The following is a 43621-nucleotide window of genomic DNA, read 5'->3' as shown; positions in this document are numbered from 1 at the left end:
CCGGGGCCCCCACCCCCCCGGGGGGGGCCCCCCCGGGGGGGGGGGGGCCCCCCCGCCCTTCTCGGTGCTTCTTGCTGGGCGCTACTTGACGCCGTACTGCTCGTAGTAGGCGTCGATGGCGGCCTTGAGCTCGGGCGTGATGACGGTGCCGTCAAGGGCCTCCACCACGTCGGCCATGGAGACGATGCTCGCTACGGGGAAGCCGTACTTCTCCTGGATTTCCTGCTGGGCGGTCACCTTGCCACCCTTGCCCACCTCCATGCGGTTGAGGCTCACGATGAGGCCCTTGACCTCAACGTTTGCGGCGCCGGTGACCTTGGGATAGGTCTCGTCGATGGACTTGCCCGAGGTGGTGACGTCCTCGATCATGATCACGCGGTCGCCGTCGACGAGCTTGGAGCCAAGAAGGCCGCCCTTGTCGGCGCCGTGGTCCTTCTCCTCCTTGCGGTCGGAGCAGTAGCGGACCTCCTTGCCGTAGAGGTCGTGCAGGGCGATGGCGGTGGTCACGGAGAGGGGGATGCCCTTGTACGCCGGCCCAAAGAGCACGTCAAAGTCCAGGCCAAAGTTGTCGTTGATGGCGTGCGCGTAGTACTCACCCAGGCGCTTGAGCTGGCTGCCCGTGACGTAGGCGCCCGCGTTCATAAAGAACGGGGACTTGCGGCCGCTCTTGAGCGTGAAGTCGCCAAACTTGAGGACGTTGGACTCCACCATGAAGTCGATGAATTCGCGCTTGTAGGCTTCCATGCGTGCTCCTTTCGGGGGCGCTTCTGTTGCTGACTCGATTCTAGCTTTGCCGGCCGGGGCGTGCGCCCTGAAAAATGGTGCGGCGGCATGTCCTTCTCGCCATGTCCTGAAAATCGGGACCGTGGCAGGCGTGGGGACCTTTTCGCCTGCCATGGCTCTGATTTTCAGGACATTTTGCGCCCTACCTCCGATTTTCAGGACACTGAATACCAGGTGCCCGGTAAAGCCGCGGCGAGAAGGACCCGCGGCGAGAAGGGCCTGCGGCGAGAAGGGCCTGCGGCCGGAGGGGCGCGCCGGGAGCGCTCGCACCCCCAATGCGGTACAGTTAAGCGTTGGAAAACAGGGCGAGAAGTACGCATAAAGGAGAAGCCCGTGGAACGCACCCACATCTCTCAGCTCTTCGCCGACATGGACGAGCTCGGCGGCACCACCGTCACCGTTGCCGGCTGGGTCCGCTCGGTCCGCGACATGAAGAACTTTGGCTTTGTCATGCTCAACGACGGCTCGTGCTTCAAGGACCTGCAGGTCGTCATGAACCGCGAGACGCTCGCCAACTACGACGAGATCGCCGCGACGGGCGTTGGCTCGTCGCTCGTGGTCACGGGCTCGCTCGCGCTCACGCCGGAGCGCCCGCAGCCCTTTGAGCTGCAGGCGGCCCAGATCCGCGTGGAGGGTGCCTCTGCGCCGGACTACCCCATGCAGAAGAAGCGCCAGACCCGCGAGTTCCTGCGCACCCAGCAGCACCTGCGCAGCCGCACCAACCTCTTTCGCGCCGTCTTCCGCGTGCGCTCCGTGGCGGCCTACGCCATCCACCGCTTCTTCCAGGAGCGCGGCTTCGTCTACGTGAACACGCCGATCATCACCACCTCCGACGCCGAGGGCGCGGGCGAGATGTTCCGCGTGACCACGCTCGACGTGGAGAACCCGCCTCGCACCGAGCAGGGCACCGTCGACTGGTCGCAGGACTTCTTCGGCCACGCCGCCAACCTCACCGTCTCCGGCCAGCTCCAGGCCGAGAACTTCGCGCTCTCCTTTGGCGACGTCTACACCTTTGGCCCCACGTTCCGCGCCGAGAACTCTAACACGCGTCGTCATGCCGCCGAGTTCTGGATGGTCGAGCCCGAGATGGCCTTCTGCGACCTCGCCGGCGACATGGCCTGCGTGGAGGAGATGCTCAAGTACGTGATCAACTACGTCATGGGCGCCTGCCCGGACGAGATGGAGTTCTTCAACAAGTTTGTGGACAAGGGCCTCATCGAGCGCCTCACCCACGTTGCCACCTCGGACTTTGCGCACGTCACCTACACCGAGGCCATCCAGATCCTGCAGGAGGCCGCGGCAGCGGGCCACGTCTTCGAGTACCCCGTGGAGTGGGGCTGCGACCTGCAGACCGAGCACGAGCGCTTCCTCACCGAGGAGCACTTCAAGCGCCCGACCTTCGTGACCGACTACCCGGCCGCCATCAAGGCGTTCTACATGCGCCTCAACGACGATGGCAAGACCGTGGCGGCCGTGGACTGCCTCGTGCCCGGCATCGGCGAGATCGTGGGCGGCTCGCAGCGCGAGGAGCGTCTCGACGTGCTGGAGCGCCGCATCGCCGAGCTTGGCATGGAGCCGGAGCAGTACAAGTACTACCTCGACCTGCGCCGCTACGGCGGCTGCCAGCACGCGGGCTTTGGCCTGGGCTTCGAGCGCATGGTCATGTACCTCACCGGCGTTGACAACATCCGCGACGTCATCCCGCACCCCCGCACCGTGGGCAACGCGGACTTCTAAGACGAGCTTCGGGGCCGGCCGCGCGCCGGCCCTTTTTTATGACACTGACGTCAGAGCTGGGTGTCATGTGTTCTTCTCGCCAACCAAAACCTGACAGGTAGTGGTTCTTGAACAAAGAGAAGGAGAAATAAGATAGCTGTATACTTTGGCTGAGAACCACTACTTGCTAGGTTTGCTGAAAGGCGCGCTGCATCCCCAGACATGTCGTGCGACAATGGGGCGAGAAGAACCCTCGCAGAGGAGGCTCCATGGATTCCATGACCGAGCATCGCAAGCCCACGCCGCGCAAGCCGACGCCGCGCTCTGGTAGCGCCGCGCACCGGGGCGTCACGCTCACGCGCCGCGGGCTCCTGGCCGCTGCGGCGCTCGTGGGCGTGGGCAGCGTTGCCGCGTGCATGTCCCAGCTCCCTCCCGCCGAGGAGGAGACCCCGGGCGTGGTCATGGACCGCGGCGCAACCGCCGAGCCCGCTGACGTAACCGTCCTCATGGTGGGCGACATCCTGGTGCACCCGAGCGTGTGGAAGAGCGGCGAGAAGGCCAACGGCACGCGCAACTACGATCACCTCTTTGAGCACGTCCGCGATGACGTCCAGGCCTCAGACATTGCCATGCTGGACCAAGAGACGCTGCTCGGTGGCGACGAACTGGGCCTCTCTGGCTACCCGGTCTTCAACGGGCCGCAGGAGATCGGCACCGCCGAGGTAAACGCCGGCTTTGACGTGGCGCTTCACGCCAACAACCACGCCCTCGACAAGGGCATGGCGGGCATCGAGGCGGAGCTCGCCTTCTGGCGCGAGAACCACCCCGAGATGACGGTCACGGGCATGGCGGACAGCGAGGAGGCGGCCGACGTGGTGCCCGTCCTCGAGCGCTCCGGCCACAAGATCGCCATCCTCAACTACGCCACCAATACCAACGGCATTCCCCTGCCCGAGCCCTGGGCCGTCCGGATGATCAGCGAGGAGCAGATCGCCGCGGACATCGAGGCGGCGCGCGTTGCCGGCGCGGAGGCCATCGTGGCCTGCCCGCACTGGGGCACCGAGTACGCCGCCGGCCCCGACGAGGAGCAGCTGCGCTGGGCGCAGGTCCTCGCGGACGCCGGCGTGGACGTGATCATTGGCAACCACCCGCACGTCATGCAGCCCTTTGAGGTGGTGCAGAGCGCGGACGGCCGCTCCGTGCCTGTCTTCTGGTCCACGGGTAACTTCGTCTCCGGCCAGGACAACAAGGCCTCCATGATCGGCAGCATCGCACGCGCCACGCTGACCTTCTCGGGAGGGGGCGTGCGCGTGAGCGAGTTCAAGATCGTGCCCATCATCACCAACAAGGCGGGCACGACGGGGCTCACCACCTATAAGCTGTCCGAATACACCGAGGAGCTCGCCGCGGGCAACGGCATTCGCAACGACTCCAACTGCGCGGACTTCACCCGCCAGTGGTGCGTCGACTTCTGCCAGGAGCGCCTGGGCGCCGGCTTTAACGCGGAGACCTGCGAGTACGTCTGGACTGCGTAGCCAACTTGACGCTGGCGCCAGGGCCGAGCACCGTGAGACCGGCGTCTGCGGCACGCCCATTGGGGTACCATCTCCAATACTTTGCATCAAAGGGAAGGAACCCGCATGGGCTTTCATTGCTCGGATTGCGTGTACGCAAGCTTCGCGTTTCATGAGGAGTCCGGCCTGTACCAGGGGGCGTGCAGCCGCGGCTACACCCTTGCCAACCCTCACGTGAGCACCAGCCCCGAGAACCACTTCGCGGCGAGTCCCCGCGAGCTCGTCCCCACGGTGGACCCGTTTGGCGAGGAGTACCTGCGCACCTCCAACGTCTGCGAGCGATTCATCCGCCCGCAGGACCTGCCCGACGCCTCGCATCACGAGCACCATCTCTTCCACTTTGGGCATCACGGTCACGGCGGCCATGCGGACCACGAGGACCATCTCGCGCCTGACGCCCACGCTGCCAGCAATCACGGCGAGAAGGACGCCCGCTAGCGCCGGTACTTCTCGCCGCGCCCCGCGCCGCCCGTCTACCGAGCGGGACCGCCTTCCGCCCTCCCTCCGCCAGATGGCAGCTTCTTTTCAGATATGCTGTTCAGAGTCTTGGTTCAACCGGGGGAGGGCTCATGGGTAGAGGGAAAAGGCTCGGCGCGCTTCTGGGCACGATCACGCTTGCCGCCTCGCTTGCGGCGTGCGGTGGGAACGCGCTCGGCTCGGGCGAGGGGATCCAGCTTTCCGACCTCGAGAAGATGAGGGACGACTATGTGGGCAGCTGGGAGCTGAGCTCCGCCGAGTTTGAGAACATGACCATCACGGAGGACGACTATGCCGAGTTTGCCAGCCTCGGCATGCACGTGACGCTTGACCTTGACGATTCTGGGGCGCTTCTCGTTGACGCCTTTGGCGAGCAGGACGAGGGCTCGTGGGAGATCGCGGACGAGGACACGCTCTCCCTCACGCTCGGGTCGGACACGGTGGACGTGCCGTTTGAGGACGGCGAGCTCACCCTGACGTACGACGGTGAGACGATGGTCTTTGAGAAGGTTTCCGACGAGCCCAACATGGACCGTGACCCCGCGGAGAACTCCGGCGACGGCCTGGCGGAGCAGATCCAGAACATGGACGAGACCCTCGAGGAGGAGGGACTCGACGATGGCTCGCAGGACGCTGAAGAGCTCGACCAGACCGTGAGCGCGGGCGGGCCCGAGAGCCTGGCGGACCTCCTGAGCGACGAGTGGATTCTCCAGACGCAGCTCTACGTGGCAACGGTGACCATAACCGACGAGCTGGACGTCGTTGTCTGCGATGACGAGATGGCAAGGATCGTCATCGACGGCATTGGCTACGACGCCGAGGGGGACACCGGCTACCACCTTGTCATCGAGAACCGCTCCGATACGGACTACCTGGTATCCAACATCACGACGACGCTCGACGGCGAGGACGTGTGGATGAACGCCACGCTTGGCGCGCCCGTCCGCGCGGGTGAGACGGTCGAGGGGTTCTTCTACTTCGAGCAGGACGAGGGCCTCTCCGTCACGCCCGAGTCCAGCTGCGACTTCATCCTCGGGCTCTATGACGCGGACGAGAGCCTACTGGGGTTCTACGAGGTCTCGCTCTAGCGGTGTGGCTCGGCGCGGAGACCTGCCGCCACGGTGCGGCGCCGCAATCCGACGGTACTTCTCACCCGGCGGGTCTATCATGTGAGACGGGCTGCCGGCCCGCATCTGTCCAAATCGCAAGAATGAGGAGCCATGTCTGACATCGCGCGTGACCTTATCTTTCCCGAGCCCATCTTTCACGAGAAGATCTGGGGCGGCCGCAAGCTGGCCGACGACTTTGGCTACACGATCCCGGACGGCCCCATCGGCGAGTGCTGGGCGATAAGCGCGCACCCCAACGGCGACTGCGTGGTGGCCGAGGGCGCCTGGGCGGGCACGCACCTCTCCGAGCTCTGGGACGCGCACCGCGAGCTCTTTGGCGGCGTGGAGGGCGACCGCTTCCCGCTGCTGGTGAAGATCATCGACGCCAAGGACAACCTCTCCGTGCAGGTGCACCCCGACGACGCCTACGCCGGCGAGCACGAGAACGGCAGCCTGGGCAAGCGGGAGTGCTGGTACGTGCTGGGCGCCGAGGCGGGCACGCAGATCGTCATTGGCCAGCGCGCGCACGACCGCGCCGAGCTTGCGTCCATGATCGAGGAGGGGCGCTGGGACGACATGCTCAACCTCGTGCCGTGCCACGTGGGCGACTTCTTCCCCATTGAGCCGGGCACCGTTCACGCCATCCAGGGCGGCACGCTCATCCTGGAGACCCAGCAGTCCTCCGACGTCACGTACCGCGTCTACGACTACGACCGCGTGGGCGACGACGGCAAGCCGCGCCCGCTGCACATCCAGCAGAGCCTCGACGTGGTGGACTATGCGATGGAGGCGCCCGCGTCCGGCGAGGTCACCGCGCCCGAGGTGGACGGCGTGACCGAGCTCATGGAGTGCCCCAACTTTGTGGTGGACCGCGTGCGCGTGAGCGGCGAGAAGAACGTGGGGGAGGAGTGGCCGTTCCTCTGTGTGAGCGTGATCGAGGGCTCCGGTACCGTGTGCGCCGCCGAGGCCGGCGTGGAGCACGAGATTGCCCGCGGGACGCACTTCCTGGCGCCCGCCGGCTGTGGCGAGCTGCGCTTCTCGGGCAACATGACCCTCATCACCTCCCGCCTTCCGTAGCACACTCGTCCTTCTCCCTCCCAAATCTACAATTCTGGGCCTGGAATGTAGATTTGAGCGGCATTAAGCAACTTGAACCCTCCCAAATCAACGTTCCAGCGAGAAAAACGTGGTTTTGGGAGGGTCTGCTGACAAAGGTGACAGGGTAAACTGTCATGAAATGCGCCGCCCAACATTTCGTCGGGCGGCGCATTTCATGACAGTTTACCCTGTCACCTTTGTCAGGTTTAGGCCTCGATCTTCTCGCCGCAGTGCGGGCAGCGGGTGGCGCCGGCCTTGACCTCCTCGAGGCAGTAGGGGCAGTGCGGGGCAGCAGCCTCCTCGGCAGCCTCCTCGTCGGCCTCCTTCTTGGCGATGGCGTCCATCTTCTCGCGCATGGTGTTGAGACCCTTGACCATGCAGAAGACCACGAAGGCAATGATCAGGAAGTTGATCACAGCGCCAATGAACGCGCCGAGGTCAATGTACTCGGGCGCGGCGTCGGTGCCGGGGACCATCCACTTGAGGCCGGCGATGATGTTGTTGGCCTCGTCCGCGGCGCCGCCGGTGGCGGAGCTGGTCACGGCGGTGAGGAAGTGGATGCCGGGGGTGATGACACTGGTCACGAGGGAGTTGACAATAGCGGTGAACGCACCGCCGACGATGATACCAACGGCCATGTCCATGACGTTGCCGCGGGCGATGAACTCCTTGAACTCATCGACGATCTTCATGCAGGGACCTTCCTTTTCGTACGCTAGATGCACAATTATTCAATCATATCATTTTCAGTCTGCATCCAGCTCAGGCCCCAAGTTCAACCAATGGGTGAAGCGCTAGCTCCAGCCTAGCTCGTCCGTGTCGAGAAGAACGGTGAACGGGCCGTCGTTGACCAAGCTCACGCGCATGTGGGCGCCAAAGACGCCGCGCCCCACACGGTCGGCGCCGAGGTCCGCCTCCGCGAGCTCGCAGAAGCGCTCGTAGAGGTGCTCGGCGAGCTCGGGGGAGGCCGCGCCGGTGAAGGAGGGCCGGTTGCCGCGTCGGGCGTCGGCGTAGAGCGTGAACTGGCTCACCACGAGCAGGCTGCCGCCCGTGTCAACGAGCGAGCGGTTGGTCTTGCCCTCATCGTCCGCGCAGATGCGCAGCGCTGCCACCTTGCGCCAGAGGCGCTCCGCGAGCGCCTCGTCGTCGCCGGGCGCCACGCCCAAGAGCACGAGGTAGCCGGCGCCGCAGCTGCCTGCCACGGCGCCGTCCACCTCAACCTGCGCGCTCTCGACGCGCTGTATGAGCGCTCGCATCCCTAACCCCTCCGACTAAAACCTGTCCCAAAATCTCTGAGCGAAAAAACACGTCCCCAATTTACAGACGGTAGAGGGAGGTGAACTTGGTGGTGAGGTAGTCGGTGTAGTAGGAGGCCAGGAAGGGCTCGCCGCAGGCTGCCTGGATGAGCTCGCCGGAGTCCTTGGCGCGGCCCCAGTGCCAGATGTTGTCGCGCAGCCAGGCGCGGACGGGCGCGAGGTCGCCCGCGGCGCACGCCCCCTCAAAGTCCACGCCGCCGCGCACCATGGCCGCCTTGAGCTGCGCGCCAAAGGCCGATCCCAGCGCGTAGGTGGGGAAGTAGCCAAACGAGCCGTCGGACCAGTGCGTGTCCTGAAGGGCGCCGCGCGTGTCATCCGGCACGGAGACGCCGAGGTACGCGCGGTACTTCTCGGCCCAGAGGCGCGGGACGTCCGCCGCGGTGGCCTCGCCCGAGAAGAGCATCTGCTCGATCTCGTAGCGCACGAGGATGTGCAGCGGGTAGGTGAGCTCGTCGGCCTCGGTGCGCACGAGCCCGGGCTCGGCGCAGTTCTCGGCCAGGTAGAGCAGGTGAGGCGTCACGCGGGCAAACTGGCCCGGGAAGTGCTTGCGCAGCACCGCGAGCAGCGGAGCGGCAAACGCCTCCGAGCGTCCCACGAGGTTCTCGAAGAAGCGCGACTGCGCCTCGTGCATGCCCATCGAGGTGCCCTCGGCAAGCGACGTTGCCGCATAGGCGGCGTCCACGTTCTGCTCGTAGAGGGCGTGTCCGCCCTCGTGAAGGATCGAGAACACGTTGGAGAGCAGGTTGTCCGCATAGACGTGGCCCGTGACCACCACAAAGTCGCGCGACATGCCGCAGGTGAAGGGGTGCTCGGTGCGCCCGATCCAGAGGGCGTCCATGTCCAGCCCCTCAAGGCGCGCGAGGTCGTCGGCCAGGCGCCACTGGCGCTCCACGTCAAAGGAGCCGTCCACGCATTTGTGCGTCGGCTTGTGGCGACTCGCCATGCAATCCGCCAGAAGCGGCACCACGCAGTCCTTCACCTGCGAGAAGAACCGGTCGTAGAAGGCGCGGTCGGTCCCGTGCTCAAACTCGTCGAGCCAGACGTCGTACGGGTCCTTCTCGGCGTTCTTGTAGCCGGCGATGCGGCGCATGGACTCGACGATGCGGTCCACGTAGGGCTCGAAGGACGTCCAGTCGTTGGCGGCCTTGGCGCGGCGCCAGACGTCGTTTGCCTCCACGGTGAGGCGGCTGAAGGCGGCCTGCTCCTCGGCAGGAACGTCCAGGAGCGACGCGCGGTCGCGCCTCAGCACCTTGATCTGCGCGAGGCGGGTCTCGCCAACAAGCTCGGGCTCCTGGGAGAGGCGGTCGAGCAGGGCGCCCGTGGCAGGGTCGCACAGGGCCTCGACGCTCATCTGCTGCAGGTGCGCCAGGGCCTCGCCGCGCTGGGCGGTCGCCTTGGGCGGGTCGATCACGGGGCCGAGCGAGCCGATCTCTGCCATCGCGTAGCGCAGCGAGAAGAGCCTGCGCTCGAGGTCGTCGAGCGCCTCCATGTCCGCACGGGGGTTGGAGAGCGCGGCGTTGATCTGAGTGGGGTCCGTTTCTGCCATGTCTGCTCCTTCGCTGTCGCGTGTCTTACGCGCACCTATTGTCCCACAGTCCGGCGTATATCCGACCAATCGCAGAAAGAACGCGCACGAGAGCCGCCCGCGCCCGTATCATCGTGACGATGGAACTTTGTCTGAAAGGCTGAAAGGGGACTCCCATGGAAGCGGTACTCGGAATCGACGTTGGCGGCACCAGCATCAAGGTCGGCCTCTTCACGCCTGAGGGGGAGCTCCTCGAGGAGCGCAAGATCCCCACGCCCGCGCTCGTTGACGCGCAGGCCTACGCCACAGTGACGGAGGGCATCGGCAAGATTCTCACTGCCCACGACGCCGCGCCGGAAAACGTCATCGCCTGCGGCCTGGACATCCCCGGCCCCGTGGCCGAGGACGGCACCGTGGGCTTTCTGCCCAACATCCAGCTCGACCCGGAGGGGCTCGTGGGCGCGCTTACCGAGGCCTTCCCCCACGCGACCATCGCCTTCGTCAACGACGCCAACGCGGCCGCCCTCGGCGAGCTCTGGGCCGGCGTGGCGCAGGGCACCTCGAGCTACGTCCTCATTGCCCTGGGCACGGGCGTGGGCGGCGGCATCGTCGTGAACGGCCGCCTCATAGCGGGCGCCTTTGGCGCGGGCGGCGAGATCGGCCACATCACCGTCAACCGCGACGAGGAGCTCGTCTGCGGCTGCGGCCGATGCGGCTGCCTCGAGCAGTACGCCTCCGCCAAGGGCATCGTGCGCCTCTACCTGGAGGAGTGCGAGAAGCGCGGCGTCACCCCGGTCCCCGTTGAGCACGCCACGGACACGCTCTCCGTCTTCCGCGCGCTCGCGGGCGGCGACGAGTGCGCCAAGCTGGCCGTCCACCAGATGTGCGACTACCTCGCCCAGGCGATGGCGCTGATCTCCTGCGTGACCGACCCGGCGATGTACCTCATCGGTGGCGGCGTGGCGGGCGCCTTTGCGACCTTCGCGCCGGAGCTGCGCGAGCTCTTCTCGCGCTATGCGCTCCCCACGTGCAAGGACGTGCGCATTGAGGCGGCGAGCCTTGGCAACCAGGCCGCCATGTACGGCTGCGCCTACGAGGCCCTGCGGCTGCGCGAGCAGAACGTGCTCTAGAACGTGCCATTTGCGTCAGGGTTTGGATGGACCGGCGGGGCGATGGTAGTATTCTTGGCGGAAGGCGCAGAGCGGCTTTTGCCGGGTGAGGAGTCATGATGAGCGAGTATGTCCCCGTTGAGCACGTGTTTCTCGGCCAGTCCGCGGGCTCCGTGGACGACGTTCTCCGCCTGATGGGAGCCCTTTCCGTCAAGGTTGGCCTTGCCACCGACGAAGAGGCCGTCTACGAGGCCTTCACGGCGCGCGAGGCCGAGGGCACCACGGGCATGACGGGCGGCTTTGCCATCCCGCACGCCAAGAGCGACGCCATCTCCAAGGCCGGCATGATCGTGGCCAAGTTTGACGAGGGCATCGAGTGGGCCTCCATGGACAACGTGCCCGTCACCTGCGCCATTGCCATCATGACGCCCGCCTCCGAGGCCGGCACCACGCACCTGCAGCTGCTCTCCAGGGTTGCCGTCATGCTCATGAACGAGGACTTCCGTACCAGCGTCCTTGCCACCAACGACGCCGAGGAGATCTCCCACCTCGTCAACAACGCCCTCGACGAGCAGTGATGACAAAGGTGACAGGGTAAACTGTCATGAAATGGGGCCCGACACCACCGTGGTGTCGGGCCCTTCTCGTCTCGCCTGAGCGCGCGGTCTTGCGGGCTACGCCTTGTTGACGGAGCCGAGGTTGGTCATGCGGACCTTGACGAGGTCGGTAATCTCGGCCATGCCGGGCTTGTTGGGCTTCTTGGGGTCAAAGGTGCCGGGGTTCTCGGCCATGTAGCCCATGAAGCCGCGCATGAACGCCTGGCGCAGCTCGGTGGCGTAGTTGACCTTGCAGATGCCGTTGCTCACGGCCTCGGCGACCTGGTCGTCGGGCACGCCGGAGGTGCCGTGGAGCACGAGCGGCACGTCCACGACGGAGCGGATGGCCTTGACCACGCTCTGCTCGATGTGCGGGGTCTCGGTGTAGACGCCGTGCGCTGTGCCCACGCCAATGGCCAGCGAGGTGCAGCCGGTGCGCTCGACAAACTCGCGCGCCTCGTCCGGGTCGGTGTAGGGGTTCTCGCCCTTCACGGCCGGGCCGTCGTCCTCCTTGCCGCCAACCTTGCCGAGCTCGGCCTCAACGGGAATGCCGAGCGGCTTGGCAACCTTGGTCACGGACGCGGTGAGGGCGATGTTGTCCTCAAAGGTGTCGTGGCTGCCGTCGATCATGACGGAGGTGTAGCCGGCCTTCATGGCCTGGACGGCGCGGTCAAAGCCGTCGCCGTGGTCAAGGTGGATGGCCACGGGGACGCTGGCCTGCTCGGCGGCAACGCGGCACATGGCGGCAAAGTAGTCGAGGTTGGCGTACTTCACGGTGCCGGGCGTGGTCTGCATGATGACGGGGGAGCGCAGCTCCTCGGCGGCCTTCACGACGGCCATGACAAACTCGAGGCTCTCGACGTTGAACGCGCCGACGGCGTAGTGGCCGGCCTGGGCGTCGAGCAGCATCTCCTTGGTGGTGACGAGCATCGAAAACTCCCTTCCTCGCGCCGGGCCGCGCCCGGCTCCAACTGCTGATGCTGCCATTGTACGTATCGCGCGCGAGGCCGTGGGGGAGCGCTCCGGCGGGCGGCGCGGGAAAGGGAAAGCAAAGGCAGGAGCGCGGTTCTTCTCGCTGGCCGGTGGGCGCCGCCTGCCGACGGCCTTGCCAAAACAAAAGCAAAAGCAATGTGATAGATTGCCTATAAGGAAAGCAAAAGAAACATATTTCGTTCACAAACGCCGAGAAGAACGTCGAGAAGAACGGAGCCCCCATGCCGGACATGTCCTCCGAGGAGCGCCGCGCCGCCATCCTCGCGATGCTCGACCGCACCACGTCCGTGCAGGTCACACAGCTTGCCGAGGCGTTTGGCGTGTCCCGCGTGACGGCGCGCGCCGACCTTGACGCCCTCGCGCGCGACGGCAAGCTCCGCCGCACCCACGGCGGCGCCGTCTCGCTTTCCAAGACGCTCACGGTCTCCGTCCAGGATCGTCGCGTCAACGTGAACGCCGAGGCAAAGCGCGCCATCGCGCGGCTGGCGGCGCCCTTCGTGGAGGACGGCGACTCGGTGCTGGTGGACTCCGGCACCACGGCGCTCGAGCTCGTGCGCGCCATCTCCGGTCGCTCGGGCGTGACCATCGTGACGGACGACTTCACCATCGCCGACTACGTGGACCGCTCCGCCCCCTCTCTTGACGTCATCATGCTGGGCGGCAGCCTGCGCAAGGGCCACCGCTATACGGCGGGCCCGCTTGCCATGCGCACGCTCGAGATACTCCACCCGGACAAGGCCTTCGTCACGCCCACGTCCTACGTGCCCGGGCGCGGCCTCATGACCAACAACCAGGACATGGCCGAGCTCAAGCGCGCGTTTCTGGGCTGCGCCACGCACACGTACGTGCTCATGGACCAGAGCAAGGTGGGCGCGCCGGGGCTGCTCTGGTTTGGGACGCTCTCGAGCGTGGACGCCGTGATCATGGACGGCGACCCGGCGGGCGCGGTGGGCGAGGACGCCGCCGAGCTGGGCTGTCGCGTCATATACTAGGGCCTCAGCTCTCGAAGGGAGAAACCCGTGGCCATAAAGCTCATCCTCACCGACATTGACGGCACCATCCTGCCGCGCGGGCAGCGCGTGGTCTCGCCGCGCACGGTGGCGGCCTTTCACGCGGCGCTTGATGCGGGAATCTTTGTGGGGCCAGCGAGCGGCCGCGGCTACGCGTGGATCCCGGACTTCTTTGGCGGAGACACCGCCTGCTGCGCCACCGCGCTCGCCACCAACGGCATGCAAGCGTATGTCCGCGGCGAGAAGGTCATGGAGCAGACGCTGCCGCCCGCGGCGCTCGAGCGCGTCCGGCAGATCGTGACGGAGACGCCGAGCGCCGGGCTTCTCGTTTTTGACGAGCTCACGCCGCTGCTTGTGGCGGGCTCGGTGGCAGATCTTGCCGTCGCCTTCCCGTCGTATGCCGAGAAGTGCGTGGTCGCGGAGGGGCTGCCGGACTTTCCCGTGGTCAAGGCCAACGTCTTTGTGGGAACGTCCGCCGACGACGCGGCGCGGCTCGTGGCCCGCCTGAACGCCGAGGTCACGGAGCTCGATGTTGACCGGGCGCTGCCAACCTACTCCAACGTGCAGCCGCGCGGCTGGAACAAGGGCGCGGCCGTGCGGTGGCTCGCGGAGCGCCTGGGCGTAGGCCTGGATGAGGTCGTGGTCTTTGGCGATGCGGACAACGACCTGCCCATGCTCGAGGCGGTGCCCAACTCCGTTGCCGTTGCGGGCGCCACGCCCGAGGCGGCCGCTGCGGCCCGCTGGCACGTTGGCGCTTGCGAGGACGATGCCGTGGCCGCCACGATCGAGGCGCTCGCGGCCGGCGCGTGGCCGTTCTAAAATCCAAACCTCGCGCGAAGGGCATTTTGAGGGGCATTTTCCACCTCAAAATGCCCTTCGTGTGAGGTTGGCATTTTCTCGGCCCCGGTTTTCTCGCTGTCCTCCGAGGGACTCTCCGATGGTATGTGCACAATTCAAAGAATGATGTTCTTCTCAGCTCCTTGTGACCTGCGGTTTTCCGCTCAAGATGCGGCATCAAATATACAACTGTGTACATACCCTTAAAGCGGGGACCGAGAGCCATTCACAAAGTGGGGTGCGGGGCCGCGGCGCGGGCTATACTGGGGGCATGAGCGAGCCTGCTAACAGCCCCCGCGTCCTCGTGGTGGAGGACGATGCCGCGCTCTCCGAGGTGGTCTGCACTTTCCTGGGAGACGAGGGTTACACGTGCGTGCCGGCCTTCTCCGGCACGGAGGCCCTTTTGCTCGCCGAGCGCGCGGGCGAGAAGAACCAGCCCTTTGACCTCGTGATTCTTGACCTCATGCTGCCCGGCGTGCCGGGCGAGGAGCTCATTGGCCGCCTTAGCGCGACCGGGGTTGCCGCGCCCATAATCGTGACCTCGGCTAAGTCTGCCGTGACGGATCGCGTTGCCCTGCTGCGCCTGGGTGCGAGCGACTACCTCGTCAAGCCCTTCGACCTCGACGAGCTGCTCGCACGCGTTGAGGTACAGCTGCGTGGCCGCGCGGGTGCGGAGGTTGGGCCCGCGCCGGAGACGCTGCGCTTTGGCCGCTGGGAGCTCGACCCCGTCGCGCGCACGTTTGCCGTGGACGGCGCGCACCTGCGCCTCACGCGCACCGAGTTTGACATCCTCGCCGCCCTCATGCGCGAGCCGAGCCGCGTCTTTACCAAGCAGGCCCTCTTCGAGCTCGTGCGCAACGAGGAGGCGCTCACGGAGGAGCGCACCATCTCCACGCACATAAGCAACTTGCGCGTGAAGCTGCGGCCCTCCGGCACGGACGCCTACATCCAAACCGTCTGGGGCATCGGCTTCAAGCTCCAGATGTGACAAAGGGACAGTCCCTTCGTCACGCTTCTTGTCGAAGTCTTGTAGGTCTCTGGAGAGTTTCCCAACGCCTCACGGGTAACCTTTGGATAACCCGAGGATGGGAGGAACCATGGCCACATACGCACTGGAAACGAGCAGCCTCTCCAAGTCCTTCTCGCATGGCACCGTGCACGCGGTGCGCAACGTGAGCCTCGCCGTGCCCGCCGGCTCCGTCTTTGGCATCGTGGGCAAGAACGGAGCGGGCAAGTCCACCCTGCTCAAGCTCGTCGCGGGCTTCATGCGGCAGGACGCGGGCACCGTGAGCGTCCTCGGTCGGCAGCTGCGCCCCGGCGAGTCCGACCCGCGCATCGGCGCGCTCGTGGAGGCACCCGCGGTCTACGGCAAGCTCGACGCCTTTGAGAACCTCATGAACCGCGCTCTGGTGCTCGGCCTGCCCGACCCAAAGAAGGCGTGCCGAGAAGCACTTGAGCTCGTGGGCCTTGACGCGCGCACCGCCGGCGACGGCAGCCGCCGCGTCCTCTGGCCGCGCGGCACCTACGTGGACGACCTCTCCACCGGCCAGCGCCAGCGGCTCGGCGTTGCCCTCGCCCTCATCGGCAACCCCGAGCTGCTGCTTCTTGACGAGCCGCTGAGCGGCATCGACCCCACGGGCGTCTCTCTCCTGCGCGACCTGCTCGTCCGCCTCAACCGCGAGCGCGGCGTCACCATCGTGGTGAGCTCGCACGTTCTCGCGGACCTCGGGCGCATGTGCACGCACTACGGAATCATGCGCGACGGCGCCCTCGTGCGCCAGCTCACTTCCGAGGAGCTTGCCGACGCCTGTGCCACCTACCTCACGCTGCGCGTCGATGCCCCGGAGCGCGCGGTGGCCGTGCTCGCCGAGGAGCTGCCGGGCCTTACGGTGCGCGTGCTGCCGGGCGGGTCCCTGCGCGTGACGGCGCCGGGTGGCGGCGAGCCGGACCGCACGGTGCTGGCGCAGGTGCTCCTGGCTGCGGGCATCGCCGTGACGGAGCTCACCGCCAGTGCGCCGGACGTGGAGGCCGAGCTCGTGCGCATCATCGACGGAAAGGCGGACGCCGCGGGTCGCCGCACGGCAAAGAAGGGCAGGTGAGCACCATGACCAACCTGAGAAACCAGCTCCGCGCCGCGCTCTACCTCGCCTCGCGCGACGCCTACGTGAAGGGTGCCTTCGTGCTGCCGGCGCTTCTGATAGCGTGGATGGTGGCGGCGCTCTTTCTCTCGGACGGTACCGCTTGGACCACCTATGAGCTCGCGTTCTCCGGTCTCCTGAGCGTGGGGCCCATCTTCGGGACGTCGTTCGCGACGCTCGGGCTGGCCGCGCATGACCGCGACTCGGGCGGCCTGCGCGCGAGCGCGTGCTCCGAGGGCGGCCGCACGGGCTACGTGGCGTCCCGTGTCCTGCTCGTGGGCGTGCTCGCCACGGCGCTCGCGCTCTGGTCGGCCTTGCTGAGCCTTGTCGCCCTCGCTCTGCCGGGCGTGAGCGTTGACGGAACGCCCGCCGAGACGCTCGCCCTTCTCGCCCTCGTGCGCTTTCTCGTGGGCTGGGCGTACGCGGTCATCTGCGTGGCGCTCACCTCGGCGGCGCACGGCATGGGCGCGACCTTCCTCGTTGCGCTGCTCGTCGCGCAGGGGGCGCTCTATAGCGTTGCTCAGATGATTGGGACCATTGCGTGGCACTTCCTGTTCCCGGCCGTTACGAGCGACTGGTTTGAGGTCCTCTCTGCCTGCTCGCTCCACGGCCTCATCCAGAGCTTTGCCGTAAGCGACCCCGTGCGCTTTCTCGCGCTGCCCCTCGTCTACCTCGCCCTTGCCTCCGCGCTTTTCCACGCGCGCACGGCGCGGCGCAGTCTCTAGGAGGTTGCCATGGCCAACCAGCTTCGCGCCGCGCTCTACCTGCTCGGGCGCAACGTGTACCCCGCCATTGCCGTGCTGCTCGTGATCTTGCAGGAGGCGTGCATCGTGTGGATTGGCGCAAGCGGCACGGTCTACGGCGGCCAGGACTCGTTGATTGCAAACTACGCGCTGCCGTTCATCTGCTGCTTTGTTGCTGTTGGGGTGGCCACGGAGGACGACTCCGCTCACGGTCTGCGCGCCGCCGTCTGCGCGCAGGACGGCCGCGTCCGCTACGCCGTCTCGCGCGCGGTGGCGGTTGCCGTGTCCACCGCGGTCGTGATCGCGCTCGCGCTGGCGCTCGACCTCGTGCCGGCGGCGGTCGGCCACCCGGAGCTCTCGCTCGTGGTCTCGGCGCCGCAGATGCACACGCCCGAGCGCCTGCTCGCCCAGTACCTCTCCGTCCTTGCGTTTGCCGAGCTCGTCCTGCTCGTTGCCTGGGCGTCGAGAAAAACGAGCGTGGCGCTGCTCGTGGCGTTTGTGGTGGGAATCCCGCGCCTTGCCCTGAGCCCGCTGCTCATTCCGGTGGCGCTGCTTCCGGCGCCCGCGACCGGCTGGAGCGTGGACGTGGCCGGTCTTCTCGGCGCGGTCTCTGACCTCCTGCCCGTGGCCGCCCTGACCTCCGTGGTCTCGTACCCGGGCGGCATCCAGCCCGTGAGTCTTGTGGGCGGTTACGTGGTGCCCCTCGTGTGGCTGGTCGCGCTCTTTGCGCTGGGTCGCGCCCTCATGGCGAGAAGGACGGTGTGACGTGGGCGCCCTTCCGCTGCACGGAGCTCGTGACCGCGACCTGGCGCGGCTGGCTGAGCTGCTCGATCGCATCGCTGTCTCGCCCGCTCCCCGTGCGCGCCTGGAGTCCTCCGATCCCGCGGTGGCGGCGCTCGCCCGCGCGGTTGACCGCCACCTGGACGCCGACCTCGAGCGTGACCTCGAGCGCCGCCGCGCCGATGAGCGCTTCCGCGAGCAGCTCGCCGCGCTCTCCCACGACATCCGCACGCCGCTCGCCGGGGCTCAGGGCTACCTGCAGCTCGCCCAGCGCGCGGAGGACCCCGAGCGCGCGGCCCGCTACCTCGAGGGTGCCGAGAAGCGCCTCGCTGCCATGCGCGTGCTCGTGGACGACCTCTTCACGTACGCCCGCGCGGCGGACCCGTCCTGGGAGCCGGAGCTCGTGGCGTGCGACCTCGCCGCTGCGGTGACGGACGCGCTCGCGGCCCGCTACGAGGCCTTCGCCTCGCGCGGCTGGGAGCCGGACGTGCGAGTGGGGGAGTGCGCGCCCGTGCTCGCCGCGCCCGACGCGCTCGCCCGCGTGATAGCAAACCTGCTGGAGAACACCCTCGCTCACGGCCGCGGTGCGCCGTGGGTTCGCGTGGAGGGCACGGCGCTCGCGGTGGAGAATCCCGTGACGGCAGAAGACGCGGCCCGGCTTGACCCCGCGCGCCTCACGGAGCGCTTCTACCAGGGCGATCCCTCGCGCACCGGCCACGGGACCGGCCTTGGCCTCGCCGTCGCCCGCGCGCTCACGGAGTCGATGGGCGGCGCGCTCGCGGTGAGCGTCACCGCCGGCGAGCAGCCGCTCTTCTCGGCCCGCATAGAGCTCCGCCCTGCGCCGTGAGCCGCAGTCTCCGTCCTTCTCGCCCGCGCGCCGACTTCCCACAGGGTATGTACATAATTCAAAAACTAATTAGGTACCGCGCAATCTAAAACTCCAGGTAGAAGCGCCGTCGATTTAGCATCAAACCCTCAACTGTGTACATACCCTCCGGGGAGGGCGGCGCGGCGAGAAACCCAGGCGAGAAACCCAGGCGAGAAACCCAGGCGCGAAGCCCGAACTCGCGCCCCTACGCCACGCGCTCCACGCTCGTGCCGGAGCGCAGCTCGTCTGCCACGGCTATGTCGAAGTGGCCGGTCGACGCCGTGAGGCAGTTGGCGCTCGCGCAGGCCATCGCAAACGCGAGCTGGTCCTCCACGGCCATCCCGCGCGCCATGGCAACGGCGAAGGCACCCACCATCGTGTCGCCTGAGCCCACGGGGTTCACAACCTCGATCTTCGGCGCGCGCCCGCGGAAGACGCCCTCGGAGCAGGCCATCACGGAGCCGTCGCCGCCCAGCGAGACCACGACCTTCTCGATGCCGTACTTCTCGTGCACCTCGCGCGCCGCGGCCACGATCTCGTCCAGGGACTCGGGCTTGCGGCCCAGAATCGCGCAGATCTCGTCCGTGTTGGGCTTGATCATCGTGGGACGGGCGGCAAGGCTGCCCACGAGCAGCGCGCCCGAGGTGTCCAGGATCGCCGGCTTGCCCGCCGCGCGCACGATCTCCACCAGCTCGCGGTAGATGGCGTCGCCGCAGCCCGCCGGCACGGACCCGTTGAAGGTCACCACGTCCGCGCGCGCCGCCACCTCGGCGACCTTTTCGCGCACGGCCGCAACCTCGTCCTCCGTCACCGCGCGCCCGGGCTCCAGGAACTCCGTCGAGCGCCCGTCCGGCTCGAGCACGTTCACGCAGCAGCGCGTCTCGGCCGCCACGTGCACAAAGTCGTGCTCGATGCCGTCTGCGTCCAGCAGCTCGCAGAGGAGCCGGCCGTTGTTGCCGCCCACAAAGCCCGTGGCCACGATCTTCTCGCCGCAGGTGGCAACCGCGCGGGCGGCGTTGAGACCCTTGCCGCCGGCGTTGTCGATGCAGCGCTCCACGCGCATGACGGTGCCGTCCACGAGCGGGCACGCCAGCTGATAGGCCTTGTCGATGGAGCTGTTGAGCGTGACGGTAGAGATCATGACCTCTCCTTTGCCGGGGCAGGCGGAAACTATAAGCCATACAATAATACCGTCGGCGTCTTTGCGCATCCGGCGCGCGCCGCTTCCCGGGAGAAAGGCCCCGTTAATGGCAGAGCCCAACGTTCTTCTTGTGAGGATTGACAACCGCCTCATACACGGGCAGGTTGCCACGCAGTGGAACGCCGAGCTTGGCGCAAACCTCGTCATCGTTGCCAACGACGAGGTTGCCGCAAACGCCATGCGGCAGAGCCTCATGAAGATGGCCGCCCCGCGCGGGGCGCGCACGCGCTTTCTCACCATCGCGGACACCGCGGCTGCCGTGGCGGCCGCAACCGAGCGCCAGCGGATCTTCATTGTGGTGGAGACGCCCGCCGACGCCCTCGCCCTCGTGCGCGCGGGCGTTCCGGTTTCGCGGGTCAACGTGGGCAACATGCACATGACCGGCGACAAGCGCCAGGTCACCCCCTCCGTGGCGGTGGGGGAGGAGGATGTGGCGGCCTTCCGCGAGCTGCGCGCCGCGGGCGTTGAGCTTGAGGTTCGCCGCGTTCCGGGGGCGGATGCCGAGGACGCCGAGAAGCTCCTCGCATAGCCGCCGCAACCTCGCGCTTCCTAACGGTTTTGTCACGTTGGCCGGTGGCCCCGTTCCGCGCGGCACCACCGGGTATCATTGAACAAACGCCCAGCGAGAAGAACGGGGAGGTGGCGATGCTCATACGGAGAAGGGCTCGGAGGCGCCGCCGCGGCGTGCTTCTCGCGCTGCTCGTGGCCGTTGCCCTTGCGGACAGCGCCACGCTCGCCGGCGCCGCGGTCCTGCACGCACGCAGGATCGAGCGCGTCACGGGCGTCAACGCCGTGAGCGCGCCGCGCCTCGAGGCCGAGCGCCGCACGGGACCCTTTGAGACGACGCTTGAGTACGGTGCGCTCTTCTCGGCCGAGGGCCACCAGGTCTCGTCCAACGTCTCCTGGGACGACGAGTGGTTCTTCCAGGACGCCACCTCCTACAACGCCGAACTCGCCCACACCTGCGCGGTTCTCTCCGCCGTGGCCAATGCCGAGAGCGCCTACTACCAGCAGGGGTCCACCTCGCCCGCCTATGCCGAGCACGCCTTTGCCCAGCTTGGCTTTGACGACGTGTGCACGGCGTCGTACCGCTATCGCAGCGAGGTGCTCGACGAGGTGCTCGGCGTCATAGACGGCACGGACGTGGTGGCCTACACGCTGGCAACCAAGCGCGTCGTCTCGCGCGAGACGGGGGCCGAGAAGCTCCTCACCGTCGTGGTGGTGCGCGGGTCGTACGGCTCAGAGTGGCTCTCCAACATTCGCATCGAGGGGAGCTCGGACGTCTCGGGCGCCATCGACGATGACGACCACCTCGGATTTACGCTCGCCGCCAACGAGATCGTGGCGGACCTCGAGGCGCGCGCGGCCGAGCTGGACCCGGGCGTGGAGCGCTCCTACCTCTTCTGCGGGCACAGCCGCGGCGGCGCCGTGGCAAACCTGCTCGCCAGCTACGCCGACGATGACAGCCACACGATCGCCACGGCCGAGGACGTGCGCGCCTACACCTTTGCGACGCCCAACTGCACCTCCGCCGCCGGCGCGCGCGGCGCCGCCTACGACAACGTCTTCAACATCCTCAACCCCTCCGACCTGGTGCCGCAGCTGCCGCTGGCGTGCTGGGGCTACGAGCGCTACGGCCGTGACGTGTGGCTTCCCGCCGAGAAGGACGAGGGCTTTGAGGACCTTCTCGCCGCGATGCGCGCCTCCTACGCCGCGACGATGGGGACGGACTGCCCGGCAGACCCGGGGGACCTGAAGACGGTGCGCAGCTTTGCGGGCACCATCGGGTCGCGCTTCTCGAGCTTTGACGAGCTTGTCTGCCCGGCGGGGCTCGTGGAGCTTGCGGGGGCGGCCGTGAGCTCGGGCGTGGACGCGGGCAGGCTGCTCGCGAGCCACTATCCCAACACCTACATCGCCTGGCTCGACGTCCTGCGCTGAGATCTGTGCTACCATGTCACGCTAGGCGATGACGGAGAGGTTTGGGCGTCACGTTGCCAGCGGACAAGAGATGGGGGTCACCGGCTGAGAGCCCCCTCCAAGGCAGAGGCCCAGAGTTCACTCCACCAGCTGCAACCTGAACCTGATGAAAGGTGACCGTCATTTTTCATCATCAGTAGGGAAGCCGTAGGCCCCACGGCACGGGGCGCAAACGAGAGGGCGCCCGGGAGAGACAACCCGCGCGCCAACCGAGGTGGTACCGCGGATCATTCCGTCCTTGGGCAGCAGCACGGCTGCCGTGAGGGCGGTTTTTTAGTAGAGAAGGGACGAGAAGCTATGGCAATGTCCGATGACCTCAAGGCCATTGAGGCACAGGTGACCGAGGGCCTGGCCGCCGCGGAGAGCATGGAGGCCCTGGAGGCCCTGCGCGTGAGCGTGCTGGGCAAGAAGGGCTCGCTCACGCAGATCATGCGCTCGATGGGCAAGCTCGCGCCGGAGGAGCGCCCCGTGATGGGCCAGCTCGCCAACACCGTGCGCGGCAACGTCGACGCCGCTATCAAGGCGCGCCGCGAGGAGCTCGGGCGCGAGCTCATGGAGCGCAAGATGGCCGCCGACGCCTGCGACGTCACGCTGCCGGGACGTCGCCTCTCCCACGGCACCCAGCACCTCATCAGCCAGATTCGCGAGGAGGTCGAGGACATCTTCTGCGGCCTGGGCTACACCGTCGAGGACGGCCCCTACGTGGAGAGCACCTGGTACAACTTCACCGCGCTCAACGCCCCTGAGGACCACCCCAGCCGCTCGGCCAAGGACACCTTCTACGTGGTGGACAACGCGCCCGGCACCATGCTCCACGCCGAGGAGACCAACGTCCAGGGCGAGTCCGACGTGCTCCTGCGCACCCAGACCTCCGGCGTCCAGGTGCACGTGATGGAGCGCCAGAAGCCGCCCATCTACATGATCTGCCCCGGCACCGTGTTCCGCCCGGACACGGCCGACGCCAACCACCTGCCGCAGTTCACCCAGATCGAGGGCCTCGTCGTGGACGAGGGCATCACCTTCGGCGACTTCAAGGGCACCATGGACTACTTCCTGCGCCAGGTCTTTGGCGAGGACCGCGCCACGCGCTACCGCCCGCACTTCTTCCCCTTCACCGAGCCCTCCTGCGAGGTCGACGTCTCCTGCGGCGTCTGCGGCGGCAAGGGCTGCCGCTTCTGCAAGGGCACCGGCTGGCTCGAGATCCTGGGCGCCGGCATGGTTGACCCCAACGTCCTCGAGTACTGCGGCATCGACTCCGAGAAGTACACCGGCTTTGCCTTTGGCATGGGCGTCGAGCGCATCGCCTGCCTGCGCTACGACCTGCCCGACCTGCGCATGCTCATGACCGGCGACATGCGCTTCCTCTCGCAGTTCTAGGACTTCCTCTGGCACCCCATCTGGCGGCTCATTCGTCGCTCGCGTACCTAAGTACGCGTCGCTCCTCTTTCACCACCATCTGGGGCACCAGAGAAACCCCTAGAACTACGAGAAATAGTTTTTACTAAATCGCGCGAAAAGGAGAAGAACATGCGCGTCTCTTATGAGTGGCTCAAGAGCATGGTCGACGTGCCGGCCGACCCCGCCGAGCTCGTGGCCGAGTTCACCCGCACCGGCACCGAGGTCGAGGCCGTGGAGAAGGTCGGCGCCAACCTGGAGCACGTGGTCACGGCCCAGGTTGTGAGCAAGAAGCCGCACCCGGACTCCGACCACATGTGGCTCTGCCAGGTCTCCGTGGGCGACAAGAACGTGGACGAGAACGGCAACCCCGTTCCCCTGCAGATCGTCTGCGGCGCCCAGAACTTCAACGAGGGCGACCACATCGTGACCGCCATGATCGGCGCGGTGCTGCCCGGCGACTTCAAGATCAAGAAGAGCAAGCTGCGCGGCGTTGAGTCCTGCGGCATGAACTGCTCTGCCCGCGAGCTGGGCCTCGGCAACGACCACGAGGGCATCATGATCCTGCCCGAGGACGCGCCGGTGGGCATGGACTTCACCGACTACCTCGGCATGTCCGATACCGTGATCGACTGCGAGATCACACCCAACCGCCCCGACTGCCTCTCCATGACCGGCATGGCCGTCGAGGTTGCCGCCATGCTCGACGAGGACACCCACATCGAGCTGCCCGCCGTCAAGGTGGAGCAGGGGCCCAACGCCGCCGACCTCGTTGACGTGACGATCGACGACCCCGAGCTCTGCCCGCGCTACACCGCGCGCGTGGTGCGCAACGTGAAGATCGGCCCCTCGCCCGACTGGCTCGCGCAGCGCGTTGCCGCCGCCGGCGGCCGCTCGATCAACAACGTCGTGGACGTCACCAACTACGTGATGTACCTCACCGGCCAGCCGCTCCACGCCTTTGACCTGGGCAAGCTCACCGAGCGCGACGGCCGCCGCCACATCGTGGTGCGCGCCGCCAAGGATGGCGAGAAGCTCGTGACGCTCGACGGCCAGGAGCGCACCCTCACCTCCGACATGTGCCTCATCACTGACGATGGCGTGACCCCGATCGCCCTTGCCGGCGTCATGGGCGGCCTGGACTCCGAGATCACGGAGGCCACGACCGACGTGCTCCTGGAGAGCGCGAACTTCTCGGCCGGTCACACCTCCCGCACCTCCCGCAACCTCGACCTCATGAGCGAGGCCTCCATCCGCTACGAGCGCCAGGTCGACGGCTCCAACTGCGCCAACGTGGCCCAGATTGCGGCCGCGCTCTTTGAGGAGTGCTGCGGCGCCGAGGTTTGCCCTGGCATCGTGGACGTCTACCCCGGCGAGGCCGATGACGCTCCCGTGCAGATCACGCTGCGCCCGAACCGCGCCCGCCTCATCGGTGGCGCCGACATCCCCGAGGAGTTCATGGCCTCTCGCCTGCGCCGCCTGGGCTGCACCGTTGAGCGGGCCGGCGAGGACGCGCTCGCGGTGACCGCGCCCACCAACCGCCCCGACCTCACCCGTGAGGTCGACCTCATCGAGGAGGTCGTGCGCCTCTGGGGCGAGGGCGACATCGAGCCCACCATCCCCGCCGCCAGGAACCACGCCGGCGGCCTCACCCCCGAGCAGCGCCGCGTGCGCAAGATCGGCCAGGTCCTGCGCGCCTGCGGCCTCTCGGAGACCTCCACGTACTGCTTTGCCGCGCCCGACGACCTCTCTCGCCTGGGCATCCCCGAGACCGGCCGCGGCGTGCCCGTGAAGATCATCCGCCCGCTCGTGGCCGAGCAGTCCGAGATGCGCCGCGACATGCTGCCGGGGCTCCTGCGCTCCGTGGCCTACAACCTCGACCACGGCGTGGCAAACGTGGCGCTCTACGAGATCGGCCGCGTCTTCTTTGGCCACGAGCACAAGAGCCTGCCGGACGAGCCGAGCTACGTCTGCGGCGTGATGGCCGGCAGGCGCGCCGACGACGCCTGGAACCAGCGCTTCGAGGACTACGACTTCTTCGACGCCAAGGGCGTGGTCGAGGAGCTCCTGGACGCCCTGCGCGTGAGCAAGGTGCGCTTCAAGGTTGCGGACGCCGAGAAGTACCCCTGGCTGCAGCCGGGCCGCGCCGCTGAGGTCGTGGCGGGCGGCGGCCAGGTCGTGGGCTGGGTCGGCAACGTCCACCCGCGCGGGCTCGCTGCCATGGGCATCGAGGTGCCGGTCGTGGCCTTTGAGCTCTCCCAGGAGGTGCTGCTCCGCCTGGCCGTGGACCAGCGCCCCTATGAGGACATCCCCACGCTCCCCGGCGTGTCCGTGGACCTGGCCATCGTGGTCGACGAGTCCGTGACCTGCGAGACCCTCATGCAGCGCATCACCTCCGCGGGCGGCAAGCTGCTCTCCGACGTCCGCCTCTTCGACGTCTACCGCGACGACGAGCGCGTGGGCAAGGGCAAGAAGTCCATGGCCTTCTCGCTTACGTACCGCGCGGCGGACCGCACCCTCACCTCCGACGAGGTGGAGAAGGCGCACGAGAAGCTCGTGACCAAGGTCTGCAAGTCCACCGGCGGCGAGGTTCGCGCCTAATGATGACAATGGTGACAGGGTAAATTGTCATCATCGGAGGGGTGATGGGTCGATGTTTTGCTCAAACTGCGGACGCGAGCTCCCTGAGGGGACGAAGTTCTGCCCCGAGTGCGGGACACCCTCCGGAGACGGCACGACCGGTGCCGTGAGCATGGGAAACGCGCGAGACATCCAGCACGGTCCCGCGGCGGCCGCCGGGAGGCGGCGGCCCGCGGGGCTGGCGGTCGTTGCCGGCGTCATGGCGCTTCTCGCCGTGGTGTGCGTGGGCGTGTTTGTGGTGGGCGCCAACCCGTTTGGGCAGCCCGCGCCGGAGGAGCCCGTGGCTCAGGAGGAGCCTGCCGAGCAGGAAGAGCCCTCCGAGCAGGAAGAGCCCTCCGAGCAGGAGCCGGCTGACTCCGAGCTTGAGTTCACCGCGCAGGACGACGATCGCTCCAAGACGGGCGACGAGGATGCCGCCGAGAAGGACGAGCGGCCCGCAGACTCCGCCGACGAGCAGGACGACGCCGAGGAGCCCGACGACTCCGACGTCGATACCACCCCCACCTCCGGCGACTACCTGCTCCCGGACAGCGACTCCCACGTCTACACCGCCCAGGAGCTCTCCGGCATGAGCGACTGGGAGCTCTACATTGCCCGCAATGAGATCTACGCGCGCCACGGCCGCTGCTTCAACAACGACGACCTCCAGTCCTACTTTGACGGGAAATCCTGGTACTCCAAGCAGATCTCGCCGGAGGCCTTTGACCAGCGCGCCGGCCAGCTGCTCAACGCCACCGAGCTCAAGAACGCCGAGACGATCCTCTCCGTCGAGCAGGCCCGCGGCTCCGCCTACATCTAGCAGCGCACGAGGGGAGGGCCATGCCAAGCTGGAACATACATACCGCGCACGTTGAGCGGCTGCTCCGCGAGGAGGGGGCCGAGGCGCTGGGCATCACCGACGTCAACGCCTTCCTCTTTGGCAACGTGGTGCCGGACATCTACGTGGGCTACATGGTGCCCAACACCACCTTTCGCATTGACTACAAGCTCACGCACCTCGCGCTGCGCGAGCACATCCCCCTGCCGCGCCACGACGACTTCTGGGAGTTCTACATCGAGCGCCAGGAGCACGTCTCCGACATGACGCTCGGCGCGTGGGCGCACCTGGCCGCGGATCACGTCTACAACGCGCACACCCGTGCCTACCTCAAGAAGATTGGCGTGGAGCCGGGCGAGCGCGCCCGCGTGGGAAAGCAGGCGGACTTCGCGCTCTTTGGCCGCACCCTCGACATTTCCCTTGTTCCCCACGTTGACCAGGCGCTTCTCGCTCAGTGCGCGAGCTTTGGCCCGTACTCCATCCTCGAGCGCGACGCCCGTGCGGCCGTGCGCTCCGCGGCGGAGATCGTGGAGAAGAACCGTGCGGAACACGTGTGCGGCACGCCTACGTATCAGCTGCTCACGGCGGAGTTCTTCGAGGAGGCACGCGAGGAGGCCAATGCCGTCATCGTGGACGGCCTGCGCTCGCGCACCGCGCGATAGCTGTGAAGAAGGTACCCCCTCTGACTCATTTGGTGCTGGCGCACTGACAAGAACGCCCGCCTGCCGGGAAGGCTTCTCTATCACTCACAATTTGTCGCCCCCTGAGGGCGGAGAGGAGAGGCCACGGGTAAAAGGGGCGGGTGAGCTGCAAAGAAATGACCGCGGGGGCCTCACCGGGGAGTTCATCGCGGACATCGTGCTCCAGCTGCTCTCGTACATGGCACAGGTGGAGCGTGACAACATCCGGCAGCGGCAGGCGGAGGGCATTGCCGCTGCCCAGGCGCGCGGTGTCCGCTTTGGGCGACCGCGCATCGAGCGCCCGGACGAGTTTGCCCTGGTGCAGGACTTGTTTGAGCGCGATGAGATAACGGTGGCCGAGGCCGCCAAACGCTGCGGGGTCTCTCGCTCAACGTTTAGGCGCTGGCTCGCGGAGTGCAAGGCGCGGGCCTGAAGGTCGGGTTCCCGCCCTATAGCATGACCCAGGGGAGGCGGGACTCAGGAATCATCACGCCGAGAAGGACGATGAGCGTGATGGCGATGATCGCGCCCAGCACGAACTGTAGGACGACGTTTTGCGTGTTGCGACCGGCCCTGCGCTTGACGATGTAGTTGGTCTGGGAGCCGTCTGCCGCCTCGAGCGCGTCGCGAAAGGCCTTGGCTCGCTGGGCGCGGGGCCCGCGGCGCACGAGCAGCAGCGAGAGGAGCCCCAGGATGAGCACGGCCTCGGTGACGCGCACGGCAATCTGCGTGGAGTCGGGCGCCGTGTTGGTGATGGCAACGAGGGCGATGGCGCAGAGCAGGGTGACCACCGAGACGATGGCCATGATGGCGGTCTCGTAGGTCTCCGTTCCCTCGATGACCTTGACCATGAGCTCCTCGTCCTTCTCGATGAGGCGCCCGATCTTGACCTTGAGGGCAACCGCAAGGGCGAGGAGCTGCTGCTGGGAGGGAAACTCCTTGCCGCTCTCCCAGGCCGCCACGGTCTCAGGGGAGACCCCTGCCCTCTCCGCGAGCTTTGCCTGCGACCAGCCTCGACCCTCGCGAAGCTTGGCAAGTGTGGACCCAAATTCCATGTTCGCTCCCGTCCTCGGGCTTCCCTTGGCCGTATTTTTGACTACAAAAATGGAGAAATAGTGGAGAATAATATTCAGAATCGCATAAATATACAGAAATACTTCAGTAATATACAAAACAAAATGTGAGACAGATAATCGCAAATCGACCGGGGAGGAGAGCAAGGAGGGCCGAGAAACCCGTCTTGTTTACTCTAAATAGCCTGTTGGAAAGAATAATACCTGAACAGTGGACTGTCTCTATAGCTGAAACCCTTCTCAACATGTTCCAAATCGGTATTCAGTCCCTATGCAGATTATATGAAGAAACTCTTCTCAGCAAAAAGAAAATATACGTCGATAATACAGCTAACGAGAAATGTCGATCGAGGAGGCAACTATGAGCGAGCTCATTCTTCCCAAGGTGACGGTCATCCTCCGCGGCTACGAGACGAAGCAGGTGCTGAGCGTCGTCGAGCAGCTCGTGGGGACCAAGGTCAACTCCATCGAGGTGGCGAGCAACTCCCCGCACGCGATGGAGTCCATCGCCCAGGCGCGCAAGGAGTTTGGCACCGAGGTCCACGTGGGTGCCGGCACCGTCAAGAACGCCGAGCTCGCCCGTCAGGCCATCGCCGCCGGCGCCGAGTTCATGCTCTCCCCGATCATGTTCACCCAGGAGATCTTCGACCTCGCCAAGGAGGCCGGCGTCATCACCGTTCCCGCCGCCTTCAGCCCCACCGAGGTCCAGCAGATGATCGACATGGGCGCGGACATCGTGAAGATCTTCCCCGCCGGCCAGCTCGGCCCGGACTACATCAAGGCCATCCAGGCCCCGCTCGGCAAGCTCCCGCTCATGGTCGTGGGCGGCGTGAGCACGGACAACGTCCAGTCCTACTTTGACAAGGGCGCCACGTATGCCGGCATCGGCTCGGGCATCTTTGACCCCAAGGACATCGAGGAGTGCAACTCCGCCAACCTCGCCGCCTCCCTCAAGAGGCTCGAGGAGAACATCGTCTGGTAGGCGTCGCGCAAGCGATCACAGATACGAGAGAGGGAGAACAGCATGGCAGATCTGAGCTTCGACAGCTCGCTCGTCGTTCGCATTGACGAGGAGGGCCTCACCTGCGAGGACGTGGAGCGCCGTCTTGCGGCGGTCCTCGAGGAGCAGGGCTACGTGAAGGACACCTACGCCCAGGCCATCGTCGACCGTGAGGCCAACTTCCCCACGGCGCTGGACATGAGCGGCCTCAACGTGGCCATCCCGCACTGCGACGTTGCCAACGTCAACAAGGCGGCCATGTGCATGGGCGTCCTCGCGCACCCCGTCGACTGGTACAAGATGGACGAGCCCGAGGAGACCTGCAAGGTGTCCGTCGTGTGCATGCTCGCCCTCACCGAGGCCCACGCCCACCTCGAGATGCTCCAGAAGGTCATCGGCTTTGTCCAGGACCAGGAGCTCGTGGGCAAGGTCATCGCCGCGACCGACCCCGAGGAGATCTTCTCGCTCGCGAGCGGCCTTCTCGTCTAGCCATCCAACTAGGGTAAGTGGCGCACCACAGGGGTGCGCTCAAGCGTTCTCTTTGAGAGAGAGGAAGAAAAATGGCAAAGCGTGTTCTCGTGGCCTGCGGCAACGGCGTCGCCACCTCCACCGTCGTGGCTGCCAAGATCAAGGACTACTGCGCCGATCACGGCGTGGCCATCCAGGTCACCCAGTGCAAGATGCTCGAGCTCCACGACAAGGCCAACGACTACGACCTCGTGGTCACCTCCGGCAAGTTCAAGGACGCCGACGTCAAGACCCCGATCATCATGGCCATCTCGCTGCTCACCGGCATCAACGAGCAGGCCACGCTCGACAAGATCGTCGAGGCGCTCAAGGACTAGCTGTCGTCTCGCGGGCAGCGTGCCCGCCGACGCGCGGGTCCCGTCGCCCCGCGATTCTTCAAGGCACAAAACGCACTACATGAGAAAGGAAAGGCATGGACGCGTTCCTTAACGGTGTCAGCACCGTCTTCCAGGCGCTCATCAACGCCGGTGCCTACGTCATGCTGCCGATCATCATCACGATCATCGGCCTCGTCTTCCGCATGAACATCGGCAAGGCCTTCAAGAGTGGTATCACCATCACCTGCGGTTTCGTGGGCATCAACCTTCTCGTCAACCTGCTCAAGTCCGCGGTCTCCCCGGCGGCGAGCGCGATGGTTGCCAACTTTGGCCTCAACCTCGACGTCACCGACGTCGGCTGGGGCGCCATCTCCTCGGTCACCTGGGCCTCCCCGATCGTGGCCTTCCTGGTCTTTGAGATCCTCGGCATCAACATCCTGATGCTCGTCCTCAAGCTCACCAAGACCATGGACGTCGACATCTGGAACTATCACCACATGATGATCGCCGGCATCCTTGTCTTCTTTGTGACGAACAACATCGTCTGGGCCCTTATCGCCACGGCCTTCACTGCCGTCATGACGCTCAAGTTTGCCGACTGGACCTCGCCGCTCATCGAGCACTTCTTCGGGATTCCCGACGTCACGCTCCCGACGATCTCCTACACCTCGTCCATCATCATCGCGGCGCCGCTCAACTGGGTCATCGATCGCATCCCCGGCCTCAACAAGGTGAACATCTCCATCAGGAACGTCCAGAAGTACCTCGGCATCTTCGGCGATCCCATGATGCTCGGCCTCATCCTCGGCTGCGCCATGGGTGCCCTCGCCCTCATGCCGATCGACCAGATCTTCCTCACCGGCGTCAACGTTGCCGCCGTCATGGTGCTCATGCCCAAGATGACCGCCATGTTCGTTGAGGGCCTCATGCCCATCTCCGACGGCGCCCAGAAGTTCACCACCAAGCACTTTGGTGGTCAGTCGCTCTCCATCGGCCTTGACGCTGCCGTCGTTGTCGGCAACCCCGAGGTCATCACCACGGCCCTCATCATGATCCCGGTCACGATTTTCCTGGCCTTCGTCCTCCCGGGCAACCGCATGATGCCGCTCGCCGACCTCTCCGTCGTCACCTTCCGTGTGGCCCTGGTCGTCGCCCTCTGCCGTGGCAACGTGTTCCGCTCCATCCTCATTTCCATCCCGGTGATGGCCGCGATCCTGTACGCCGGCACCTTCGCTGCCCCGTACCTCACCGACCTCGCCACCTCCACCGGCCTGTCCTTCGACGGCCAGATTGCCTCCATGGCCGGCCCGTCGCTCACGCAGACCGCCATCGTGTTCTGGACCTGCATCTCCGAGAACGCGATCATCCTCGTTCCGGTTGCCGTCATCATCTTTGTTGCCGTCTGGTTCCTCGTTGAGAAGAAGATCGGCATGGAGAAGATCGAGGCCTACGCCGCCGAGTACGAGGAGATGGAGTAGCCTCTACTTCGTCCCGCTCAAGACAGGTGCCGTCGACGGGACGGCACCTGTCCCACTCTTTGGAAACTGAGGGGAGAAACAATGGTACGTGCGATTGACAAGCTGGAGCCCTTCCAGCGCGCGATCTCCAAGGCTCACCTCGCAGCGGCCGGCGTTGCCGTGGATTCGCTCGAGAACCCCGACAAGCCGCTCATCGCCATCGCGAACAGCTGGAACGAGGTCTGCCCGGGCCACGAGCCGCTCAAGAAGCTGGCCGAGGAGGTCAAGAAGGGCGTCCTCGAGGCCGGTGGCGAGCCCATCGAGTTCAACACCATCGGCATGTGCGACGGCATCGCCCAGGGCCATGCCGGCATGCGCTACTGCCTGCCGCACCGTGAGATCATCGCGGACTCCTGCGAGGCCATGATCGTGGGCGAGGGCTGCTTCGACGGCGTGGTCTACCTCGGCAGCTGCGACAAGATCATCCCCGCCATGCTCATGGCCGCCGCCCGCATCAACCTGCCCGCGGCGCTCGTGACCTGCGGCCCGTGCTATGACGAGATCAAGCCCTCCGAGTCCAAGGCGCTGCGCGCCCGCTTCCTCGCTGGCGAGGCCACCGAGCGCGACGTCATCGAGGGCACCCTGCGCTACTACACCGGTCCCGGCGTTTGCCCGTTCCTCGGCACCGCCAACACCATGGGCTGCCTCACCGAGGGCCTCGGCATGATGCTGCCCAACGGCGCCCTCTGGCCGTCCTCCACGAGCCAGCGGCGCTTCTCGGCGCGCCAGACCGGCGCGGCCGTCGTCGACCTCGTTCGTCGCAACATCCGCCCGTCCGACATCATGACGCAGGCGGCCATCGATAACACCGTCAAGCTGCTCGCCTCCATCGGCGGCTCGCTCAACGCCCTCATCCACCTGCCCGCCCTGGCCGCCGAGCTTGGCCTGGAGTGCACGTGGACGCAGGTCGCGGAGATCACCTCCAAGACGCCCGTCATCTGCAACGTGGTGCCCAACGGTGACATCTCCTGCGTCAACCTCTACAAGGCCGGCGGCATCCCCGCCGTCCTCGACACCATCAAGGGCGACCTCGACACCTCCGTCATGACGGTCACCGGCAAGTCCCTTGCCGAGAACCTCGAGACGAGCGTGCTGCGCTGTGACCGCTCGGTCATCCGCACCCAGGACGACCCGGCCTCCATCGCCAACGGCATCCAGGTCCTCTACGGCAACCTCGCTCCCGAGGGCGCGCTCGTCAAGACGAGCGCCGTGCCGGCCGACCAGCACGTCTGGAGCGGCACCGCGATGGTCTTCAACTCCGAGGAGGAGGCCTTCGACGCCTACAACGCCCACGCCATCAAGCCGGGCACCGGCGTCATCATCCGCTACGAGGGCCCCAAGGGCGGCCCCGGCATGAAGGAGCTCCACCGCGTCACGGAGATCATGAAGGGCATCCCCAACTCCGCGGTCATCACGGACGGTCGCTTCTCCGGCGCCTCCGGCGGCCTCTCGGTGGGCTACCTCTGCCCCGAGGCCTTTGACGGCGCGCCCATCGCGCTCGTCGAGGACGGCGACAAGATCAACATCGACCTCACCAAGAACCTCATCGAGGTCGAGGTCTCCGACGAGGAGTTCGCTCGTCGCAAGCAGGACTGGAAGCCCGTGATCCACGAGAACGGCGGTCACCTCCTGGCTCGCTACGCCAAGCAGGTCAGCTCCGCCAAGACCGGCGCGGTCATTCAGTAGTTTCAAGAGGGGGCTCATCCCCTTTTGACGCTTCAAGGGCGATAGGGGGACGCCGGGAGCCTCCCGGCGAGGGAAAACGAGGAAGGTGCCGCTCATGATAAGGATCGCTTTCTCAGACATGGACGGTACCTTCCTCACGCCCGAGAAGACCGTCACGCCGGAAAACGCGCGCATGCTGGACGCCGCCTTCGAGCGCGGCGTCCAGTTCGTGCCCTGCTCCGGCAGAAACGTGGGCGACCTGCCGCGCGAGGTGGTCTCCCACCCGAGCGTTCGCTACGCGATCTGCTGCAATGGCGCCCTTATCGTTGACACCTCCACGCAGGAGGTCCTCCGCAAGGTCCTTATCGAGAAGGACCTCGTGCGCAGTCTCTACGAGCGCGTGCGCGACCTGCACGTCACCTTTGACGTCTTTGCGGACGGCCGCGTCTACACGCACCGCGACCGCTTTCCGATCATCGACGAGGTTGACCTCTCCGCTCCCACCAAGGCCTTCATCAAGGCCGGCCGCACCGTGCACTCGATGACGATTGACGAGCTCCTCGACCACGTTGACGGTGTGAACCGGCTCAACCTCTTCTTCCACAACGCATCCGAGGCCCAGGCCATCTGGGATGCCGTCGACGCCATCCCGCAGCTCAGAAGGACGCACTCGCTCCCGTGCAACGTCGAGGTGACCGACGTCGAGGCACACAAGGGCAACGGCGTTCGCTGGCTTTGTGGGGAGCTGGGCATCTCGACCCACGACGCCGTCGCTTTTGGGGATAATGACAACGACATCACCATGCTCCAGGTCGTGGGGGATGGCGTTGCCATGGATAACGCCGAGCCCTCGTGCAAGGCCGTCGCCGATCACATAACTGCGAGCTGCGCGGACTCGGGTGTCGCACGCTACCTCATGCCGATTCTCGAAAGCTGACCGAAGGGAGGCCCGACGTGTCCGATGCCTTTGTCGTAGCGTCGTGTGCCGCAACCTTTGGAATCTTCAACGAGGGCCCGCTCGCGCGTCTCGAGGCCGCGGGCTGCGAGGTGCGGATCAACCCCTACGGCCGCCCGCTCACCGCCTCCGAGATCGTCGAGTTTGCCGAGGGCGCCGACGCCCTCATCCTGGGAAACGACGTCCTGAGCGCCTCAACCATCGACCACCTTCCCGACCTGCGCCTCATCGCGCGCCACGGCGCCGGCTTTGACGGCATCGACTTTCATCGCGCGAGCGAGCGCGGCATCACTGTCACCAACACCCCGGGCGCCAACAGCGAGGAGACGGCAGACCTCACCTTTGCCCTCATCCTCGACCTCGCCCGCATGATCACGCAGTCCGTGGTCCAGCTCAAGGGCGGCGTGTGGAACAAGATCCCCGGGCGCAGCCTCTACGGAAAGACCCTCGGCATCGTCGGCGTGGGCTCGATCGGCATGGCCGTGGCGCGCCGCGCAATGGGCTTTGGCATGGACATCGTGGGCAACGACATCGTCCGGCGCGACGAGGCCGCTCGCTACGGCCTGCTCTACACGGGTCTCAACGAGCTTCTTGCCGTCTCGGACGTGGTGACCATTCACGCGCCGCTCACCTCCGCCACCAGAAACCTCCTCGGTGCGCGCGAGTTCAGGCACATGAAGGACGGGGTCCTTCTCGTCAACACGGCGCGCGCGGGCATCGTGCGCGAGTCGGCGCTCGAGAAGGCGCTCGCAACCGGCAAGCTCGGCGGCTACGCCGTGGACGTCTTTGACCCCGAGCCGCCCACGCTCTCTCGGGTCTACAAGATGCCCAACGTGCTCGCGACGCCGCACATCGGGTCGGCAACGCTCGAGGCCAACCAGCGCATGGGCGACGTGGTGGTGGACAACATCCTCGCCTTCAAGGACGGACACGTTCCGCCCAACCGCGTCACCGCCGTCGACAGCGTCCGCTTCTCGTAGCGCGGGCCCACCCGCGCGGGTGCCGCCTCACCTCTGCTGCGCTAGACTAGGGGCGAGAAGAGCGACAACCCCAGGGAGGCCCCATGACAGACGTCGTCGAGCGCTTCATGCGCTATGTGCAGGTGGATTCCGCCTCGGATCCGGACAACCTCGAGCAGACCCCCTCGACCGAGCGCCAGCACGACATGGCGAGCGTCCTTGCCGAAGACCTGCGCGCCCTTGGCTGCCAGAATGTCCGCGCCGACGAGCACGCCTACGTGACGGGCACGCTGGGCGCCTCCGCCGGTGCCGAGGGCCTGCCCGCGCTCGTGCTCTGCGCCCACATCGACTCCTCTCCGGACGCGCCCGCCTCGGGCGTGCGCCCGCACATCGTCCGCTACGAGGGCGGCGCGCTCGTCTCGGGCATCGTTGACGGCGAGGTCATCCAGACCACGCCCGAGCAGGTGCCCGACCTCGAGAAGTTCGTGGGCGAGGACATCGTCTGCTCCGACGGCTCGACGCTGCTCTCCGCCGACGACAAGGCTGGCGTTGCCGAGATCATGGCGCTTCTCGCCCGCCTGTCGGCAAACCCCGAGCTTCCGCACCCCGCCATCGTGGCCGCCTTTGTGCCCGACGAGGAGATCGGCCACGGTGCGAGCCTGCTCAAGATCGAGGAGCTCGGCGCGTGCGGCGGCTACACGGTGGACGGGGAGGCGCTCGGCGAGTTTAACTACGAGTGCTTCTCGGCGAGCGAGGCCACGGTCTCCGTTCACGGCGTGATGGTCCATCCGGGCGCCGCCAAGGACGTGATGGTCAACGCCATTACGGTAGCCTCCGAGTTCCAGCAGATGATTCCCGCCTGGGAGCGCCCGGAGCACACCTGTGGCCGCGAGGGCTTCTTCCACCCCACGGACATCACGGGCTCCGCTTCAGACGTCACGCTCTCCTACATCATCCGCGACTTTGACGCCGCGGCCTTTGCCCGCCGCGAGCGGACCATGCGCGACGTGGCCGCCTTCCTCAACGCGCGCTACGGCGAGGGGACCGTCGAGGTGTCCATCCGCCCGCAGTACCGCAACATGGCGGAGAAGTTTGGCCCGGACGACCAGCGCCTCATCGACTTTGCCCTCGAGGCCAACCGCGAGGTGGGCATCGAGCCCGTGGTGGTCCCAGCGCGCGGCGGCACCGACGGCGCCCAGCTCACCTTCCGCGGCCTGCCGTGCCCCAACCTCGCCACGGGTGGCTACAACGCCCACTCGGTGCGCGAGTTTGTGCCCGTGCGCTCGCTCGAGGTCACGGTGGACATGCTCGAGCGCCTCGTTGCCAAGTTTGCCGTTGCCCCGGCGTCTGCGGGGGAGTAGCCGTGACCGACGTCCTTCTCGCCGCCGCGGCCGTTGTACTCCCGCTCGTTGCGATCGTCATTGAGCACGTGGGCAACGTCCGCATCACCGAGCGCCACCACAGCCACCATGACACGTACGTGGTCCCCGCTTCGTTTACGCGCTCGATTGTGCTCTCCATGGTGTTCATGGGCGTGTTTGGCCTGCTCATGGGCTGCCTCTGCAGCGCCAACGTCTTTGCAGCGAGTCACGTCACGGTACTCGCCTTCTTTGACGCGTACCTCGTCATGAGCTTTGCCCTCTGGCTTGCCCTCTGCCGCTACCGGGTCTCCACGTTCAGCGACTGCATGGTCGTCACGCCGTTTCTGGGCCCGCGCGTGTGGGTGGCGTACGCGGAGATAGACCGCCTTGCGTGGTCCGGCCTGCGGATGGAGTCCGGCTTTCGCAGCCTGGACGTCTACGTTGGCGGGCGGCGCGTCGTCAAGTTGCGCGGCATCGTGGACATCGAGGAGATCCTCATGAGCATCGACCGCTTTGACCTGCTTCCCCAGACCACCTAGGAGCGACCGTGATCAAGCTCGCCCTCTCGGACATGGACAACACGCTCATCCCCTTTGGCGCGCCGCACGTCTCTGACCGCACCATCGAGGCGGTCCATGCCGTGCTCGACGCCGGCGTGTTCTTTGGCCCCGCCACCGGCCGCGAGCCCCTTGAGCTCAAGCGCTTCTTCCAGGGGGACGAGGCCTGCTTCAGGACGGGCATCTTCTCAAACGGCAAGCGCGTGCATGCCAACGGGGTCGCCGTGCGGACGATCCTTCTTGGCCACAACGAGCTCGTGCGCATCGACGAGGCGCTGCGCGGCGAGAAGGGCGTGTTCCTCGTGTGCTACCCGGAGCAGACCGACGAGACCAACCCCGCCTACGGCGTGCGCACCACCAAGCCCGAGCTCGCCGTCTTCGAGGGACGCACGCACTTTACCGGAACCGTTGTGGACGAGGTTCCCAACGAGGACTTCATCGCGGCGACCATTGCCTGCCCCGGGCCGCCCGAGCGCATGGACCGCTGCCGGCAGATCATTGCCGAGGCGGTTCCCGAGGTGAGGATCGTCTCGCCCATCCCGGAGTGGTTTGACGTGCTGCCGGCGGGGGTGTCCAAGGCGAGTGGCCTCGATGTTCTTCTCGATGCGCTTGACCTCACGCCCAGCGAGGTGGTCGTCTTTGGGGACGCCGAGAACGACCTCGACATCATGCGCCGCGTGCCGCACGCGGTGGCCGTTGCCAACGCAAACGACGAGGTCAAGCGCGTCGCTCGCCATCACGTGGGCTCGGTGGGCGAGGACGGCGTGGCCGAGGCGCTCCTTGAGATCGCGCGGGCAACGGCGGTGGGGGAGACGCCCGCCTTCCTGGCCGATGAGGGGTTGGAGTAGTGTCCGCCCCGCTCACGAGGGGCGCGTTTCTCCGCGCGTGCGCCGCGGGCGCCGCGGGTGCCGCCGTGTCGCTTTCTGCCTGCGCGGGAGGCGGGGATGAGAACGTTCAGAGCGAGCCCGTTGCCACCAATCCCTCTGAGGGCAAGCTCGGCGGCAAGCTCGTGGTGCGCACCTCGTGTCCGGAGCTGCTGGTCAACGCGGTGATTCCCGCCTTCACGGAGAAGACGGGCGTGACGGTGCGCCTGGTGGAGGCGCCTGTCTCCGACCTGCTTTCATGGGATGAGGGGGAGTCCCTCGACCCTGACCCGGACGTTGTCTGGGGAGCGGACCCAAGCTGGTACGAGGGGCTCGAGGAGCTTCTTGAGGAGTACATCTCCGGCGAGAACGGCGCCATGCGCGCGGGGTGTCGCAACGTGGGCGGCTGCGTCACGCCGGTCACCCGCGAGGTTGCCGTGCTTGCGGTGCGCGCGGAAGAGGCCGCCTCGAGCGATTCCGCAGATGACGCCGCGGAGGATCAGGTGGTCACGGGCTATGCGTCACTGCTCGACGAGGGGCTCGCCGGGCACGTGGCGCTGGCGGACCCCCAAACGAGCGCATGCGGCGCCGCGCACGTGGCGGCCATCGACCGTGCCCTTTCCCAGCAGGGGGACGGCGCCGCGCTGGAGCTCCTCCGCGAGCTCCGCGCACAGGGCGTGCCCGTGGCGGACGCAGGGGATGCCCTCGCTGCCCTGGCGGAGGGGGAGTGCCGGGTCGCGCTTGTCTCCGAGCAGCTGGTCTCGCAGGCGATGCTCGCGGACGCCCTCGCGGTGGAGCCCGTCTGCCCCGAGGAGGGCGCCTACGTCACCTGCGGCTGCACCGCCATCGTGAGGGGGTGCGCGCACCTGGCCCAGGCACAGGCGTGGATCGACTACGTGACGGGACAGGAGTGCCAGCAGGAGATGGCCCGCGAGGCCTGCGCGCGCCCGGTCAGAGAGGACGTTCAGGACCCGGAGGGCTTCCCCGAGGTGGGGGAGCCGTCGGTTCCGGAGCGCGAGGTTCTTCTCGCTCAGTGGGCGGCCGCGGGAGAGGCCGCGGACGAGAAATAGACGAGCGCCACAGCGACCCCCGGGTGCAATTGGAATCGTTTTCATACATTTTTGATGGTCACTCAAAAGTAATACCAGTAGACAACTGATAGAGTTGTTACTACCAGTTAAATTGCCCGAAACAACTGCGGAAATGAGTTTTTTAAATAGAAAAAAGGCATTGAGCTGCGAAAACGGCAACTACCGCTCATAGGCAAAAACCGACCGCTCAGAGTCACCTTCACAATTTCGAGATATTTGTGGTGGAAACCTGTATGATGTCTAGGATGGCGTTTCTCGCCTTACGGGAGAAGGTGCCGGATGGGCCGGCACAAAGACACGGGGAGCACAATGCACACGTTTGAGATTCGTGACCAGTTCGTGCTCGACGGTGAGCCGTTCCGGATTCTCTCCGGCTCGATTCACTACTTCCGCGTTGACCCCTCGGACTGGCACAACTCCCTCTACAACCTCAAGGCCATGGGCTTCAACACCGTGGAGACGTACGTGCCGTGGAACCTCCACGAGCCGCGTCCCGGCGAGTTTGACTTTGCCGGCGGCCTCTCCCTCGCGCGCTTCCTCGACGAGGCGGCCGAGCTCGGTCTCTGGGCCATCGTGCGCCCGTCTCCGTTCATCTGTGCGGAGTGGGAGTGGGGCGGCTTCCCCGCATGGCTGCTCCAGGACCGCACCATGCGTCCGCGCTCGCGTGACCCCAAGTTCCTCGCGCGCGTGGCGTCCTACTATGACGCCCTCATGCCCATCCTCGTTGACCGCCAGATCACCCACGGCGGCAACGTCATCATGATGCAGGTGGAGAACGAGTACGGCTCCTACTGCGAGGACAAGGAGTACCTGCGCGCCATCCGCGACCTCATGCTCGAGCGCGGCGTGGACGTGCCGCTGTGCACCTCCGACGGCCCGTGGCGCGGGTGCCTGCGCGCCGGCACGCTGATTGACGACGACGTCTTTGTGACCGGCAACTTTGGCTCCCGCTCGGCGGAGAACTTCGCCAACCTCAAGGCCTTCCACGAGGAGCACGGCAAGACGTGGCCGCTCATGTGCATGGAGTTCTGGGACGGCTGGTTCAACCGCTGGGGCGAGAACGTCATCACGCGTGACGCCCAGGACCTGGCTGACTGCGTGCGCGAGCTCCTCGAGCTCGGCGGCTCCATCAACCTCTACATGTTCCACGGCGGCACCAACTTTGGCTTCATGAACGGTTGCTCCGCCCGCCACACCCATGACCTCCACCAGGTCACGAGCTATGACTACGACGCTGTCCTCAACGAGGAGGGCAACCCCACCGAGAAGTGGTACAAGCTGCGCGACGTGGTGCGCGAGCTCTTCCCGGACGCCTGGACGGCGGACCCCGTCACCAAGACGGCCGTCGAGGTGGGCGCGGAGAAGATCCGTCTCACGGGCCGCACCGGCCTCTTCGAGAACCTCGGCGTCCTCGACGCCGAGCCGGTGAGCTCGCTCTACCCGCAGACGATGGAGGACATGGGCCAGTCCTACGGCTACGTCCTCTACCGCACGCAGATTGAGCGCGACACCAGCGAGCCCGAGCGCATCCGCGTGGTGGACGGCCGCGACCGCGCCCAGGTCTTCGTCAACCAGCAGCTCGTGGCCACGCAGTACCAGGAACACATCGGCGAGGACATCCGCTACGCGCTCCCGGAGGAGCACAACCAGCTCGACATCCTCGTCGAGAACATGGGCCGCGTTAACTACGGCCACAAGTTCCTCGCGGACACGCAGCGCAAGGGCATTCGCACCGGCGTGTGCGTGGACCTTCACTTCGTCCTCAACTGGGAGGCCTACCGTCTTGGCCTCGAGGACGTCTCCAAGCTTGACTACGCTGCCGGCTGGGCCGAGGGGACGCCGTCCTTCTCGCGCTTTGAGTTCACGATCGACGAGCCGGCGGACACGTTTGTGGACACTACGGGCTTTGGCAAGGGCGTCGTCTTTGTCAACGGGGTCAACGTGGGCAGGTACTGGGAGATTGGTCCCATTTCCACCCTCTACGTCCCCCACGGCGTCACGCGCGCCGGCGTCAACGAGCTCGTGCTGTTTGAGACCGAGGGACACGTGAGCGACTCCATCTCCCTGCGCTCTGCGCCCCTCATCAACCACCTCGAGAAAGAAGGAGTTGAGTAGCATGATCGTCGGAGCACGTGTTGACTTCCGTCTCATCCACGGCCAGGTCGGCAACCTCTGGGCCAACGCCCGCCAGGTCAGCCGCTTTATGGTCGTCGATGACCAGGTTGCCGAGGATGCCACCCAGAAGCAGGTCCTGCGCATGGCCACCCCGGCCACCTGCAAGCTCTCCGTCCTGCCCGTCGAGAAGGCCGCGGCCAACATCCTCGCCGGCAAGTACGACGCGCAGCGTCTGTTCATCGTCGTCAAGAAGCCCGAGGTCTACGTCAAGCTCGCCAAGGCCGGCGTGAAGTTCGACGAGATCATCCTCGGCAACATCACCTCGATGAACATCGTCAAGACCTACAACCGCAACATCAACTGCGGCCAGGACGACGTTGACGCCCTGACCGAGCTGAGCAGCATGGGCGTTCCCATGGTCATTCAGCTCACCCCGCAGAACAACCCGGAGCCCTTCAAGCTCTAGGCTTTGGCGCTACGCCGTGAGGGGAGATGCACGGCACAACATAGCGTGTTGGTTCAAACAAGTTCGAGACTGCAAGAAGGAGGAAAAGAACCATGATTCAGTGGTGGCAGATTCTTCTGCTTACGCTCTATGCGGGCTTCCAGATCATGGACGAGCTGCACTGGTACTCCAGCGCCGGCTCCGCCGTGTTCTCCGGTTTCATCACCGGCCTCATCATGGGCGACATGGCAACTGGTCTTTTCATCGGTGGTAGCATGCAGCTCACCATCCTCGGCGTTGGCACCTTCGGCGGCGCTTCCCGCATCGACGCCAACTCCGGCACCCTGATCGCCACGGCCTTCGCCGTGAGCTCCGGCATGGACCCGGAGCAGGCCCTCGCCGCCCTCGGCGTGCCCGTGGCCGCCATCCTCGTCTACACCGACATCCTCGGTCGTATGGCCAACACCTTCTGGGGTCACGCCTGCGACGCTGACGTCGAGAAGATGAACTGGGGCGCCTATAACGTTCACTACTGGATGGGTGCTGTCTCTTGGTGCCTCTCCCGTATGATCCCGGTCTTCCTCGCCCTCGCCTTCGGCCAGGGTCTGGTTGACGCCATCACCACCGCCCTCAACGGCGACCTCGCCTGGCTCGGCACCGGCCTCACCGTCGCCGGTGGCATGCTGCCGGCCGTCGGCTTCGCCATCCTGCTCCGCTACCTGCCCGTCAAGAAGCACATCGCTTACCTGATTCTCGGCTTCGTGATCGCTGCCCTCCTCGGCACCGCCTTCACGAGCATCCAGACCATCGGCGGCGACGTCGCCACGGTCGCCGGTGCTACCGAGACCGCCATCACCGGTGGCAGCTTCAAGGGTCTGTCGATGCTGACCGTCGCTCTCATCGGCTTCGCTCTTGCCTACATTTACTATCAGCAGCATCAGAACGCGGCTGTCGCGACTGTCTCTGCTGGCGTGGAGGGAGATGACGACGATGAGCTCTAATGCCGGACAGACCACTGGCTACAAGCTTACCAAGGCTGACCTTCGCCAGATTAACATCCGCAACCTCGTCGGCTTCCAGGCTGGCTGGAACTACGAGCGTATGCAGCACTCCGGTTACCTGTGGATCATCCTTCCGCAGCTCCGCAAGATTTATGGGGACAACACCGAGGCCCTGAAGACCGCCTGCCGCACCCAGTGCTCGCCGTTCTTCAACACCTCGAACTTCCTCAACACGATCATCACGGGCATCGACCTCGCCATCGAGGAGACCGAGGGCGTTGACGGCCTCGAGACCGTCGCTTCCCTGAAGACCGGCCTCATGGGCCCGCTCGCCTCCATCGGCGACTCCATCTTTGGCTCGCTGCTCCCGACGATCTTCGGCGCCCTGGCCGCCAACATGGCCCAGGCCGGCAACCCGCTTGGCATCTTCATCTGGATCGCCTCCTGCATCGTGGTCGACTGGTTCCGCTGCAAGCAGACCTACATCGCCTACGATCAGGGCATGAAGCTCGTCACCACCATGTCTGACAAGCTCAACGCGATCACCGATGCCGCTACCGTCATGGGCGTCTTCATGGTCGGCGCGCTGATCTCCACCAACGTGGGCATCGTCCTCACGATCAACCCCAACATCGGTGGCGTTCCGCTCAACGTTCAGGACATCCTGAACAACATCTGCCCCAAGCTCGTCCCGGCGTGCCTCGTCGGCTTTGTGTACTGGCTCCTCGGCCGCAAGGGCATGACCTCCACCAAGGCGATCTTCATCGTCCTGGTGCTCGGCGTTGTCCTCGG

The 43621-nt window shown here is 66.2% G+C and carries 43 protein-coding genes; 36 read left to right on the top strand and 7 right to left on the bottom strand.

The features are described 5' to 3' along the window. Window positions 1-81: 81 nt before the first annotated feature. Entirely contained in the window at window positions 82-744 is a 663-nt protein-coding gene (gene pyrE, locus QUW25_RS08575; RefSeq protein WP_289511793.1) for an orotate phosphoribosyltransferase, read from the bottom strand. Between the two features lie 372 nt (window positions 745-1116). Here pyrE and asnS point away from each other — a divergent pair, with 372 nt between their 5' ends. The 5 genes from asnS to QUW25_RS08550 all read left to right on the top strand — a co-directional run bounded on the left by asnS (window position 1117) and on the right by QUW25_RS08550 (window position 6736). Beyond that, on the top strand, window positions 1117-2520 hold the full coding sequence (gene asnS, locus QUW25_RS08570; RefSeq protein WP_289511792.1) for an asparagine--tRNA ligase: 1404 nt from the start codon (window positions 1117-1119) through the stop codon (window positions 2518-2520). A gap of 248 nt (window positions 2521-2768) precedes the next feature. After that, window positions 2769-4034 carry a CapA family protein gene (locus QUW25_RS08565; RefSeq protein ID WP_289511791.1) on the top strand — a complete coding sequence of 422 codons (1266 nt, stop codon included), beginning with the start codon at window positions 2769-2771 and terminating at the stop codon, window positions 4032-4034. Window positions 4035-4139: 105 nt separating this feature from the next. Continuing rightward, window positions 4140-4511: a hypothetical protein gene (locus QUW25_RS08560; RefSeq protein ID WP_289511790.1), complete on the top strand. Its 372-nt coding sequence runs from the start codon at window positions 4140-4142 to the stop codon at window positions 4509-4511. Window positions 4512-4642: 131 nt separating this feature from the next. Further along, window positions 4643-5638 carry a hypothetical protein gene (locus QUW25_RS08555; protein ID WP_289511789.1) on the top strand — a complete coding sequence of 332 codons (996 nt, stop codon included), beginning with the start codon at window positions 4643-4645 and terminating at the stop codon, window positions 5636-5638. A gap of 132 nt (window positions 5639-5770) precedes the next feature. Continuing rightward, window positions 5771-6736 carry a type I phosphomannose isomerase catalytic subunit gene (locus QUW25_RS08550; RefSeq protein WP_289511788.1) on the top strand — a complete coding sequence of 322 codons (966 nt, stop codon included), beginning with the start codon at window positions 5771-5773 and terminating at the stop codon, window positions 6734-6736. A 227-nt stretch (window positions 6737-6963) separates the two neighbouring features. Here QUW25_RS08550 and mscL read toward each other — a convergent pair whose 3' ends face one another. The 3 genes from mscL to QUW25_RS08535 all read right to left on the bottom strand — a co-directional run bounded on the left by mscL (window position 6964) and on the right by QUW25_RS08535 (window position 9619). Next, window positions 6964-7449, bottom strand: coding sequence for a large conductance mechanosensitive channel protein MscL (mscL, locus tag QUW25_RS08545; protein ID WP_289511787.1), 486 nt, complete (start codon window positions 7447-7449; stop codon window positions 6964-6966). A gap of 102 nt (window positions 7450-7551) precedes the next feature. After that, window positions 7552-8013: a D-aminoacyl-tRNA deacylase gene (gene dtd, locus QUW25_RS08540; RefSeq protein WP_289511786.1), complete on the bottom strand. Its 462-nt coding sequence runs from the start codon at window positions 8011-8013 to the stop codon at window positions 7552-7554. A gap of 61 nt (window positions 8014-8074) precedes the next feature. Continuing rightward, window positions 8075-9619: a carboxypeptidase M32 gene (locus QUW25_RS08535; RefSeq protein ID WP_289511785.1), complete on the bottom strand. Its 1545-nt coding sequence runs from the start codon at window positions 9617-9619 to the stop codon at window positions 8075-8077. 155 nt (window positions 9620-9774) lie between these two features. Between QUW25_RS08535 and QUW25_RS08530 the strand changes: the two genes are divergently transcribed. Both QUW25_RS08530 and QUW25_RS08525 read left to right on the top strand, forming a co-directional pair. Beyond that, window positions 9775-10728, top strand: coding sequence for an ROK family protein (locus QUW25_RS08530; protein WP_289511784.1), 954 nt, complete (start codon window positions 9775-9777; stop codon window positions 10726-10728). A 98-nt stretch (window positions 10729-10826) separates the two neighbouring features. Beyond that, window positions 10827-11285: a PTS sugar transporter subunit IIA gene (locus QUW25_RS08525; RefSeq protein ID WP_289511783.1), complete on the top strand. Its 459-nt coding sequence runs from the start codon at window positions 10827-10829 to the stop codon at window positions 11283-11285. A gap of 96 nt (window positions 11286-11381) precedes the next feature. Here QUW25_RS08525 and QUW25_RS08520 read toward each other — a convergent pair whose 3' ends face one another. Then, window positions 11382-12233, bottom strand: a complete 852-nt coding sequence (locus QUW25_RS08520) for a class II fructose-bisphosphate aldolase (protein WP_289511782.1) — start codon at window positions 12231-12233, stop codon at window positions 11382-11384. 284 nt (window positions 12234-12517) lie between these two features. On the opposite strand from QUW25_RS08520, the gene QUW25_RS08515 reads away from it, so the two are divergent. The 7 genes from QUW25_RS08515 to QUW25_RS08485 all read left to right on the top strand — a co-directional run bounded on the left by QUW25_RS08515 (window position 12518) and on the right by QUW25_RS08485 (window position 18651). Further along, entirely contained in the window at window positions 12518-13288 is a 771-nt protein-coding gene (locus QUW25_RS08515; RefSeq protein WP_289511781.1) for a DeoR/GlpR family DNA-binding transcription regulator, read from the top strand. A gap of 27 nt (window positions 13289-13315) precedes the next feature. After that, window positions 13316-14125 (top strand): HAD family hydrolase, encoded by an 810-nt coding sequence (locus QUW25_RS08510; RefSeq protein WP_289511780.1) that lies wholly within the window; start codon window positions 13316-13318, stop codon window positions 14123-14125. 289 nt (window positions 14126-14414) lie between these two features. Continuing rightward, window positions 14415-15131, top strand: coding sequence for a response regulator transcription factor (locus tag QUW25_RS08505; RefSeq protein ID WP_289511779.1), 717 nt, complete (start codon window positions 14415-14417; stop codon window positions 15129-15131). A gap of 109 nt (window positions 15132-15240) precedes the next feature. Next, window positions 15241-16242, top strand: a complete 1002-nt coding sequence (locus QUW25_RS08500; RefSeq protein ID WP_289511778.1) for an ABC transporter ATP-binding protein — start codon at window positions 15241-15243, stop codon at window positions 16240-16242. Then, window positions 16239-17006 carry a hypothetical protein gene (locus tag QUW25_RS08495; RefSeq protein ID WP_289511777.1) on the top strand — a complete coding sequence of 256 codons (768 nt, stop codon included), beginning with the start codon at window positions 16239-16241 and terminating at the stop codon, window positions 17004-17006. Before QUW25_RS08500 ends, QUW25_RS08495 begins: the two co-directional genes overlap by 4 nt. A 9-nt stretch (window positions 17007-17015) precedes the next feature. Next, window positions 17016-17789 carry a hypothetical protein gene (locus QUW25_RS08490; RefSeq protein WP_289511776.1) on the top strand — a complete coding sequence of 258 codons (774 nt, stop codon included), beginning with the start codon at window positions 17016-17018 and terminating at the stop codon, window positions 17787-17789. A 1-nt stretch (window position 17790) separates the two neighbouring features. Further along, on the top strand, window positions 17791-18651 hold the full coding sequence (locus tag QUW25_RS08485) for a sensor histidine kinase (RefSeq protein WP_289511775.1): 861 nt from the start codon (window positions 17791-17793) through the stop codon (window positions 18649-18651). 226 nt (window positions 18652-18877) lie between these two features. Here QUW25_RS08485 and QUW25_RS08480 read toward each other — a convergent pair whose 3' ends face one another. Beyond that, a complete protein-coding gene (locus QUW25_RS08480) occupies window positions 18878-19813 on the bottom strand; it encodes a 1-phosphofructokinase family hexose kinase (protein ID WP_289511774.1) in 936 nt (311 codons plus the stop codon). Window positions 19814-19919: 106 nt separating this feature from the next. Between QUW25_RS08480 and QUW25_RS08475 the strand changes: the two genes are divergently transcribed. The 7 genes from QUW25_RS08475 to QUW25_RS08445 all read left to right on the top strand — a co-directional run bounded on the left by QUW25_RS08475 (window position 19920) and on the right by QUW25_RS08445 (window position 27815). Beyond that, window positions 19920-20402 (top strand): PTS system mannose/fructose/N-acetylgalactosamine-transporter subunit IIB, encoded by a 483-nt coding sequence (locus tag QUW25_RS08475; protein WP_289511773.1) that lies wholly within the window; start codon window positions 19920-19922, stop codon window positions 20400-20402. A gap of 116 nt (window positions 20403-20518) precedes the next feature. Next, the gene (locus QUW25_RS08470) at window positions 20519-21811 is read left to right on the top strand and encodes a lipase family protein (protein WP_289511772.1); all 1293 of its coding nucleotides are present in this window, start codon (window positions 20519-20521) and stop codon (window positions 21809-21811) included. 336 nt (window positions 21812-22147) lie between these two features. Beyond that, the gene (gene pheS / locus QUW25_RS08465; RefSeq protein WP_289511771.1) at window positions 22148-23227 is read left to right on the top strand and encodes a phenylalanine--tRNA ligase subunit alpha; all 1080 of its coding nucleotides are present in this window, start codon (window positions 22148-22150) and stop codon (window positions 23225-23227) included. A 150-nt stretch (window positions 23228-23377) separates the two neighbouring features. Further along, window positions 23378-25846 carry a phenylalanine--tRNA ligase subunit beta gene (pheT, locus tag QUW25_RS08460; protein ID WP_289511770.1) on the top strand — a complete coding sequence of 823 codons (2469 nt, stop codon included), beginning with the start codon at window positions 23378-23380 and terminating at the stop codon, window positions 25844-25846. Window positions 25847-25898: 52 nt separating this feature from the next. Beyond that, entirely contained in the window at window positions 25899-26684 is a 786-nt protein-coding gene (locus QUW25_RS08455; RefSeq protein ID WP_289511769.1) for a YARHG domain-containing protein, read from the top strand. A gap of 20 nt (window positions 26685-26704) precedes the next feature. Beyond that, window positions 26705-27364 (top strand): hypothetical protein, encoded by a 660-nt coding sequence (locus QUW25_RS08450; protein WP_289511768.1) that lies wholly within the window; start codon window positions 26705-26707, stop codon window positions 27362-27364. A 196-nt stretch (window positions 27365-27560) separates the two neighbouring features. After that, the gene (locus tag QUW25_RS08445) at window positions 27561-27815 is read left to right on the top strand and encodes a helix-turn-helix domain-containing protein (RefSeq protein ID WP_289511767.1); all 255 of its coding nucleotides are present in this window, start codon (window positions 27561-27563) and stop codon (window positions 27813-27815) included. A gap of 16 nt (window positions 27816-27831) precedes the next feature. On the opposite strand, the gene QUW25_RS08440 is transcribed toward QUW25_RS08445, so the two are convergent. Next, window positions 27832-28437, bottom strand: coding sequence for a helix-turn-helix domain-containing protein (locus QUW25_RS08440; protein WP_289511766.1), 606 nt, complete (start codon window positions 28435-28437; stop codon window positions 27832-27834). 379 nt (window positions 28438-28816) lie between these two features. Between QUW25_RS08440 and QUW25_RS08435 the strand changes: the two genes are divergently transcribed. The 15 genes from QUW25_RS08435 to QUW25_RS08365 form a co-directional block, all read left to right on the top strand. After that, window positions 28817-29437: a bifunctional 4-hydroxy-2-oxoglutarate aldolase/2-dehydro-3-deoxy-phosphogluconate aldolase gene (locus QUW25_RS08435; RefSeq protein WP_289511765.1), complete on the top strand. Its 621-nt coding sequence runs from the start codon at window positions 28817-28819 to the stop codon at window positions 29435-29437. 42 nt (window positions 29438-29479) lie between these two features. Continuing rightward, a complete protein-coding gene (locus QUW25_RS08430) occupies window positions 29480-29944 on the top strand; it encodes a PTS sugar transporter subunit IIA (protein WP_289511764.1) in 465 nt (154 codons plus the stop codon). Between the two features lie 71 nt (window positions 29945-30015). Continuing rightward, the gene (locus tag QUW25_RS08425; protein WP_289511763.1) at window positions 30016-30300 is read left to right on the top strand and encodes a PTS sugar transporter subunit IIB; all 285 of its coding nucleotides are present in this window, start codon (window positions 30016-30018) and stop codon (window positions 30298-30300) included. Between the two features lie 95 nt (window positions 30301-30395). Continuing rightward, window positions 30396-31778, top strand: a complete 1383-nt coding sequence (locus tag QUW25_RS08420; protein ID WP_289511762.1) for a PTS galactitol transporter subunit IIC — start codon at window positions 30396-30398, stop codon at window positions 31776-31778. Window positions 31779-31859: 81 nt separating this feature from the next. Continuing rightward, window positions 31860-33503 (top strand): dihydroxy-acid dehydratase, encoded by a 1644-nt coding sequence (gene ilvD / locus QUW25_RS08415; RefSeq protein ID WP_289511761.1) that lies wholly within the window; start codon window positions 31860-31862, stop codon window positions 33501-33503. A gap of 94 nt (window positions 33504-33597) precedes the next feature. After that, entirely contained in the window at window positions 33598-34419 is an 822-nt protein-coding gene (locus QUW25_RS08410; protein WP_289511760.1) for a Cof-type HAD-IIB family hydrolase, read from the top strand. A gap of 17 nt (window positions 34420-34436) precedes the next feature. Continuing rightward, window positions 34437-35417, top strand: coding sequence for a phosphoglycerate dehydrogenase (locus tag QUW25_RS08405; RefSeq protein ID WP_289511759.1), 981 nt, complete (start codon window positions 34437-34439; stop codon window positions 35415-35417). 83 nt (window positions 35418-35500) lie between these two features. Further along, window positions 35501-36757: a peptidase T gene (gene pepT / locus QUW25_RS08400; protein ID WP_289511758.1), complete on the top strand. Its 1257-nt coding sequence runs from the start codon at window positions 35501-35503 to the stop codon at window positions 36755-36757. Window positions 36758-36759: 2 nt separating this feature from the next. Beyond that, entirely contained in the window at window positions 36760-37296 is a 537-nt protein-coding gene (locus QUW25_RS08395; protein ID WP_289511757.1) for a hypothetical protein, read from the top strand. Between the two features lie 8 nt (window positions 37297-37304). After that, window positions 37305-38162 (top strand): HAD family hydrolase, encoded by an 858-nt coding sequence (locus tag QUW25_RS08390; protein ID WP_289511756.1) that lies wholly within the window; start codon window positions 37305-37307, stop codon window positions 38160-38162. Next, entirely contained in the window at window positions 38162-39247 is a 1086-nt protein-coding gene (locus QUW25_RS08385; protein WP_289511755.1) for an ABC transporter substrate-binding protein, read from the top strand. The genes QUW25_RS08390 and QUW25_RS08385 overlap by 1 nt, the downstream gene beginning before the upstream one ends. Before the next feature lie 330 nt (window positions 39248-39577). Beyond that, window positions 39578-41383 carry a glycoside hydrolase family 35 protein gene (locus QUW25_RS08380; protein ID WP_289511754.1) on the top strand — a complete coding sequence of 602 codons (1806 nt, stop codon included), beginning with the start codon at window positions 39578-39580 and terminating at the stop codon, window positions 41381-41383. A 1-nt stretch (window position 41384) separates the two neighbouring features. Further along, window positions 41385-41849 carry a PTS sugar transporter subunit IIB gene (locus tag QUW25_RS08375; protein WP_289511753.1) on the top strand — a complete coding sequence of 155 codons (465 nt, stop codon included), beginning with the start codon at window positions 41385-41387 and terminating at the stop codon, window positions 41847-41849. A gap of 92 nt (window positions 41850-41941) precedes the next feature. Then, on the top strand, window positions 41942-42829 hold the full coding sequence (locus QUW25_RS08370; RefSeq protein ID WP_289511752.1) for a PTS mannose/fructose/sorbose/N-acetylgalactosamine transporter subunit IIC: 888 nt from the start codon (window positions 41942-41944) through the stop codon (window positions 42827-42829). Then, on the top strand, window positions 42810-43621 hold an 812-nt coding region (locus QUW25_RS08365), incomplete at its 3' end, for a PTS system mannose/fructose/sorbose family transporter subunit IID (RefSeq protein ID WP_354003634.1). The genes QUW25_RS08370 and QUW25_RS08365, both read left to right, overlap by 20 nt.

The organism is Thermophilibacter provencensis (assembly GCF_030372065.1).
Classification (GTDB): domain Bacteria; phylum Actinomycetota; class Coriobacteriia; order Coriobacteriales; family Atopobiaceae; genus Thermophilibacter; species Thermophilibacter provencensis_A.
This window is presented reverse-complemented; position numbering and strand designations above follow the sequence as displayed.

What these genes read in the sequence shown, in the direction of transcription:
- pyrE (WP_289511793.1), bottom strand. Translation starts at nt 744, where the DNA reads ATGGAAGCCTACAAGCGCGAATTCATCGACTTCATGGTGGAGTCCAAC.
- QUW25_RS08565 (WP_289511791.1), top strand. Translation starts at nt 2,769, where the DNA reads ATGGATTCCATGACCGAGCATCGCAAGCCCACGCCGCGCAAGCCGACG.
- QUW25_RS08560 (WP_289511790.1), top strand. Translation starts at nt 4,140, where the DNA reads ATGGGCTTTCATTGCTCGGATTGCGTGTACGCAAGCTTCGCGTTTCAT.
- QUW25_RS08555 (WP_289511789.1), top strand. Translation starts at nt 4,643, where the DNA reads ATGGGTAGAGGGAAAAGGCTCGGCGCGCTTCTGGGCACGATCACGCTT.
- QUW25_RS08550 (WP_289511788.1), top strand. Translation starts at nt 5,771, where the DNA reads ATGTCTGACATCGCGCGTGACCTTATCTTTCCCGAGCCCATCTTTCAC.
- mscL (WP_289511787.1), bottom strand. Translation starts at nt 7,449, where the DNA reads ATGAAGATCGTCGATGAGTTCAAGGAGTTCATCGCCCGCGGCAACGTC.
- dtd (WP_289511786.1), bottom strand. Translation starts at nt 8,013, where the DNA reads ATGCGAGCGCTCATACAGCGCGTCGAGAGCGCGCAGGTTGAGGTGGAC.
- QUW25_RS08535 (WP_289511785.1), bottom strand. Translation starts at nt 9,619, where the DNA reads ATGGCAGAAACGGACCCCACTCAGATCAACGCCGCGCTCTCCAACCCC.
- QUW25_RS08530 (WP_289511784.1), top strand. Translation starts at nt 9,775, where the DNA reads ATGGAAGCGGTACTCGGAATCGACGTTGGCGGCACCAGCATCAAGGTC.
- QUW25_RS08525 (WP_289511783.1), top strand. Translation starts at nt 10,827, where the DNA reads ATGAGCGAGTATGTCCCCGTTGAGCACGTGTTTCTCGGCCAGTCCGCG.
- QUW25_RS08520 (WP_289511782.1), bottom strand. Translation starts at nt 12,233, where the DNA reads ATGCTCGTCACCACCAAGGAGATGCTGCTCGACGCCCAGGCCGGCCAC.
- QUW25_RS08515 (WP_289511781.1), top strand. Translation starts at nt 12,518, where the DNA reads ATGCCGGACATGTCCTCCGAGGAGCGCCGCGCCGCCATCCTCGCGATG.
- QUW25_RS08505 (WP_289511779.1), top strand. Translation starts at nt 14,415, where the DNA reads ATGAGCGAGCCTGCTAACAGCCCCCGCGTCCTCGTGGTGGAGGACGAT.
- QUW25_RS08500 (WP_289511778.1), top strand. Translation starts at nt 15,241, where the DNA reads ATGGCCACATACGCACTGGAAACGAGCAGCCTCTCCAAGTCCTTCTCG.
- QUW25_RS08490 (WP_289511776.1), top strand. Translation starts at nt 17,016, where the DNA reads ATGGCCAACCAGCTTCGCGCCGCGCTCTACCTGCTCGGGCGCAACGTG.
- QUW25_RS08480 (WP_289511774.1), bottom strand. Translation starts at nt 19,813, where the DNA reads ATGATCTCTACCGTCACGCTCAACAGCTCCATCGACAAGGCCTATCAG.
- QUW25_RS08475 (WP_289511773.1), top strand. Translation starts at nt 19,920, where the DNA reads ATGGCAGAGCCCAACGTTCTTCTTGTGAGGATTGACAACCGCCTCATA.
- QUW25_RS08470 (WP_289511772.1), top strand. Translation starts at nt 20,519, where the DNA reads ATGCTCATACGGAGAAGGGCTCGGAGGCGCCGCCGCGGCGTGCTTCTC.
- pheS (WP_289511771.1), top strand. Translation starts at nt 22,148, where the DNA reads ATGGCAATGTCCGATGACCTCAAGGCCATTGAGGCACAGGTGACCGAG.
- pheT (WP_289511770.1), top strand. Translation starts at nt 23,378, where the DNA reads ATGCGCGTCTCTTATGAGTGGCTCAAGAGCATGGTCGACGTGCCGGCC.
- QUW25_RS08455 (WP_289511769.1), top strand. Translation starts at nt 25,899, where the DNA reads ATGTTTTGCTCAAACTGCGGACGCGAGCTCCCTGAGGGGACGAAGTTC.
- QUW25_RS08450 (WP_289511768.1), top strand. Translation starts at nt 26,705, where the DNA reads ATGCCAAGCTGGAACATACATACCGCGCACGTTGAGCGGCTGCTCCGC.
- QUW25_RS08440 (WP_289511766.1), bottom strand. Translation starts at nt 28,437, where the DNA reads ATGGAATTTGGGTCCACACTTGCCAAGCTTCGCGAGGGTCGAGGCTGG.
- QUW25_RS08435 (WP_289511765.1), top strand. Translation starts at nt 28,817, where the DNA reads ATGAGCGAGCTCATTCTTCCCAAGGTGACGGTCATCCTCCGCGGCTAC.
- QUW25_RS08430 (WP_289511764.1), top strand. Translation starts at nt 29,480, where the DNA reads ATGGCAGATCTGAGCTTCGACAGCTCGCTCGTCGTTCGCATTGACGAG.
- QUW25_RS08425 (WP_289511763.1), top strand. Translation starts at nt 30,016, where the DNA reads ATGGCAAAGCGTGTTCTCGTGGCCTGCGGCAACGGCGTCGCCACCTCC.
- QUW25_RS08420 (WP_289511762.1), top strand. Translation starts at nt 30,396, where the DNA reads ATGGACGCGTTCCTTAACGGTGTCAGCACCGTCTTCCAGGCGCTCATC.
- ilvD (WP_289511761.1), top strand. Translation starts at nt 31,860, where the DNA reads ATGGTACGTGCGATTGACAAGCTGGAGCCCTTCCAGCGCGCGATCTCC.
- QUW25_RS08410 (WP_289511760.1), top strand. Translation starts at nt 33,598, where the DNA reads ATGATAAGGATCGCTTTCTCAGACATGGACGGTACCTTCCTCACGCCC.
- pepT (WP_289511758.1), top strand. Translation starts at nt 35,501, where the DNA reads ATGACAGACGTCGTCGAGCGCTTCATGCGCTATGTGCAGGTGGATTCC.
- QUW25_RS08380 (WP_289511754.1), top strand. Translation starts at nt 39,578, where the DNA reads ATGCACACGTTTGAGATTCGTGACCAGTTCGTGCTCGACGGTGAGCCG.
- QUW25_RS08375 (WP_289511753.1), top strand. Translation starts at nt 41,385, where the DNA reads ATGATCGTCGGAGCACGTGTTGACTTCCGTCTCATCCACGGCCAGGTC.
- QUW25_RS08370 (WP_289511752.1), top strand. Translation starts at nt 41,942, where the DNA reads ATGATTCAGTGGTGGCAGATTCTTCTGCTTACGCTCTATGCGGGCTTC.